Raw genomic sequence first — 55,697 nt, 5'->3', positions numbered from 1 at the left:
CTCTGGGAGCTTCCTATTACCTCGAATATGCGGTCGGACTGACGCCTTGCAGTCTGTGCCTGGTGCAGCGATTGTTCCTCACATTGCTGTGCATCGGCTGCGGCGTGGCGGCGGTGCATGGCCCCCGGCGCGTTGGCTTATGGTGGTACTGGCTGTTTGCACTCGGCGCCAGTCTGGGTGGAACCACCGCTGCGTGGCGGCAGGTATTGATCCAGAGTGACTCGATGCTGCAACTGGTCAAATGCTCGCCGACCGTGGAGTCACTGTTCAGCGACCTGCCGTGGATCTGCGCTTTGCAACGGATGTTCAACGGCGGCGCCGATTGTGCGGACATCTCCTGGACACTGTTCGATTTGAGCATCCCGGAATGGAGCCTGCTGTTTTTTGTCGGGGTGTCGATCCTTGCGGTTTATCAGTTGTTGCGTCTGATCTGGAGCGCTCTGCAACGACCGGTCAGCGACGAAGCGTCGCACCACCTGCTGGTCAGGGATTAAACACTTGTATGAACTTTATCTCCTGCGTACCTTGAAGCCATAGGCGTGCGGGCATAATCTGGCCGGCACGTGTCATTGGATTTATGTTGCTCGATGACGCTCTGCCCGATCGTCCACCAGTCAAATCAGAACAGGGGCGCGGGTGTAGAGCAGCATGACCCACAAGGGAAGAGAGATCGCCATGCTCGAAAGTTGTCAGAATGCTCAGGAACGTTGGGGTGGGGTTCATCTGCTGATCGACCGCTGGTTGCAGGAGCGTGAAGAGCTGATCGGCGCCTACGACAAGCTCGGTGCGCAGCCTGATTCGCTGTCCGAAAGCCGCAAACCCTTGTTGGAATTCTGCGGTGTACTGGTCGATTACGTATCGGCGGGGCACTTCGAAATCTATGAACAGCTGACCGGCGAAGCCAAGGCGTTCAACGACAAGCGCGGTCTGGAACTCGCCGAGACCATCTACCCGCGCATCGACGTCATTACCGAGAAGCTGCTCGCGTTCAACGACTTGTGCGACGAAGGCAAATGCGTTGCGGAGAAATTCAAGGAACTCGGTGGCCTGCTGCACGAGCGCTTCGAACTTGAGGATTGCCTGATCGAAGTGCTGCACACGGCACACAAGGCAGAAGATCCGGTTCAGGCCTGATCCACGTCCTTCATGAAAAACGGTGCGCCCGAAAGCGCACCGTTTTTTTATGCCTGATCAGTTCGTCGCGCCACGCAATTCCACTTCGAAAACCAGAGGCGTGAACGGCGCGATCAGGTCGCCGGCACCGTCGGCGCCATAGGCTTGATCCGATGGAATCACCAGTCGCCATTTCGCCCCCACCGGCATGTTCTGCAAGGCGGTGCGCCAACCGGCGATCACGCTGTCGAGGTTGAACCATTGCGGCTGGGTGTTCTGATCGAACACAGTGCCGTCCGGCAGCTTGCCGACATACAGTACCTGCACTTTGCCGTCCGGGCCGGCCTTGGCGCCAGTGCCCGGAACCAGTTCAGTCAGGAGGATGCCATCGGCCAGTTCCTTCACCCCCGGTTTGGCTTTTTCCGCACTGAGAAAGCGTTGCTCGTTTTCCATCGCCGCGTCGCTCGATTGCCGTGAAGCTTGCTCGGCATTTTGCGATTCATGGTCGGCAAGAATCTGTTCGATACGCGCTTCACTCAGCGCCAGCGGCTTGCCCTGATACGCCTGTTGCAGACCTTCGATCAGCGCCTGGATCTGCAATTGCGGCACCTCCTGACGCAGCCGTTCGCCGAGGCTGGCACCGAGGCTATAAGCCAGATCATGAGCATCGTTCGCCGTGTTTTTTTCATCGGCATACGCCGTCGAAAAAAACACGCAGAGGGACAAAATAAAGTAGCGCGACATGGGCACTCTCCGACCTGAGATGCGGGGGATTATGCCAGTGCAAACGTCTGCATCGGTGAACTGCTTTTTCCCGCGCGCAGAACATTTCGGCTTCGGTGCAACGCAACGGTGCAGATACTGTCAACATGCCCTAGCGGCGGTATCAGCAGAGGTCTAGTATGAGCCGCACTCACGTCAGCCAGGAGGTAAACCATGTCGGCCACCAAGAAGCCTGTAAATACTCCGTTGCACCTACTCCAACAGTTGTCGGGCAGCCTGCTCGAGCATTTGGAAAACGCTTGCTCGCAAGCCTTGGCTGATGCTGAAAAACTGCTCGCCAAGCTGGAAAAACAGCGCGGCAAGGCGCAGGAAAAACTGCACAAATCGCGCACCAAATTGCAGGACGCCGCCACCGCCGGCAAAGCCAAGGCACAGAACAAAGCCAAGGCTGCCGTGAAAGAACTCGAAGACCTGCTGGACGCTTTGAAAGATCGTCAGTCCGAGACCCGCAGCTACATTCTGCAACTCAAGCGCGATGCTCAGGAAAGCCTGAAACTGGCCCAGGGTGTTGGCCGCGTTCAAGAAGCAGTGGGCAAAGTTCTGTCGTCGCGCTCGGCCAAACCCGCAGCAGCACCAGCGAAGAAAGTCGCCGCCAAACCTGCTGCAAGCAAAGCCCCGGCGAAGACCGCTGCGGCGAAACCTGCTGTTGCGAAGACCGCCGCCAAACCAGCGGCCAAGGCGCCAGTGAAAGCGGCTGCCAAACCAGCGGCGAAAACTGCAGCGAAGAAGCCGGCGGCGAGCGCGGCAAAACCGGCGGCTAAAACCACCGCAGCCAAACCTGCTGCAGCCAAGCCAGCAGTGAAAGCCACCCCTGCCAAAGCCGCTGCAAAACCGGCCGCGAGCAAAGCTGCACCGGCGAAAACCGCAGCCACCAAACCTGCTGCCAAAGCAGCAGCGAAACCAGCAGCAAAACCTGCTGCCAAGACTGCCGCTGCGAAGCCTGCTGCCAAGCCGGCCGCCGCCAAACCTGCTGCGAAAGTGGCGGTAAAACCGGCTGCCAAACCAGCCGCAACATCGGCAGCAAAACCTGCGGCAAAAACCGCTGCGAAACCGGCCGCCAAGCCAGCTGCGAAACCCGCTGCTGCCAAGCCGGCCGCCAAGCCAGCCGCAAAACCAGCGGTGAAAAAGCCAGCAGCTGCCAAGCCAGCCGCGACCAAACCGGCTGCCGCTCCAGCAGCCAAGCCTGCCACTGCCGCTACCCCGGCTGCCCCAGCTGCATCGGCACCGTCGTCCGCAGCCCACTCGACCCCTTCGACTGCGCCAGCGCCAGCCGCTTCGTCGAACGTCAGCAGCACCCCGACCAGCGCTTCCTAAGTGCCGGTTGCCGCGACGCGCAGCACTTGCAGCGCGTCGCGGTTCAGGCTGGCGGCATTGCCGGCCAAGCCCTCAAGCCAAGTCAACGAACCTGCATCGTTGCGCGTCCACTCCTGCGCCACACCTTCGAGCCGTGACAGCAAGGTGCGCTCAGCTTCAAGCTCCAGTGATTTGATCTGCTCGCGCATGCCGGCCACCACTGCATCGTCGACGGCCCGCGCTTTCCATTGCAGGCGCAGGGTTCGCAGCGGCTGCACCACTTCGATATCCCACGGCGCGGTCAAGGCCTTGAGCAGACGTACGCGCGGTTCATCGCAGGCCACCGCGCGCTGCTCCAGCCACACACCGCACAGTAAAAGGCAGACATTGGCGCCCGCGGTTTGCAATTGCAGGCAGGCATCTTCCACACCCGGCCGGGCGTAGACATCAAGGGCAAAGCTCCACAGGTCAGAGGACATCGTGCTACTCGCGCCAGTTGTGAGCGAAGCTGGTAGACTCCGCCGCCATTATGATCCGACTTCAGAACCTGACTTTACAGCGTGGCCCGCAACGTCTGCTAGAAGACGCCGAGCTGACCCTGCACGCCGGCCACAAAGCCGGCCTCATCGGCGCCAACGGTGCCGGCAAATCCAGCCTGTTCGCCTTGCTGCGCGGCGAGTTGCACCCGGACTCGGGCGACTGCCTGCTGCCGTCCGACTGGCGTATCGCGCATATGCGTCAGGAGGTCGACACCCTCGAGCGCCTGGCGGTCGATTATGTGCTCGATGGCGACCTGCGTCTGCGTGAGGTGCAACGCGAGCTTGCCGCCGCCGAGCAGGCCCACGACGGCACCGCGCTGGCGCGCCTGCACGCCGAACTCGACAGCGCCGACGGTTACACCGCCGATGCGCGGGCGCGCAAGCTGCTCGCCGGTCTTGGTTTCACCAATGAGCAGATGGATCGTCAGGTAGGCGATTTCTCCGGTGGCTGGCGGATGCGTCTGAATCTGGCGCAGGCACTGATGTGTCCGTCGGATCTGCTGCTGCTCGACGAACCGACCAACCACTTGGATCTCGACGCGATCATCTGGCTCGAAGAGTGGCTGAAGAGTTATCCGGGCACCTTGCTGCTGATTTCCCACGACCGGGATTTCCTCGACGAAGTGGTCGATCACGTCGCCCATGTCGATCAGCGCAAACTGACCCTCTACCGGGGCGGCTACACCGCGTTTGAGCGCGCCCGCGCCGAGCGTCTGGCCCAGCAGCAACAGGCCTACGAGAAGCAGCAGGCGCAGCGTGCGCACATGGAAAGCTACATAGCCCGCTTCAAGGCGCAAGCGACCAAGGCCCGTCAGGCGCAGAGCCGGATCAAGGCGCTGGAGCGCATGGAAGAATTGTCGGCGGCCCACGTCGATTCGCCGTTCGACTTCGTCTTCCGCGAGTCGACCAAGATCTCCAGCCCACTGATCGACCTGTCCGATGCACGCTTGGGTTATGGCGACAAGACCATCCTCGAGAAGGTCAAGCTGCAACTGACCCCGGGTGCGCGGATCGGTCTGCTCGGGCCGAACGGCGCGGGTAAATCGACGCTGATCAAGAACCTCGCCGGCGAGCTCGAACCGCTGGCCGGGCGCCTGACCCGTGGCGAAAACACCGTGGTCGGCTACTTCGCCCAGCATCAGCTCGATTCGCTGGACTCCAAGGCCAGCCCTCTGCTGCACTTGCAGCGTCTGGCGCCGGGTGAGCGCGAGCAGACCTTGCGCGATTTTCTCGGCGGCTTCGACTTCCGGGGCGCACGCATCGATGAGCCGGTGCTGAATTTCTCCGGTGGCGAGAAGGCGCGTCTGGCCCTCGCGCTGATCGCCTGGGAGCGGCCGAACCTGCTGCTGCTCGACGAACCGACCAACCACCTCGATCTGGAAATGCGTCTGGCGCTGACCATGGCCCTGCAGGAATTCAGCGGTGCGGTGCTGGTGGTTTCTCATGATCGGCACTTGCTCAAGAGCACCACCGACAACTTCTATCTGGTCGCCGACGGCAAGGTCGAAGAGTTCGATGGCGATCTCGAAGACTACGCACGTTGGCTGGTGGAATACCGTCAGCGCAATGCGCCGGTCAGCAACACGCCGGTCAACCCGGACAAGACCGACAAGAAAGCGCAGCGCCAAGCGGCGGCAGCGTTGCGTCAGCAACTGGCGCCGCACAAGCGCGAGGCCGACAAGCTCGAAGCCGAACTGGGCAAGCTCCACGAAAAACTGGCCAAGGTCGATGCCAGCCTCGGTGACAGCGATATCTACGAGCCGGCGCGCAAGAATGAATTGCGTGATCTGCTCGCCGAACAGGCCAAGTTGAAGGTGCGTGAAGCCGAGCTGGAAGAAGCCTGGATGGAAGCCCTGGAAACCCTGGAAAGCATGCAGGCGGAGCTGGAGGCGTTGTCCTGATGGAAGCCTTCAAACTGCCTTTCTCGGCGGTGTGGGTCGAACCGTTGTGGTTCACCGCGCAGATTCTGCTGATTCTGCTGGCCGGTTACCTGACCCAGCGTTTCGTTGCCAAAGGCCTGACTCGCCTCGGTGAGCGCTATCCGTTTCCGCCGCAGTTGCTGATGCCGCTGCGCGGCGTGTTGCGCTGGCTGATCATGGGCAGCGCGCTGCTCTTCGTGCTTGAGCGCCTCGGCGTTTCGGCCACGGTGCTGTGGACGGCGCTGTCGGGGTTTGTAGCAGTGGCGGCGGTGGCCTTCTTCGCCATGTGGAGCGTGCTGTCGAACCTGCTCTGCGCCATTCTCATCTTCACCGTCGGGCCGTTCCGCCTCGGCGATGTGGTCGAGTTGGTGGATACCACCGACAAGCCTGGCGTCAAAGGCCGGGTGATCGCGATCAATCTGCTCTACACCACGCTGGTCGAGGCCGAAGAGTTGGGCACCGGCAGCGCCATGGTGCAGGTGCCGAACAGCCTGTTCTTCCAGCGGTCGGTGCGGCGTTGGCGCGGGACGGATGTGTTTCCTTCCAGCGGGTTTGAGAAGTAATTTCTACGTCGTCTGTTCCGACGCCTTCGTCGGAACGCCGCCTGCTCGCGAAGGGGCCGTCAGCCGCACCTGCAACATTCAGCAAGAAATCGGTAGTCATCTACACGAAGCCGCATTAGCTTAGGCATTTGTCACAAGCATCAGCCGAGGTGTGCGATGGAGCTTCAAACATGGCTGGCATTTTTTGCCGCCTGCTGGGTGATCAGCCTGTCCCCGGGCGCGGGCGCCATCGCGTCGATGTCCAGCGGTCTGCAATACGGGTTCTGGCGCGGCTACTGGAACGCACTGGGCCTGCAGATCGGTCTGGCGATGCAGATCGCGATTGTCGGCGCGGGTGTTGGCGCTGTGCTCACCGCTTCGGCCACAGCATTCCACGCGATCAAATGGTTCGGTGTCGCCTATCTGGTTTACCTGGCGATCAAGCAATGGCGGGCGCTGCCCATGGACATGAGCGATGACGCTGCAGTGCGGCCGATCGGCAAGCCACTGGCCCTGGTGTTTCGCGGCTTTCTGGTGAACATCAGCAACCCCAAGGCGTTGGTGTTCATGCTCGCGGTGTTGCCGCAGTTCATCAATCCCCATGCGCCGCTGCTGATTCAGTATGTGGTGATCGGCGTGACCATGGTTTTTGTCGATCTGATTGTCATGGCCGGCTACACCGGGCTGGCGTCGAAAGTGCTGCGCCTGTTGCGTACGCCCAAGCAGCAGAAACGCATGAACCGCACCTTTGCCGGGCTGTTCATCGGCGCAGCGGCGTTTATGGCGACGTTGCGCAAAGCGGCGGCGTAAACCGCTCGGGCAGAAAAAAGGCGACCTCAAGAGGTCGCCTTTTTCATTTCTACCGAGACATCGGGGCAAGCGAGCTTTTGTGGCGAGGGGATTTATCCCCGTTGGACTGCGTAGCAGTCCCAATCGTCTTGAATCAATAGCGAGGGCCGCTTCGCGACCCAACGGGGATAAATCCCCTCGCCACAGAGCCCTTCGCCACAAAAGTCCTCAGATCCGGCTCAGCGTAAAATCACCGGCGCCGTATCACGCGGCAGATTATTGCGCTGCGGCGCCTCACGCGGCTGCTCATAACCGTCACCACCACCGAGCTGCATGCTCAGTTGCCCGGCCACGTCCTCGCCCAATGCCTTCGACACCTCACGCACCACCCGCGGACGGTTCAGCGAGATCTTTATGTCGCGATGGTTCACCAGTTTGGTGTCCTGCGCTTCGCCCATCGCCGTGAAGGCCGAGGTGATCTCGTAGGTCTTGGTGTTGATCAGGCTGAAATCCGCCACCAGCGTCAGGCCCAGTACCGCCGAGTAGCTGTCGGTGTGCGCCAGCTCGTTGATGTCCTGGGTGAAGTCGATGTCGGACACGGTGCCGAACAGCACGTAGTCGGCGCCTTTGAAGTTGCCGGCCTTGATGCGCTTGATCACGTCATACACGTCGCCTTTGGATGAGGCGGTATACGGCGTGCCCTGCACCAGCTGGAACATGCCGGTACGCAGGATTTCACCCTTGATGTCGCCGGTGAATTTGCGCAACTCGCCCTGTTCGATATAGCTGGTGGTCGCTTCGATCTCGTTGTAGCTCGAAGAACCGCTGGCGCTGTAGTAACTCTCGCGGTGATTACTCTGCGCCGAAACGATGTGGATGTATTGCTCCACGCGCTCCTGATACGCCAGATCCGTCACCGCCACTTTCGGGGCCGCCTGCGCGCTGAACGCGCAAGCCAGGGCCATCATGCCAATCCATGTGCGCATCGATCAACGCTCCGTGGTTTTGCGGATCTCTTTTTCGTCCATCCACTCGGCCAGACCGCTTTCGACGTCGATCAACTGCAGGCTGAATTTGTAGAAGACGTCCTTGTAGTCGCTGCTGCGCTTGACGATCGAGCTGATCGAGCCTTCGATGCGGTACTTGGCGGCAACCATGTTGCCGGTCTTGGCCACGGTGCTTTTCTTGTACAGACCGCTCTGGTTTTGCAGCTTGAGCTGGTCAACCTGGCTCTGCATTGCATTGTTGTCGCTGGCGAAGCGCGCAACACCGGTCTTCATCAACTGAGTCTTGATGCTGGTGGTGATTTCGCGGGTGTCGATGTACTCGCTGGTCTTGTTCTTCACATCGTAGACCTGAACCACCGGACGGCCCTGCAGAATGCCGGACTGGGCCAGCGAGCGGGTCATCGACTCGGCGATCATTTGCAGGTCGGTCGAACCGAATTCGTTGGTCACGGTTTCAACCGCTTTGGTGTCGCCGTAGCTGATGTTCTTGCTGCCCAGGGTAGGCGAGGTGTTGGCGCAACCGGAGGCGAGCAGGGCGATGACGGCGATGCAGGAAAAGCGTGCAAACATGAGAAAGCTCTCTCAATCAGAAATAGGGTGGCGGGCTTAAGGCGTCTTGATTTCCAGACGGAAATCCACGGCTTTCGGGGTCGGGGCGATGGCCTGAATGAAGCTGGTCTGGGCGCCGTACATCATCTGGCTTTTCCACACTTCTTCTTCGGCAACCGGGAAACCTTCGGCGCCGAGCCAGGCGAAGCGGTAGTAGAAAATCTTGTTGCTGTTAAGGGTGTTGCTCAACTGCACGTTGACGGTCATGAAGCCGTTTTCACGAGCCACGCGCATGGCGCCGACGACGATGTGTTTCTGCGGGCCCATGGCCACGACTTTGCTCGCGGCGCTGCCCGGCTCCGGCGGTGGCGGGGTGGCGCAGCCTGCCAGCAAGGCGAGGGCGGCGACGGCGATGATCTTCAAGCGCATTGCAAAGACTCCGTTCTTAAGGTTGTTTGAGGCTGGCGACGTTGGTCGCGGCAGCGCTCGGCATTACGTGAGCAGCGATGCCGCCAGCGAATACCTGGTTGCCCACGGCACGCAGGCTGATCACTTGGTAGCGCTGGTCGACAGTGACCTTGACCACCGAGCCGCCGACGGCGCTCGGTAGGGTAACCTGATGCTCACCTTTTTTCAGGCGCAGACGCACCACTTGGGTGTTGTCCGGCAGGGTGCGCCATGTACGGGTATCGGCACCTTCAAGCACCGCTGAAGAAATACCCACGGCGAGACCGGCCAGCGGGTTGGTTTCGTTGATCTGTTTCTGCGCCACACCTTTGGTGATCGCGCGCACGGTGGTGCGCACGATGATCCCCGGCATGTCATCGCGCAGTGCGCGGCGGGACATGGCGGTGGTGCTGTTCAGCGCGGTCAGGTCGACCTGCTTGCCGTCGACACCGATCTGCGCAAACGGCGCGGTGGAGGTGTCCGGTTTGATGATCGGGAACGACAGCGGAGTGATCACCACGTTGTTGGAAATCGGCAGCGGCAGCGGCACACGAATCGAGTCGCGGGCCGGGGCCAGGCCGCTCTGCACGACGATGAGAATGTCGCTGTCATCGGATTTGGAAGGCTTGTCGAGATTGACCAGCGCCTGCTCGAGCAACGGCGTGTTCGGGCGCAGTTCGGCAGCCTTGCGATAACCCGGCGCGGCCAGATCCTTCTCGCCCAAAGCTTCGTAAACGAAACCGGCCAGGTAATGGCTGAACGCACTCTGGTAACTGTTCTTCAGGCCGACCACTTCCGGCGCGTCGAGGCTGGCCACCGGATAACCCTGCAGATCCTTGTATTGGGTCTTGATGCCTTCTTTCTCGGCCTCTTCTTCGCTCTTGAGGTATTCCTTGTCGCGCAGGTCGGCGATCACCGCTTCGCGTTCGTGGGTCTTTTTGATCGCCGTGCGGGCGCCGTCGAAATCGTTGACCGCCAACAGGTTCAGGGCCATCTGCGTGGTCAGCATGACTTTTTCGTAGTCATAGCCTTCGTAGCGACGCACCTTGTCGTTGACGATGAAGCTGCCGAACTGTGCCAGGTACTTGGCCGAGTCGAGCTTGACCGCGTCTTCCCACTGACCGACCACCTGATCGGCACTGCCCCAGGCGTTCTGGCTGCCCGACAGGTCGCCCTTGGCGCGCAGCAGTTCGCCTTTCTCGAAGTAATAGAGCAGGTCCTTGTCGGTGCCGGTGTTGTTCTTTTCCAGCAGGGTCAGCGCGGCGTCGACGTTGCCGGAAGCCAGTTGCTGATTGGTCTGGGCCAGTTCGGAATCGTAGTTGCGAAACGCTGCGCAGCCGGACAACAGCGTGACGGCGCTGAGCGCGAGCAGCATGGGAGCGCGGAATGCCATGGGTACTTCTTCCCTGAGTAACAAAACTTGCAGCCGCGTGTGCTGGTCGGGCTGGTGTGACCTATCGACGGCGGCGCTGGCCTCCTGCCAATTCCTCATGCGTGAGGAGCTTTTGATGCCGGCTCGCTGGGCGAGGGCGCGGCATTATAAACGTGGCGTGATGGCTATGTAATAGCTTTTTGGGTGCATTTTCAGATGCGGTGCCATCACTTCTCCGCAGAAGCGGGTTTATCCGACGCAGGTTTTTGATTCGGTACAAAGGCTGATCCGACGGTATAGACCTGATCCCGGAATACCCGCAGGTGCAGAATCTGGCGGTCCTGGTCGACGCGCATTTCAAAAGGGTGGTCGATGGACGCAGGCGCAAAACGGAAGGTATGCAGGCCTTTCTTCAAGCGCAGACGGGCGACCAGCGTCTTGTCCGGCAACGCTCGCCATGTGCGGGTGTCGGCTTCTTCGAACGGATCATGCTGAGTGACGATCAACGAGGCTTTCGCCGGGTTGCGCTCGTTTTCCTGCGCTTGACCGATGGCGGCCATGTTGGCGCGGAACATCGCCCGCGAGATGATTTGCGGCATGTCGTCGCGCAGTGTGCGCATGGACATGTCAGTCACGCTGTTGATCACTACCAACGGCTGTTTGCGACCGTCTACGGTGATATGGCTGAAGTTGGGCGTGACCGCGTCCGGCACCATCACCGGGAATGAAATGGGCGCGATGATGATCAGTGTTTCGTTCAGACGAACCGGGATAGGCACTTGCACTGAGCTGCGAGCCGGAGCCAGGCCACTCTGGATAATCAGCAACACATCGCTTTCATCGGCTTTCGCTGGCGGTTTGTCGAGATTGCGCAGGGCCTTTTGCAGCAAGGGCATGTCCGGCCGCAGTTCGATCGCCTGACGATAACCGGCCGCCGCGAGGGCGCGCTCGCCGAGGGCTTCATAGGTGAATCCGGCCAGATAGTGGCTGAACGCACTTTGGTAGCCGTTTTTCAGCTCAACGACCTGCGGCGCATCAAGCAAGGCGACCGGGTAGCCTTCCAGATCTTTGTAATGGAGAATTTTGCCCTGAGCTTTCGCCTGTTCCTCAGCCGCTTCGTATTGCTTTTCACGCTGGCGGGCGATCAATGCTTCGCGTTCGTGGGTTTTCCTGATGTCTGCGCGGGCGCCCGCAAAGTCATTGACGGATAGCTGGTTCAAGGCCATTTGCGTAGTCAACATGACCTTTTCGTAATCGTAGCCTTCATAGCGCCGCAGCTTGTCGTTGACCAGCATCGTGCCCATTTCATCACCGAAACGCGCCAGTAATTTCATCGCGCCGGACGGGTTGGCTTCCTCGCGCTGGAAGATCATTCGGTCGGCATTGCGCCAAGCGTCCTGGCTGTCGGGCAGGGCACTGCCAGCGCTGAGGATCGCGCCTTTTTCCAGGTAATACAGCAGATCCTTGTCTTCCCACGGGTTGTTCATTTCCACCAGTGCCAGAGCCCCGGTCAGATTGCCCCGGGTCATTTGCTCGGTGGTCTGCTGCATTTCAAGATCGTAGTTGCGATAGGCGGCACAGCCGCTCAACTGAACAGCGACGCAAAGCAGCAAAACGAATGGAAGACTCCGCATTGAGGTTGATTCCTTGCGCGCAAATGCTCTGGGGCGGGCAGTATAGAGTGGATGGTGGCAAATGGCTGTGATCTTGATCGAACGTGTCGAGGCTCAATCGGCAGCGGATAGTGCGGCAATGCTCGGCGACAAACGCTGCTGCCGTCTGCCGGGTATTTCCTGCCAATCAAAGCGAAACGCCGACAAAGCTTGAGAGAAATGTCTTCGAAGTGAACAATATGTAACTTCGCATTTCCATTTGAGATTCGTTCATGACTGCCTCGTCCCGATTGCTGGCCTGGCTGCTGTTCCCGTTATTGTCCCTGAGCAGCCTGCCGCTGCTGGCCGATACCGTGGAAGGCGCGCCGCAAGCGTTGCACCTGCTCGATTACATCAGTGCCGATTACCCGCCAACGGTCGCCGCAGGCAAAGTCATCGACGATGGCGAATACCGCGAGCAGCTGGAATTCACCCAGGTTCTGCAAGGCTTGATCACTGCATTACCGGCCAAACCGGAAAAAGCCGCGCTGGAACAGGGCGTCGAATCTTTGCACGCCGCCATCACCGCGAAGCAGGACGGCGCCGATGTCGCCCGTCAGGCCCGACAGCTGGGGGCGAAACTGGCGGTGGCTTATGAAGTCAGTCAGGCACCGATCATCACTCCAGACCCGACACGCGGCGCGCCTTTGTATGCGCAGAACTGCTCGGTGTGCCACGGCGATACAGGTGCCGGCGACGGCCCGGCCGGCGTAGGTCTGACTCCCGCGCCAGCCAACCTGCGCGACGCTGCGCGCATGGATCACTTGAGCCTGTACGCGATCTACAGCACCCTCGGCCAGGGTGTCGAAGGCACCGACATGCCGGCGTTTGCCGATCAGCTCGATGATCGCCAGCGCTGGGATCTGGCCACCTACATCGCCGGCTTCAGTGCCGATGCGGCGGCCGCCAAGTCCGACAAGGTTTACAACATCGCCGACCTGGCCCGGCAGACCCCGGCTGAGGTGCAGGCTGCCGAGGGCGCAGAGGTCGCGGCGACGTTCCGTGCCCAGCGCGCACAACCACCGCAGGTCAAACGCGGTCCGGCGCAGTTGCTTGATTACACCGCCGCCACGCTGGACAAGAGCCTCGCGGCCTACCGCGCCGGGGAACATGATCAGGCCTATGACCTGTCGGTAGCGGCGTATCTGGAAGGCTTCGAGCTGGTCGAAAGCTCGCTGGACAACGTCGATGCCAACGTGCGCAAGGACACCGAAAAATCGCTGATGGCTTACCGGCAGTCGCTGCAGGACGGTCTGCCGGTCGAACAGGCCGAGCAGCGTCTGGATGCGGCCAAGGCCAAGCTCAAGGAATCCGCCGGCCTGCTGGGCAGCGACGGTCTGAGCTGGTCGCTGAGTTACATCTCCGGCCTGCTGATTCTGCTGCGCGAAGGCCTGGAAGCGATTCTGGTGCTGGCGGCGATCCTCGCCTTCTTGCGCAACACCGGTCAGCAGTCAGCGGTGCGCAGCGTCAACGTCGGTTGGGGCCTGGCCTTGCTGGCAGGCTTGGGTACCTGGGCGCTGGCGGCGTATGTGATCGACGTCAGCGGTTCGCAGCGTGAGTTGCTGGAAGGCGCCACCGCGCTGTTTGCCAGCGTCATGGTGTTGTGGCTCGGCGTGTGGATGCATGACCGCCGTCATGCGGCGGCCTGGCAGGATTACATCAAGAGCAGTCTGGTCGGCGGCGGGGGTCGCTTCGGTTTTGCGATCCTGGCGTTCTTCTCGGTCTATCGCGAATTGTTTGAGGTGATTCTGTTCTACGAAACCCTGTGGCTGCAGGCCGGTCCTGCCGGGCACAACGCCGTGCTGGCCGGCGGTGCGACGGCGCTGGTGCTGCTGGTCGGTCTGGCCTGGGTGATCCTGCGCGGCTCGGCGAAACTGCCGCTGACGCTGTTCTTCAGCATCAACGCCGCGCTGTTGTGCGCGCTGTCGGTGGTGTTTGCCGGGCATGGCGTGAAGGCCTTGCAGGAAGCCGGGATCTTCGGCACACGGCCGGTGGCATTCTTTGAGTTCGACTGGCTGGGAATCCATGCCGATGCCTATTCGCTGACCGCGCAGGTGGTGGCGATTGTGGCGATTGCTGTGCTGTATGGGCGTAGTTGGGTGGCGGAGAAGCGTCGGGTTTCGGCTGCATAAAGGCATTCGCTGCGCTCATATTCGCGAGCAGGCTCGCTCCCACAGGTTCGGTATGTATCCTGTGGGAGCGAGCCTGCTCGCGAATTTTTGGAGGCAAGAACATGCGTGTATGGATCGATGCCGACGCCTGTCCACGGGCGGCGAAGGATCTGGTGGTGAAGTTCGCGCTCAAGCGCCAGTTCGAAGTGGTGCTGGTGGCCGGGCAGCCGCAGACAAAGCCGGGGCTGGCCATCGTCAAACTGATCGTGGTGCCGAGCGGGCCGGATGCGGCGGATGATTATCTGGTCGAGCACGCCGTGCCGGGCGAGCTGGTGATCTGCAGCGACATCCCGCTGGCCGATCGGCTGGTCAAGAAGGGCGTGGCGGCACTGGATCCGCGCGGCAAGGAGTTCGATGCGCAGAACATGGGCGAGCGGCTGGCGGTGCGTAACCTGTTTACCGATCTGAGGGAGCAGGGCCAGATGAGCGGCGGGCCGGCGCCGTTTGGCGAGCGTGAAAAGCAGGCGTTTGCCAATGCGCTGGATCGGATTCTCACCCGGCTCACCCGCAAGCCCTGAGTCTTGCACAATCCCTGTGGGAGCGAGCCTGCTCGCGAAAGCTGTGTGTCATACAACCTGACGTTGGCTGATACAACGCATTCGCGAGCAGGCTCGCTCCCACATTCGGGTTTAGGTGCAGGCAGGAGTCAAGCGTCGTTTTCGTGGGTCAGTTCGAGCACGCGGTCGACCAGTTTGTTGATCCCCGAAGCCGCTTCACTGATGGTCTGCGCCAGCATGTACGCCGGGGTGGTGACCAGTTTGCGCGCCTTGTCTTCGACGATTTCGGTCACAGCGCACTCTTCGTGGGTGGCGCCCATCTTGTTCATGGCCGCAGCGGTGTCGGCGTCGTTGCCGATGGTGCAGGTCACGCCCGGGCCATAGATTTTCGCCGCCAGCGCCGGGGAGATGCAGATCAGCCCGACCGGTTTGCCCGCTTCGGCAAATGCTTCGGCCAGGGCCAGCACTTCAGGTTGCACGGTGCAGCCGGCGCCTTCGATGGCGAAGTTCGACAGGTTCTTTGCCGCGCCGAAACCGCCGGGCACGATCAGTGCGTCGAAATCCTCGACATCGGCGTCGCGGATATCCTTGACGTTGCCCCGGGCAATCCGCGCCGATTCCACCAGCACGTTGCGCGATTCCGGCATTTCTTCGCCGGTCAGGTGGTTGATCACATGCAATTGCGCGATATTCGGCGCGAAGCACTGCACCTGTGCGCCGCGCTGGTCGAGGCGCAGCAGGGTGATGACACTTTCCTGGATTTCGGCGCCGTCGTACACGCCACTGCCGGACAGGATCACTGCAACTTTTTTGCTCATGGGCTTCTCTCCAGATTCATGGCGCTCAATGTCCCTCAAATCGTCGCGCGTGGCCATAGGGGCATGGCTGACGCGCGCGGGGGCAGAGCGCTCTCTCAATGGATCGCAACGGCGGCGGCGTGTTCATTATTTGCCTGGACTGCGCGTGGCAGCCGCCAGCGAATGGCTTATTCGGCTGGCGTTTTCGGCCCGGCAGGAGGGGTCGCTTCGGCCTGGCGCAACTGCTCTGCCTCGGCGGCCTTGGCGAGCTGCTCGTCCTGATAGATTTTCTTCGCCAGTTGCGCATTCTTGAAGCGGCGCCGCAGCCACAGGCCCAGGCCGAGGATCAGCAAGGCGCCGAGCACCCACAGCTCGTACTTCTTGATGCTGCCGAGCATGCCTTCCAGCACTGCGCCGAAGTGGTAAGCCGCCGCGGCCAATGCGGTGGCCCAGATCGCCGCGCCGATGCCATTGAGCAGCAAGTAACGCCCCGGCGGATAACCGGACAGGCCGATCGCCACCGGCATCACCGTGCGCAGGCCATAAACGAAGCGGAAGCTCAGGACCCAGATGTCCGGATGTTTGCGGATGTGCTCCAGCGCGCGGTCGCCCATCATCTGCCAGCGCGGCTTGCGCGCGAGCAATTTGCGCCCGTGCTTGCGCCCCAGGAAGTACCACAGCTGATCGCCGGCATAACTGCCGAAAAACGCCACGACCACCACCAGGTTGATGTCCATGTATCCACGGAACGCGAGGAAGCCTGCGAGCACCAGAATGGTTTCGCCTTCGAAGAACGTGCCGAGGAACAAGGCAAAGTAGCCAAAGTCGTGCAGAAATTGTTGGAGCATTGTCTGGGTGCTGGCGAAATGAACGCGCAGCCTAACCCTTCGGGCACATTCATGAAAGTGTCCAAATGTGTCTCGACGTGAACATTTCCTACATCGACAATGGATTGCGGCTACCTGTCACAGAGCACACATAACTGTCATCTGTTAGTCATAATGGCCGTCTATAACTGTCACGCTCGCCCGTTTGCCCGGGCTCAGGAGTCTGCCGTGAGCTTTACCCCCGCCAATCGTCTGTTCCCAGCCACTCGTCTGCGCCGCAATCGTCGTGATGATTTTTCGCGGCGCCTGGTGCGTGAAAACGTATTGACGGTCGATGACCTGATCCTGCCGGTGTTCGTGCTTGACGGTGAAAACCGCCGCGAAGCCGTGGCCTCGATGCCGGGCGTCGAGCGACTGACCATTGATCTGCTGCTTGAAGAAGCGGCGAAATGGGTCGAGCTGGGCATTCCGGCGCTGGCGCTGTTCCCGGTCACGCCGGCTGAACTGAAATCCCTCGATGCTGCCGAAGCGTGGAATCCCGAAGGCATCGCCCAGCGCGCCACTCGCGCCCTGCGTGAGCGGTTCCCGGAGCTGGGCGTGATCACTGACGTCGCGCTGGACCCGTTCACCACCCACGGTCAGGACGGCATTCTCGACGAAGACGGTTACGTGCAGAACGACATCACCGTCGATGCGCTGGTGCGTCAGGCGTTGTCCCACGCCGAAGCCGGCGCGCAGGTGGTGGCGCCATCGGACATGATGGACGGCCGCATCCAGGCGATTCGTGAGGCGCTGGAAATTGCCGGTCACGTCAACGTGCGCATCATGGCCTACTCGGCCAAATACGCCAGCGCCTACTACGGCCCTTTCCGCGATGCCGTGGGTTCGGCGTCGAACCTCGGCAAGGCCAACAAGGCCTCTTATCAGATGGACCCGGCCAACAGCGACGAAGCGCTGCACGAAGTCGGTGCCGACTTGTCCGAAGGCGCGGACATGGTCATGGTCAAACCGGGCATGCCCTACCTGGACATTCTTTTTCGCGTCAAAGATGCCTTCAAGGTGCCGACCTTCGTCTATCAGGTTAGTGGCGAATACGCCATGCACATGGCCGCTATCCAGAATGGCTGGTTGAGCGAAGCGGTGATCCTTGAGTCACTGACCGCCTTTAAACGTGCCGGTGCAGATGGCATCCTGACTTACTTTGCCGTTCGTGCCGCTCAATTGTTACGAGAGCAGAAATAGCCCTCCCAGGAACATTCCATGAATACCGAAGGACTCACTGAAGTTGCCGTAAAAGAAGCTCAGCCGGTGGTCGAGCAAATCACCGAAACCCCGCCGGAACTGGAGCCTGCGCCACCCGCGCCGGTTGCCGAAACCGCTGTGGCGGTACCGGCGATCGCCATTCCCGGCCTGGATGACAGCAGCCTGTACATCCACCGCGAGCTTTCGCAATTGCAGTTCAACATCCGCGTGCTGGAACAGGCGCTGGACGAGTCCTACCCGTTGTTGGAGCGGCTGAAGTTCCTGCTGATCTTCTCCAGCAACCTCGACGAATTCTTCGAAATCCGCGTCGCCGGGCTGAAAAAGCAGATCACCTTCGCCCGTGAACAGGCCGGTGCTGACGGCTTGCAGCCGCATCAGGCGCTGGCGCGGATCAGCGAACTGGTTCACGGTCACGTTGACCGCCAGTACGCGATCCTCAATGACATCCTCCTGCCGGAGCTGGAAAAGCATCAGGTGCGCTTCATCCGTCGGCGCAACTGGACGACCAAGCTCAAGACCTGGGTCCGCCGCTATTTCCGCGACGAGATCGCGCCGATCATCACCCCGATCGGCCTCGACCCGACGCACCCGTTCCCGCTGCTGGTGAACAAGAGCCTGAACTTCATCGTCGAGCTCGAAGGCATCGACGCCTTCGGTCGCGATTCCGGTCTGGCGATCATCCCGGCGCCGCGCCTGCTGCCACGGATCATCAAGGTCCCGGAAGAAGTCGGCGGCGCCGGCGACAACTATGTATTCCTGTCGTCTATGATCCACGCCCACGCCGATGACCTGTTCCAGGGCATGAAGGTCAAAGGCTGCTACCAGTTCCGCCTGACCCGAAACGCCGACCTGGCGCTCGATTCCGAAGACGTCGAAGACCTCGCCCGCGCCCTGCGTGGCGAGCTGTTCTCGCGGCGCTACGGTGACGCGGTGCGTCTGGAAGTTGCCGACACCTGCCCGAAACACCTCTCGGACTACCTGCTCAAGCAGTTCAACCTGAGCGAGACCGAGCTGTACCAGGTCAACGGCCCGGTCAACCTGACGCGCCTGTTCAGCATCACCGGTCTGGACAGCCATCCGGAGCTGCAATACACGCCGTTCACCCCGCAGATCCCGAAACTGCTGCAGAACAGCGAAAACATCTTCAGTGTGGTCAGCAAGCAGGACATCCTCTTGCTGCACCCGTTCGAGTCGTTCACGCCGGTGGTCGACCTGCTGCGTCAGGCCGCGAAAGACCCGCATGTGTTGGCCGTACGGCAAACCCTGTATCGCTCCGGCGCCAACTCCGAGATCGTCGATGCGCTGGTCGACGCCGCGCGTAACGGCAAGGAGGTCACGGCGGTGATCGAGCTGCGTGCGCGCTTCGACGAAGAATCCAACCTGCAACTGGCCAGCCGTCTGCAAGCGGCCGGTGCGGTGGTGATCTACGGCGTGGTCGGCTTCAAGACCCACGCCAAGATGATGCTGATCCTGCGCCGTGAGGCTGGCGAGATCGTCCGTTATGCGCATCTCGGTACCGGCAACTACCACGCCGGTAACGCCAAGCTTTACACCGACTACAGCCTGCTCACCTCCGACGACGCCTTGTGCGAGGACGTCGGCAAACTGTTCAGCCAGTTGATTGGCATGGGCAAGACGCTGCGCATGAAAAAGTTGCTGCATGCGCCGTTCACCCTGAAGAAGGGCATGCTCGACATGATTGCCCGCGAAACCCAGTTCGCCCTCGAAGGCAAACCGGCGCACATCATCGCCAAGTTCAACTCGCTGACCGATCCGAAGATCATCCGTGCGCTGTACAAGGCCAGCCAGTCCGGCGTGCGCATCGATCTGGTGGTGCGCGGCATGTGCTGCCTGCGTCCGGGCATCGCCGGGGTCTCGCACAACATTCATGTGCGCTCGATCATTGGCCGCTTCCTCGAGCACACGCGGGTGTTCTACTTCCTCAACGGCGGCGACGAGCAGATGTTCCTCTCCAGCGCTGACTGGATGGAGCGCAACCTCGACAAGCGCGTCGAGACCTGCTTCCCGGTGGAAGGCAAGAAACTGCTGACCCGCGTCAAGAAGGAGCTGGAGCTGTACCTGACCGACAACACCCACAGCTGGAGCCTGCAGTCGGACGGCCGCTACATCCGCAATACCCCTACCGGCAACCAGAACCCGCGCAGTGCGCAGGCGACGTTGCTGGAGCGGTTGGGCAGCCCGATATTGCCGGTGAGCAGTTGACCGTCAGCCCAATAAAAAAGGCGATCCCTCGGGATCGCCTTTTTTGTACCTACACTGATTCCGACCTGTGGCGAGGGGATTTATCCCCGTTGGGCGCGAAGCGACCCCTTGAGTCAAAATCGGGCCTGCTGCGCAGGCCAGCGGGGATAAATCCCCTCGCCACAATCAGTGTCAATGCACCGTGAGGACAATCCCCACCCGCGTCAACCAGTCCGCCTCAAGCCCGAAATCCGCCTGGGTCAGCTGATTTTCATCCAGCCAGTTCTCCGGGAATTCCACATCGAGATGATCGCCACTCGCATGCAGCGCCACCTGCGGCATCGCCTGTGTCCCGCGAATGTGGTGGAACAGAATGGCAAAGCGCAGCAGCACGCACAGGCGAATCAGCTTGATGCCGTCATCGCCGAATTCGGCGAACTTGTCCTTGGGAATATTGCGCCGGTGCCCGCGCACCAATAGCGCGAGCATCTGCTGGTCTTCTCGCGAGAAGCCTGCCAGGTCGGAGTGCTCGATGAGGTAGGCGCCATGCTTGTGGTAGTGATAGTGAGCGATGTCGAGGCCGACTTCGTGCACTTTCGCCGCCCAGCCGAGCAGTTCGCGCCAGATGCCGTCATCCAGTTCCCAGTCCACGGCGACCTGATCGAAGGCGTGCAGGGCCTTGCGCTCGACCCGCGCCGCCTGTTCCAGGTCGACGTGATAGCGCTCCATCAGCGAGGTCAGGGTGCGTTCGCGCACGTCTTCGTGATGATGGCGGCCGAGCAGGTCGTAGAGCACACCTTCACGCAGCGCGCCTTCACAATGATCCATGCGTTGCAGTTCGAGGGCGTCGAAGATCGCTTCGAGAATCGCCAGGCCCGCCGGGAAGATCGCCCGGCGGTCAGGCTTGATGCCTTCAAAATCGATCTTGTCGGCGTCGCCCAGCTTGAACAGTTTGCGCTTGAGCCACGCCAGGCCTTCGGCGTTGACCTCGCCGCTGCCGTGGCCGCCGGCCTTCAGGGCCAGGCCGATGGCGCGAATCGTACCGGAGGAGCCGATGGCTTCATCCCAGGTCAGGCGATGCAGGGCGTGCTCGATGCTCATGATTTCCAGGCGCGCCGCCGTGTAGGCCTGGGCGTAGCGCGCCGGGGTGATCTTGCCGTCCTTGAAGTAGCGCTGGGTGAAACTCACGCAGCCCATTTGCAGGCTTTCGCGCAGCAACGGCTCGAAGCGCTGGCCGATGATGAATTCAGTACTGCCGCCGCCGATGTCGGCGACCAAACGTTTGCCTGGAGTGTCGGCGAGCGTGTGCGAAACGCCGAGATAGATCAGGCGCGCTTCTTCACGGCCGGAGATGACTTCTACCGTGTGGCCGAGGATTTCTTCGGCGCGGCGGATGAATTCGCCACGGTTGCGCGCTTCACGCAGGGCGTTGGTGCCGACGATGCGCACGGCGCCGAGCGGCATACCGTTGATCAGTTGGGCAAAGCGCTTGAGGCAATCGAGGCCGCGCTGCATCGATTCTTCGTTGAGCTGGCGCGCGTCGTCGATGCCGGCGGCCAGTTGCACCTTCTCGCCGAGGCGCTCGAGGATGCGGATTTCGCCGTTCTGGGCCTTGGCCACGACCATGTGAAAGCTGTTGGAGCCCAGGTCGATTGCGGCGATCAGGGACAGATTCTTGGCTTGGGATTGCGGCATGGTCAGGGGGTCTCGGTCGATAACCCCGACATCGTGCCACGATCAAACGCTGGCGCCAACGCGCATGGTTCAAACCTGATCGTTCCTACGCTCTGCGTGAGAATGCAGCCCGGGACGCTCCGCGTCCCAAAAGCGGACGCAGAGCGTCCGGTGAGGCATTCCCACGCGGAGCGTGGGAACGATCAGGATGAGGCTGCTTCAGGCTGTCGCCTCCACCGTGCCAATAAAGTTCGCCAGCTCGGCCGTCTGCGGATTGGCAAACAACACCTTCGGATCGCCCACTTCATGGACTTTACCGTGGTGCATGAAGACCAATTTATCGCCGACTTCCCGGGCAAAGCGCATCTCGTGGGTGACCATGATCAGCGTCATGCCTTCCTTGGCCAATTGCCGCACCACGCTGAGCACTTCATTGACCAGTTCCGGGTCCAGTGCCGAAGTGATTTCATCGCACAGCAACACCTTCGGCGACATCGCCAAAGCCCGGGCGATCGCCACCCGCTGCTGCTGACCACCGGACAAGCGGTCCGGGAAGGCATCGAATTTCTCCCCGAGCCCGACTCGCTCGAGCATTTCGCGCGCCAGTTCGGCAGCCTTGGCTTTGGGTACTTTCTGCACCACTTGCGGCGCGAGCATGACGTTCTCCCCGACGGTCAGGTGCGGGAACAGGTTGAACTGCTGGAAGACCATGCCGACCTTCTGTCGCAGGCTGCGCAGATCAGCGCGGGCGGCGTCGAGGTATTCGCCGTCGACTTCGATCACACCGTCGTTGATCGACTCCAGGCCGTTGAGCGTGCGCAACAGGGTCGATTTGCCCGAGCCACTGCGGCCGATGATCGCCACGACCTGGCCTTCCTCGACGCTGAGGTCGATGCCTTTGAGTACGTGGTGATCGCCGTAGTATTTATGCAGGGCGGAAATTCTAAGCAGAGGCATGCAGTCTCCTTTCCAGGTAGCGCGCACTGAGGGACAAGGGGTAGCAGAGCAGGAAGTAGCCGAGGGCGACGAGGCCGTAGACCATGAACGGTTCGAACGTGGCATTGGCGAGCATGCCGCCGGTCTTGGTCAGTTCGGTGAAGCCGATGATCGAGGTCACCGCTGTGCCCTTGACCACTTGCACCGAGAAGCCCACGGTCGGCGCCACGGCGATGCGCAGCGCTTGCGGCAGAATCACGTAGCGCAACTGCTCGAGCGGATTGAGCGCCAGGCTCGACGAGGCTTCCCACTGACCGTGGGGAATGGCCTCGACGCAGCCGCGCCAGATCTCCGCCAGATAGGCGCTGGTGAACAAGGTCAAAGCGATCGCGGCGGCCATCCACGGCGAAATCTCGATCCCGGCCAGCGCCACGCCGAAGAACACCAGAAACAGTTGCATCAACAGGGGCGTGCCCTGAAACAGCTCGATCCAGGTGCGGGCGATGCTGCTGGGCAGCGTGTTCTTGGAGATGCGCATCACCAGAATCAGCAGCCCGACGAGGCCGCCGCCAATGAACGCCACCAGTGACAGCGCCAGGGTCCATTGCAGGCCGGTGAGCAGGTTGCGCAGGATGTCCCAGAAAGTGAAATCGCTCATTGGCTGCTCCTCGCAATGAACCGGCGGCCGAACCAGTTGAGCAACTGGCGGATCAGCAGCGCCATGCACAGATAGATCAGGGTGGTCAGCGCATAGGTTTCAAAGGCGCGGAAGTTGCGCGACTGAATGAAGTTGGCGGCGAAGCTCAATTCTTCCGTGGCGATCTGCGAACACACCGCCGAACCGAGCATGACAATGATGATCTGGCTGCTCAGCGCCGGCCAGACCTTGCCCAGCGCCGGCAGCAGGACGACGTGGCGGAACGCTTCGAAGCGGGTCATCGCCAGTGCCGCAGCCGCTTCCAGTTGCCCGCGCGGAATCGCCTGGATGCCGGCGCGGATGATTTCGGTCGAATAGGCGCCAAGGTTGATCACCATCGCCAGCACTGCCGCCTGCCACTCGGAGATCTGCATGCCGAGCGACGGCAGGCCGAAGAAGATGAAGAACAGTTGCACCAGAAACGGCGTGTTGCGGATCAACTCGACGTAGACGCCGAAGATCGCCGAGAACGGGCGGATCTGCCACGCCCGCACCAGCGCCCCGACAATGCCCACGCCGACCCCGAGCAGCGCGCCGATGGCGGTCAGCTCCAGCGTGAACAAAGCGCCGCGCAGCAGCAGGTCGGTGTTTTCCACCACCGGCAAAAAATCGAACTGATAAGCCATGAAGGTCTCCCGCGCAGTCGATCAGAGATCGGCCGGCAGCGGCTCTTTCAGCCAGGTCTGCGAATTCTTTTCCAGTGCGCCGTCAGCCTTGGCGGTGTTGAGGATGTCGTTGACCTTGGTCAGCAGCGCCGCTTCGTTCTTGTTCACGCCCACATAGACCGGGGAATCCTTGAGCTTCACCTTCAGCGCCGGTACGCGCTTGGGGTTCTTCTCGCTGATGGCCACCATTACCACGTTGCCGCTGGCGATCAGATCGACCTGGCCTGCCAGATAAGCGGCGATGGTCGAGTTGTTGTCTTCGAAACGTTTGATGGTCACGCCTTCGGGGGCGACTTTGCTCAGCTCGATGTCTTCGATGGCGCCACGGGTGACGCTGATGGTCTTGCCCTTGAGGTCGTCGAGGCTGGTAATCGCAGCGTCTGGCGGACCGAACACGGCGAGGTAGAACGGCGCATAGGCGCGGGAAAAGTCGATGACCTTCTCACGCTCGGCGTTTTTGCCGAGGCTGGAAATCACCAGATCAACCTTGCCGGTGGTGAGGAACGGGATGCGGTTGGTGCTGTTGACCGGGGTCAGTTCGAGTTTGACCTTGAGTTGGTCGGCGAGCAGTTTCGCCGTGTCGATATCCAGGCCGCGCGGCTTCATGTCCGGGCCGACCGAGCCGAACGGTGGGAAGTCCTGGGGCACGGCAACTTTCAGCGTGCCGCGTTTGACCACGTCGTCCAGACCGTCGGCGTGAGCGGGGGCCTGGCACAGCAGCAGGCCGGCAAACAGGGAAGCGAGGAGGGCGCTGTAACGCTGGGTCATGGACAATCTCCGGATCGGCGGGAAGTGGTTGCTGCGATCGGACAGAGCATGGGCCGTGCCAACAGGCGGATTTCGCCCCGGCAGGCCGCAGTAGCAGCGGCTTGGTTCGGTCTTACTGGTCTGAACAGTCAACTCGGTTTTCGCACTGCGATGGCGCATCGGCAGTGCGCGCCGAACCCCGCTGGGGCACGACTTGCCGGACTCGACGAATAGCTTTACAACTAGCCGCACCTTGGCCCTGACGCGTCCGCACATCATGAATTCGATCTCCCGCGCCGTACCCGAAGTGGCGCTGCAAGCGATCCGCAAACTGATCACCGAACAGGGCTTCGGTGCCGGCGATGCGTTGCCTTCGCAACGGGATCTGGCGCTGCAACTGGGCGTCAGCCGGGCATCGTTGCGTGAAGCGCTGTCGTCGCTCAGTGCACTGGGCGTGGTCAGCATTCAGCCGGGCAAGGGCGTGTTCGTGCAGTCACCGGTCGAATTGTCGCGCGGCGACAACGCGCCAGGCTGGTCGTTTGCGGCGCAGGCATCGCCGCTGGATATCTTTCAATTGCGCTATGCGCTCGAAGGGTTTGCAGCAGGGTTGGCGGCGGTGACGTTGAGCACGTTCGATCTGGATGCGCTGGAAGACAACGTTGCGGCCATGCGCGAGCAATTGAAGCTCGGCGACTTTGAGGCAGCGGCGAAACTCGACTTCGAATTCCACCGGCGCATCCTTCTCGCCAGCGGCAATCAGGCGATGCTGAGCATCCTCACCGCCAGCGCCCAGATCTTCCTCGAGAGCCAGAAACTGCCGTTCATCCGCGCCGAGCGCGCCATGGAAACCTGGCAGGAACACCGCAAGATCCTCCGCGCACTGGCGCGCCGCGCCTCGACGGCGGCGCAGAAAGCCATGCAGGAACATGTGCGCAACGCCGCCCTGCGCACCGGAATCGCCTTCATCGCTCCCGCCACGGCGTGACTTGAGCTATACCCAAACTCATCAAGGGCCATAGCAACACTCAATCATCTGCGGCTTCCTGAACAAGGGAAGGGCGGCTATGATGGGCCACGTTTTTTTGCTTACAACCTGGAGAATTCCATGAGCAGCGATCTGATCAAACACGTTAGCGACGCTAGCTTCGAAGCCGACGTACTCAAGGCCGAAGGCGCTGTCCTGGTCGACTACTGGGCTGAATGGTGCGGCCCTTGCAAAATGATCGCACCGGTTCTGGACGAGATTGCCGAGACTTACAAAGGCAAGCTGACCGTCGCCAAACTGAACATCGACGAAAACCAGGAAACCCCGGCCAAGCATGGCGTGCGTGGTATCCCGACGCTGATGCTGTTCAAGAACGGCAACGTTGAAGCGACCAAGGTCGGCGCACTGTCGAAGTCGCAGCTGGCGGCGTTCCTCGACGCCAACATCTGAGCGTCGCAGTAAAACGCTGAAAAAAAGCCCCGCAAATCGCGGGGCTTTTTGCATATTCAGGGCTAGACGCTCCGAAACTCAGGTGGTACATTCGGCCCCGCACTGGTTTCTCCAATGCCCCCTGCTAGCCGTCGCCGACGCACTCCTTTTCGAATTAGTTCGCGATCCTGTCGCCTTCTCCGCGGCGCGGCCTCATTAAGCCAAAAGCTTAATTTCCCCCCCTCCATAAATGATTACGTCATTCCTATATGAATCTGACTGAACTCAAGCAAAAGCCGATTACCGAACTGCTCGAATTGGCCGAACAGATGGGCATAGAAAATATGGCCCGTTCGCGCAAGCAGGACGTGATTTTCTCCCTGCTGAAAAAGCACGCGAAAAGCGGCGAGGAAATCTCCGGTGATGGCGTGCTGGAGATTCTCCAGGACGGCTTCGGCTTCCTGCGCTCCGCAGACGCTTCCTACCTCGCCGGCCCTGACGACATCTACGTCTCGCCGAGCCAGATCCGCCGCTTCAACTTGCGCACCGGTGACACCATCGTTGGCAAGATCCGCCCTCCGAAGGAAGGCGAGCGGTATTTCGCCCTGCTCAAGGTCGACACGATCAACTTCGATCGTCCGGAGAACGCGAAAAACAAGATTCTCTTCGAGAACCTGACGCCGCTGTTCCCGACGGTGCGCATGAAGATGGAAGCCGGCAACGGTTCCACCGAAGACCTCACCGGTCGCGTGATCGACCTGTGTGCACCGATCGGCAAAGGCCAGCGTGGTCTGATCGTCGCACCGCCGAAAGCCGGTAAAACGATCATGCTGCAGAACATCGCAGCGAACATCGCCCGTAACAATCCTGAAGTTCACCTGATCGTGCTGTTGATCGACGAGCGTCCGGAAGAAGTGACCGAAATGCAGCGCACCGTGCGCGGCGAAGTGGTTGCCTCGACCTTCGACGAGCCGCCGACCCGTCACGTGCAGGTTGCTGAAATGGTGATCGAGAAGGCCAAGCGCCTGGTCGAGCACAAGAAAGACGTGGTGATCCTGCTCGACTCCATCACCCGTCTGGCCCGTGCCTACAACACCGTGATCCCGAGCTCCGGCAAGGTATTGACCGGTGGTGTCGATGCCCACGCCCTCGAGAAGCCGAAGCGTTTCTTCGGTGCCGCGCGTAACATCGAAGAAGGCGGCTCGCTGACCATTATCGCCACCGCGCTGGTTGAAACCGGCTCGAAGATGGACGAAGTGATCTACGAAGAGTTCAAGGGTACCGGCAACATGGAACTGCCTCTGGATCGCAAGATCGCCGAGAAGCGTGTGTTCCCGGCCATCAACATCAACCGCTCCGGCACCCGCCGCGAAGAGTTGCTGACCGCCGACGACGAACTGCAGCGCATGTGGATTCTGCGCAAGCTGCTGCACCCGATGGACGAAGTCGCCGCCATCGAGTTCCTGGTCGACAAGCTGAAAACGACCAAGACCAACGACGAGTTCTTCTTGTCGATGAAACGCAAGTAGTACGCAGCTGATAAAAGGAGCGCTCCGCGAGGGGCGCTTTTTTTTGTCCGCGATTTATTTGTATCTGGATTGAAATTTGCGCGGCTGCTAACGTCGCGCCTTCAAGGGATTCTGTACCCAGAACAGGTAAGGTTTTTCATGCACACGTTTGGCAATCGCCGTGATATCGACGGCTTACGGGCACTGGCGGTACTTCCCGTCGTGCTGTTTCATTTCGGATTCAATACATTCAGCGGCGGCTTTGTCGGCGTGGATGTTTTCTTCGTAATCTCCGGATTCCTGATCACCTCGATCCTGTTTCGTGAAATCAGCGCCAAGCGATTCAGCTTTGTCGATTTCTGGGCGCGCCGTGCCCGCCGCATCATTCCTGCCTTGACGGTGGTCATGCTGGTGACGCTGGCGCTGGGTTGGCTGCTGCTGACGGCGAAGGATTTCTCCGAACTTGGCCGGACGGTGCGTTATCAGTCGCTGTTCATCTCCAATATTCTGTTCATGCGCGAGGACGGCTATTTTCAGCCGGCCTCCGATCTGAAACCGTTGTTGCACACCTGGTCGCTGGCGGTTGAAGAGCAGTACTACATTTTCTTCCCGTTACTGATGGCCGTGCTGGTTCGCTATTTCAGACACTGGCGCTGGATGTTGCTGGGATTGCTGCTGATTTCCTTTGGCCTGAACATCGCCTGGATTGAGCACAAGCCGGAATTCACTTTTTTTGCCTTGCCGACTCGTGCCTGGGAGTTGTTGTGCGGGGCGATGCTCGCGGTAATGCCTGCGCCGAGACAGGCGGTACGACCGTGGCTGTACCAGATGGTCGGCATTGCCGGTCTGGCGGCTGTGCTGGTCGCCGTATTCACGTTTGACCGCTCAACAGTGTTTCCTGGGTGGGCGGCGTTGCTGCCGGTACTGGGCACCACTGCCCTGATCTGGTCAGGCGCTCAAGGCCCGACCTGGGCTGCACGACTATTGAGTCTGCGGCCGCTGGTCTGGATCGGCCTGCTGTCCTATTCGCTGTACCTGTGGCACTGGCCGATTTACGTGTACGCCAACGCCATTTCCATCGACGGTATCCAGCCGCTCGAGGCGCTCGCCTGGATTGCGCTGGCAGTAGGTCTGGCGTGGCTGAGCCTGCGCTACATCGAATTGCCGTTTCGGGAAAAACGTTTGCTGGGCGAACGTAAGTCGATACTGGCGGGTGCGGTAGTGGCCATCGCTGTACTGGTCGCGGTCGGTTCAGCGATTCGCTCGGCCGATGGGATCCCCGGGCGCCTGAGCGGCAAGGCTCTGGAATATGCCCAGGCCCGCGAGTGGCGCGCCGGGCAAATGAAATGCATGGTGGTGACGCAAGACAAATCGATCGACAAGGCCTGTCTGGTCGGAGGCGAACAGAGTACGCCGCCGACCCAGGCGTTCTGGGGTGACAGCCATGCGGCTGCGTTGATGCCAGCTATCGAGAGCAACGCCCGCCGCGACGGTCGTTCGGTGTGGTTGTTCAGTATGAGCGCCTGTCCGCCGATTCTCAGCGACGAGCCGCGCCAGCGGTGCAAGGACTTCAATCAGCAGACCATGGACAAAGTGCTCAGCCTTGGCATCAAGGACGTGGTATTGGCGTCCAATTGGAGTCTTTACGTTTATGGTCGCGAGGATGGCGACAAGAAGGTTTTGCTCAACGCCCATGACGATACCGCCCAGGCCGAGCAACGCATGGCCGCCGCGTTGCGCGCGCGGGTGGCTGCCTTGCGCGCAGCCGGCGTGCAGGTCTGGCTGTTCAAGGAGGTGCCGCTGCAACGCAAGGGCACCATTAACCGCCTGACCAGTCTGGCAAGGGTCGGCCGTTCCGCCGAGGGTCTGGGTCGTCCGCTTGAGGAACACCTGGCGCGCCAGCATTTTCTCGGCAGCTTGTTCACGTCCATGAGCGAAGCCGATCCGGGTGTTCACGTTATCGATCCGACGCCGATGATGTGTGCTGACGGGGTCTGCAGCATCGAGGTCAACGGCCACTCGCAGTACAAGGATGAGGACCATCTCTCGGACATTGGCAGCGCCAGACTGAGCCCGCTTTTTGCTCCGGTATTGCTGGGCACAAACCGGCATTGAGTACTGTCGGACTCTGACGGGCTGCTGTTTGCCCCTCAGAGCAGGTAGGATGTACGCCTATTTTGAGGGTGCCATCGTCAATGAAATTCAAGGATCTTCGGGATTTCGTGCAGCAGCTTGAGCAGCGCGGAGAGTTGAAACGCATCCAGATTCCCGTCTCGCCGGTGCTGGAGATGACTGAGGTGTGCGACCGCACGCTGCGGGCCAAAGGCCCGGCACTGTTGTTCGAGAAGCCCACCGGTTATGACATTCCGGTGCTCGGCAACCTGTTCGGCACCCCCGAGCGCGTGGCCATGGGCATGGGCGCCGAGTCGGTCAGCGAACTGCGCGAGATCGGCAAGCTGCTAGCCTTCCTCAAGGAGCCGGAGCCGCCGAAGGGCTTGAAGGACGCATGGTCGAAACTGCCGATCTTCCGCAAGATCATTTCGATGGCGCCGAAAGTCGTCAAAGACGCGGTGTGTCAGGAAGTGGTCATCGAAGGCGACGACGTCGATCTGGCGATGTTGCCGGTGCAGACCTGCTGGCCCGGCGACGTTGGCCCGCTGATCACCTGGGGCCTGACGGTCACCAAAGGCCCGAACAAGGAGCGCCAGAACCTCGGCATCTACCGCCAGCAAGTGATCGGCCGCAACAAGGTGATCATGCGCTGGCTCAGCCATCGTGGCGGCGCTCTCGACTTCCGCGAGTGGTGCGAGAAGCACCCGGGCCAGCCGTTCCCGGTGTCCGTGGCCCTTGGCGCCGATCCTGCGACGATTCTCGGTGCCGTGACGCCGGTGCCGGACAGCCTCTCCGAATATGCTTTCGCAGGGCTCTTGCGCGGTAACCGCACCGAACTGGTCAAGTGCCGTGGCAACGATCTGCAAGTGCCGGCCACCGCCGAAATCATCCTTGAAGGCGTGATTCATCCGGGCGAAATGGCCGACGAAGGCCCGTATGGCGACCACACCGGTTACTACAACGAAGTCGACAGCTTCCCGGTGTTCACCGTCGAGCGCATTACCCACCGGATCAAACCGATCTATCACAGCACTTACACCGGGCGTCCGCCGGATGAGCCGGCGATTCTCGGCGTGGCGCTGAACGAAGTGTTCGTGCCGATTCTGCAGAAGCAGTTCCCGGAGATCACCGACTTCTACCTGCCGCCGGAAGGCTGCTCGTACCGCATGGCCGTGGTGACGATGAAGAAGTCGTATCCGGGGCATGCCAAGCGCGTGATGCTCGGTGTCTGGTCGTTTTTGCGACAGTTCATGTACACCAAGTTCGTTATCGTCACTGACGACGATATCAACGCCCGCGACTGGAACGACGTGATCTGGGCCATCACCACGCGCATGGACCCAAAGCGCGATACGGTGATGATTGATAACACGCCGATCGACTATCTCGACTTCGCCTCGCCGATCTCCGGCCTGGGCTCGAAAATGGGCCTGGATGCCACCCACAAGTGGCCGGGCGAAACCACCCGCGAGTGGGGCCGCGTGATCGTCAAGGACGACGCCGTCACCCAACGGATCGATGCCATCTGGAATCAGTTAGGAATAGATTGATGCGTGTAACCCTGCAGCCTTCCGGAGCAGTGCTCGAGATACAGCCCGGTGAGCGGATTCTCGACGGTGCGCGGCGCCTGGGCTATGACTGCCCGCAAAGCTGCCGCAACGGCAATTGCCACGTGTGTGCAGCGCTGCTGGTCGAAGGCCGCGTCGAACAGGCCGGCAAAGTCCACGATCATGGCGAGTTCTACACCTGCATCGCCGCACCGCTGGAAGACTGCGTGCTGTTGTGGGATGGCGTGCTCGCACTGGGTGAGCTGCCGGTGCGTAGCCTGTCGTGTCAGGTCATCGAGTGCCGCGAGGTCGGCGGCGACACCTGGCGCGTGCGTCTGCGTGCACCGGCGGGCAAGCCGCCGCGCTATCACGCTGGGCAATATTTGATGATCGAGCGCGAGAGCGGTGAGAAATCCGCGTTCTCCATGGCCTCGGCACCCCACGGCGGGCGTGATCTGGAAATCCATGTGCTGGCGCGCGAAACCAGTGCGTTGAGCCTGATCGAGCAGCTGCGACGCAACCCGATGGTGCGTGTCGAGCTGCCCTTTGGCGACACCCATCTTGCGGAGCTGCCCGACGGTCCACTGGTGTTGATCGCCGCCGGTACCGGCATGGGCCAGATTCACAGCCTGATCGAACATTGCCGAGCCGAAGGCTTCAAGCATCCAGTGCATCTGTATTGGGGCGTACGCCGCCCGGAAGATTTTTATCAGATCGAGCACTGGAACGAATGGCTGAAGCTGCCCAATCTGTTCCTGCACAAAGTGGTCAGCGACCAGTGCGGCTGGGAAGGGCGCTGCGGGATGTTGCACGAGGCGGTTTGCGAGGATTTCCCCGATCTGAAGCCGCTGCACGTCTATGCCAGCGGTTCGCCGGCGATGGTCTATGGCACGCTGGACGCGCTGGTCGAGGCGGGGATGGATGCGCATCAGATGCGCGCCGACGTCTTCGCCTATGCGCCGCGCTCCTGAGACTTATAACTTGGTATATAGCCGATCGGTATTTACCTTAGATAGTAAATATCGCTAGGTTATATATGAATCAGGCAATTAATCAGTGGCACTTAATTTGCCTTTAAACATATGTGCCTTATTGTTACAACGGTGCGTTCTATTAGTAATTCTTCACCCGCGGGGAGCTGAACGCTATTCGCCATGAGCGCCATTGAAAACGCAATTCTGAACCTGGCTTACCCTCCGCGGCTCGATCTTGGGCCGCAGCTGACGCACGAACAACTTCTCGCTTCCATGCAATCGACCATGGCGCGCCACAAGGGCGGGCCGGTGTGGCTTTTCGCCTATGGTTCGCTGATCTGGCGCCCGGAATGCACGGCAGTCGAGCGCATGCGCGGTCGCGTGCATGGCTACCATCGCGGCTTGTACCTGTGGTCCCACGAGCATCGGGGTACCCCGGAAATGCCCGGCCTGGTGTTCGGTCTGGATCGTGGTGGTTCGTGCAGTGGTTTTGCCTACCGCTTGCCGGAAGACAATCTCGATACCGCGCTGTATGCCCTGTGGAAACGTGAGATGCCGTTTCCCTCGTATCGCCCGCACTGGCTCAATTGCCGGCTCGAAGATGGCACTCAGGTGCAGGCCTTGGGATTCGTTCTGGAGCGTCACCTGCCGAGCTATGCCGGCAACTTGCCGGATCATGTGCTCAGCCAGGTGTTCGCCAGCGCCAGCGGGCGTTACGGCACCACTCGCGATTATGTCGAGCAGACCGCGCACGCCCTGCGCAGCCACGCCATGCCGGATCGAAATCTGGAGGCGCGGCTCAAGCGCTGTAAATCACACAGCGATCAGGCGACCGCTTCACGGCTCTGACTGGCGACTTGCTTGTGCCACAGCGTTGGCGCAAGGAAGGCCATCGCCAGCAGGCAAGCGCCGACCAGCAGCACGAAACCGCCATCCCAGCCGAAGTGGTCAACGGTGTAGCCCATCGCCGCACTGGCCGCGACCGAACCACCCAGATAACCGAACAGACCGGTGAAGCCCGCTGCGGTACCGGCGGCTTTCTTCGGCGCCAGTTCCAGCGCTTGCAGGCCGATCAGCATCACCGGGCCGTAGATCAGGAAGCCGATCGACAGCAGGGCGATCATGTCGACCATCGGATTGCCGGCCGGATTCAGCCAGTAAACCAGGGTCGCGACAGTCACCAGGGCCATGAACACCATGCCGGTCAGACCACGGTTGCCACGGAAGATCTTGTCCGACATCCAGCCGCACAGCAGCGTGCCCGGGATGCCTGCCCACTCGTAGAAGAAATAGGCCCACGAGGTTTTATCCACGGTGAAGCCCTTGGCTTCCTTCAGGTACGTCGGCGCCCAGTCCAGCACGCCGTAGCGCAGCAAGTAGACGAAAACGTTGGCCAGAGCGATGTACCAGAGCATTTTGTTGCGCAGCACGTATTTGACGAAGATTTCCTTGGCGCTGAATTCGTCTTCGTGGCTGGCGTCGTAGCCTTCCGGGTAATCGTTCTTGTACTGCTCGATCGGCGGCAGGCCGACCGATTGCGGGGTGTCGCGCATGGTGATGAAGGCGAATACCGCCACGCCCAGCGCGACCGCTGCCGGGACGTAAAACGCCGCGTGCCAGTCGTTGAACAGACCCATGCCGATCAGGAACAGCGGGCCGATCAGACCGCCGCCGACGTTATGCGCCACGTTCCACACCGACACCACGCCGCCGCGTTCCTTCTGCGACCACCAGTGCACCATGGTCCGCCCGCTCGGCGGCCAGCCCATGCCCTGCGCCCAGCCGTTGATGAACAGGAGAATGAACATCATCGTCACGCTGGACGTTGCCCACGGCGCGAAACCGAAAATGAACATCACCCCGGCCGAGACCAGCAGACCGAACGGCAGGAAGAAGCGCGGGTTGGAACGGTCGGACACCAGGCCCATGAGGAACTTCGACAGACCGTAAGCAATGGCGATCGCCGACATCGCCAAGCCGAGGTCGCCACGGCTGTAGCCTTCGTCGATCAGGTACGGCATGGCGAGGGAGAAGTTCTTGCGCAGCAGGTAGTAACCGGCGTAGCCGATAAAGATGCCGGCGAAGATCTGCCAGCGCAGGCGGCGGTAGGTGCTGTCTATTTTTTCTTCAGGCAATGGAGCCTGATGTGCGGCAGGACGAAAGAAAGCAAACATTCAAGAGCTCCAGTTTTCTTGTTTTGACTGCGGATGCGAATGTTACAGTTTCGTTACCGAAAATAGCATCGCTTCACGTCGGCAAAACAGCGGAAATTTGGGCAGATGAGCGTTCCTTTATGAACATGTCGCTCTGAGATAAGAAGGCGGCGCTGAGGGGATGGTGGCTCGGGTGGGTTTCTGCGGTTTGACGTATGGAAGAGGCAGACCTCAACGCTAAAGCGATCCAGATGGTTGCTCCGGATCGCTCCATGTTGTTAACGAACCTGAACGACAACCTTGCCCACAGCCTTGCGCTGGCCAAGATCATCGATCGCCTGCGCGGCATTGCTCAGCGGATACACCTGCGACACCAGCGGTTTGAGTTTGCCCTCGGCAAACCAGCTGAACAGTTGCTGGAAGTTGGCTGCGTTGTCCTGGGGCTGGCGTTGGGCAAAAGAACCCCAGAACACGCCGAGCACCGCCGCGCCTTTGAGCAGGGCGAGGTTGACCGGCAGTTCGGGGATGCGTCCGCTGGCGAAGCCGACCACCAGCAGGCGGCCGTTCCAGGCGATGGCGCGGATGGCCTGGTCGAACAGGTCGCCGCCGACCGGGTCGTAGATCACGTCGGCGCCCTGGCCGTCGGTGAGGCGTTTGATCTCGTCCCTGAGGCTGGCTTCGCTGTAGTTGATCAGTTCATCGGCGCCGGCAGCCTTGGCCACCGCGAGTTTCTCGGCACTGCTGGCGGCGGCGATCACGCGGGCGCCCATGGCTTTGCCGATCTCCACCGCGGCGAGGCCGACGCCGCCCGACGCGCCGAGCACCAGCAGGGTTTCGCCCGGTTGCAGGTTGGCGCGTTGTTTGAGCGCGTGCATCGAGGTGCCGTAGGTCATGCTGAATGCAGCCGCGATGTTGAAATCCATCGACGGTGGAATCGGCAACACGTTGTAACCCGGCACCGCCACCTGCTCGGCAAAACTGCCCCAACCGGTCAGCGCCATGACCCGGTCGCCGACTTTCAGATGGCTGACCTTTTCGCCGACTTCGCGCACCACGCCCGCCGCTTCACCGCCTGGCGAAAACGGGAAGGGCGGTTTGAACTGGTATTTGCCCTCGATGATCAGCGTGTCCGGGAAGTTGACCCCGGCGGCGTGCACGTCCAGCAGGATTTCATTCTTCTTCGCGACAGGACTGGCGACGTCTTCCAGCACCAGCGATTCGGCAGGGCCGAAGGCTTTGCACAGCACGGCTTTCATCAGGGCTATTCCTTTGGGAGTGATGGCCGATAAGTGTAGGTGTGTGAATCAACGGGTCAACGAGCATGCCCGGCCCTGATAGTCAGCCATAAGCTTGTGCTTGCGCGGCGGGTCGTTATGCTAGGCCGCAAACCGGATAAGGAGCGAATTGTGAAAGCGTGGATCATGTTGTTGCTGGCCCTGTCTCTGCCTGTGGCAGCACTGGCCGAAGAAGCCAAAGAAGGCGAGGCGCCGAAGGTCAATTACATCACCCTGAGCCCGCCGTTCGTCGGCAACTATGGCCTCGACGGCACCGCCAAGCTCAAGGTCTACAAGGCCGATGTGGCATTGCGTGTGACTGGTGAGGAGGCGACCAAACTGGTCAAGGCTAACGAGCCGCTGATCCGCAATCAGCTGGTGGCGCTGTTCACTCAGCAGTCGACCGAGGCGATGGGCAGCATTGAAGGCAAGGAAAAGCTGCGTCAGGAAGCGTTGAAGCAGACTCAGCAGGTCATGAATGACGAGACCGGCAAGCCTGTTGTTGAAGATCTGTTGTTCAACAACCTGATCATTCAGTAAGTCATTCGCTGTCCGGGCAGGCCTCTTCGCGAGCAGGCTCGCTCCCACAGTGGATTGGTGGTGATGCACATTTTTGCATTCACCGAATAACCCTGTGGGAGCGAGCCTGCTCGCGAAAGCTATTTATCAGGCAAAAATGAATCAGGGTTTGAGCCCGATAACCGCCGCCCACTGTTCTGGTGTAACCGGCATCACCGACAACCGCGAGCCCTTTTGCACCAGTGGCATTTCTGCCAGCGCCGTCTGCTGCTTCAGATAATCGAGCTTCAACACCCGCGCAAACGTCTCGACATGCTCGACATCGATCGCGCTCCAGGCATTTTTCTCCGGCGTAGCTTTCGGATCGAAGTAGTGACTGTCTGGCTCCAGCGCCGTCGGATCGGGATACGCTGCTTCAATAATTTTGCCGATCCCGGCAATCCCCGGCTCGGGGCAGCTGGAATGGTAGAAAAAGAACTCGTCACCGACCGCCATCGCCCGCAGGAAGTTGCGTGCCTGATAGTTGCGAACCCCGTCCCAGCGCGCCTTGCCGAGCTTTTCCAGGCCCTTGATCGAGAGTTCGTCGGGCTCTGATTTCATCAGCCAGTAGGCCATGTCGTGTGCTCCTGAAGCGGTCATTGGGCAGGTTGTCGGGCAATTTTATGACAAACCGACAGTCGGTTGACGTCAGCGTTTGCGCACAGGTTCACGTTGCCGCAAAATGCCGGCCTTTAAGCTTGACGCTGCTGCACGGCCTACGAACGGAAACCGCTGCTGTCATCGTGATGATGTGCCTTGAGGGGGGCAATCGATGAAACGCAAACCGGATTTGCTATGGACTTTGGTAATTTTGTTTGGCCTGGGCGTGGTGACCACCGGTTACGCGCAGAGCCTGTGGGCGAACAAGACCGACGCGCCGATTGAAGTGGCGCAACAGGTGCAACAGTCGACCGCTTTCAAACGCTGAACCTGTCTCTTCGACGCCGCTGTTCCATGCGGTGTCTACTCTGCGAAATACCACGCCTTGTCGGTGACCGTGCCTTGTAACGGAACATCCCAGCTCGCCTGCGCCAAACGCTCGACCTTCTGACACTCATGGGCCAGGCCCAGCAGCGTCGGCTTGCGCCAGTTCTTGCGGCGGGCCAGATAGGCGAGGCTGCGATCATAAAACCCGCCACCCATGCCCAGGCGCCCGCCGACATCGTCAAACCCCACCAGCGGCAACAGCACCAGATCCAGCGCCCAGACCTTGCGTTGCCGAGCCAGATTGGCCCGGGGCTCGAGGATGCGGAAGCGATTGGGCGTGAGCTTTTCGCCGGGGCGGATGCGCTGGAAGACCATTTTCGTTCGTGGCCACGCGCTGAGTACCGGCAGATAAGTCGCCTTGCCACGACGCTGGGCTTCGCGCAGGAGCAGGCGCGGATCGATTTCACCGTCGGTGGGCAAGTACAGGGAGATATGTTTCGCCCGGCGAAAGTGCGGGTCTTGCGCCAATTGCCGGAACAGGCCTTTGGCAGCCTGGCGTTGTTCGCCTGGCGTCAGTGCGCGGCGTGCCTTGCGCAGCAGACGGCGGAGTTGCGGGCGGGGCAGCAGCGCGGGTTCGGTCATGGTTCGGCTTCGGCAGGTGGATGCAAAAACGTACGCATAAAAAATCCGATGTCGGCATACACCGACATCGGATTCGAATCAGGCTCCCCGGATGAACCGCTGTCAACTCAGCCCTTGAACCCGAAAGTTCAAGGTGGAAGAAGCAGTAGACTTTAAGGCTTTCCGTCTAGCGGACATGCACACCAGCCCAACGTGCAACTTCCAGGGTAGTGCGAATCGGCTCCGGGACATCGTCAACTGGCAAGCACCCCAGGGAGTGCCGCGAGTATACCTCAAGCTGCCAGGCGAATCAGCCCTTGGCGGTGTTCTGATCGTCGGCCAGGACCAGATCGACACGATCGAGCAAGTCGCGTACCTGTTCGCGGGTCGAACCGCTGGCCTGGATGTCCGGGCGCTCTTCTTTGTGCAACAGGTCGTGGGTGATGTTCAGCGCGGCCATCACGGCAATGCGATCGGCGCCGATGACTTTGCCGCTGCTGCGGATCTCGCGCATCTTGCCGTCCAGGTAGCGGGCGGCACTGACCAGATTGCTGCGTTCTTCCGGCGGGCAGATGATCGAATACTCTTTGTCGAGGATCTGCACGGTAACGCTATTGCTTGAACTCATGAGTCTTGCTCCAGGGCCTTGAGGCGCGAAATCATCGATTCGACCTTACGCCGGGCGATTTCGTTTTTTTCAATGAGGTGAGCGCGTTCCTCGCGCCAGGTTTTTTCCTGAGCTAGTAAGAGTGCGTTTTGACTCTTAAGTTGCTCGACTCGGCCAATCAGCAGTTCGAGTCTGGCCATCAGCGCTTGCAGGTCGGTGTCTTCCATTGGGTCCACGTGTTCGTCTGATGGGTGGTGACTGGCGGACAGCCTTTAATGGTCTTGGCGGGGCTGTCGATGTAGGATACAAGGCCTTCATTCTAGACATAGCGCCGTCTGGCGCCTAGCTGCCCATGACCATTGCGAATTCCCCGTACCAAGCCTTTGCCACCCTGCTGACTGCCAGCGGCCACAACGTCTCGCCTGCCGAACTGCACGGCGTGCTGCTCGGGCGCAGTTGCGCCGGGGCCGGCTTCGATCACGAAGGCTGGTTGATCGACGCCGCCGAACTGCTCGAAGGCGATATCCAGGACAACGTCCGCAACGCCCTGATCGGCCTGCAGGAGATGGTCAAAGGCGAGCTGACCGGCGACGACGTCACCGTCGTTCTGCTGCTGCCGACCGACGATGCACCGCTGGCCGACCGCGCTGCCGCACTGGGCGAGTGGTGCCAGGGCTTCCTCAGCGGTTTCGGCCTGAACTGCCGCGACAGCAGCATGCTCAGCACCGAAGCCACCGAAGTGCTGCAGGATCTGGCCGCCATTTCCCAGGTGCAGGACGCGCTGGAAGAATCCGAAGACGGCGAATCCGACTACATGGAAGTCATGGAATACCTGCGCGTCGCGCCGTTGCTGCTGTTCTCGGAAACCAAAAAAGCCGATGTGCCGCCAGCCGCCAAGCCGTCGCTGCATTAATCGCGTGCCAGGGAAAGCCATCTGCCCATGACCCATATCCCCAAAGCGGAATACAGCCGTCGCCGCAAGGCCCTGATGGCGCAGATGGAACCCAACAGCATCGCGATCCTGCCCGCCGCCGCGGTGGCCATCCGCAACCGCGACGTCGAGCACGTCTATCGTCAGGACAGCGACTTCCAGTACCTCAGCGGTTTTCCCGAGCCACAAGCCGTCATCGTCCTGATGCCCGGCCGCGAGCACGGCGAGTACATCCTGTTCTGCCGTGAACGCAACGCCGAACGCGAATTGTGGGATGGCCTGCGCGCGGGACAGGAAGGCGCGATCCGCGAGTACGGCGCCGACGATGCTTTTCCGATTACCGACATCGACGACATCCTCCCGGGCCTGATCGAAGGCCGCGATCGGGTGTATTCGGCGATGGGCAGCAACCCTGAATTTGATCGGCACCTGATGGACTGGATCAACGTGATCCGTTCCAAGGCACACCTCGGCGCGCAGCCGCCGAATGAATTCGTTGCCCTGGATCATCTGCTGCACGACATGCGCCTGTATAAATCGGCGGCAGAAGTGAAGGTGATGCGCGAAGCCGCGCGGATTTCGGCGCAAGCGCATATCCGCGCGATGCAGGCCAGTCGTCCGGGACTGCATGAATACAGCCTGGAAGCCGAACTGGATTACGAATTCCGCAAGGGCGGGGCGAAGATGCCGGCCTACGGTTCGATCGTCGCCGCCGGGCGCAACAGCTGCATCCTGCATTACCAGCAGAATGACGCGTTGCTCAAGGACGGCGATCTGGTGTTGATCGACGCCGGTTGCGAGATTGATTGCTACGCCAGCGACATTACCCGCACGTGGCCGGTGAATGGCAAGTTCTCGCCGGAGCAGAAGGCGATCTACGAATTGGTGCTGGCTTCGCAGGAAGCGGCGTTCGCCGAGATCGCCCCCAACAAGCACTGGAACCAGGCGCACGAAGCCACGGTGCGGGTGATCACCGCAGGTCTGGTCAAGCTTGGCTTGTTGCAGGGCGAGGTTGACGAGTTGATCGCCAGCGAAGCCTACAAGGCTTTTTATATGCACCGCGCCGGCCACTGGCTGGGCATGGATGTGCATGACGTTGGCGAGTACAAGGTCGGCGGCGAATGGCGTGTGCTGGAGGTCGGCATGGCGCTGACCGTGGAGCCTGGCATCTACATCGCGGCAGACAATCAGAACGTGGCGAAGAAATGGCGTGGCATTGGCGTGCGTATCGAGGATGACGTGGTCGTGACCCGGTCCGGTTGTGAAATCCTCACCAGCGGCGTGCCGAAAACCGTCGCCGAGATCGAAGTGCTGATGGCACAAGCAAGGACACACGCAGCATGAGTCGAGTCAATCTGGCAATCATCGGTGGCGGTCTGGTCGGCGCCAGTCTGGCGTTGGCGTTGCAGGCCGGGGCCAAGGCGCAAGGCTGGAAAATCGTCCTGATCGAACCGTTCGCGCCCGGCGACAACTGGCAGCCGAGCTACGACGCCCGCTCCTCGGCACTGTCGTTCGGCTCGCGGCAGATTTATCAGCGCCTGGGCGTGTGGCAGGAAATCTCCCGCCGCGCCGAGCCGATCAAACAGATTCACGTCTCCGACCGTGGCCGCTTCTCCACCGCGCGCTTGTCGGCGATGGAAGAGGGTGTGCCAGCGCTCGGTTACGTGGTGGAAAACGCCTGGCTCGGCCAGTGCCTGTGGCAGCACCTCGACAAAGACGTGATCACGTGGCGCTGCCCGGCGGAAGTCACGCGCATGGAGCCGTTGGCCGATGGCTATCGCCTGACCCTCAACGATGAAACCACGCTGGAATGCGATCTCGCGGTGCTCGCCGATGGCGGCCGTTCCGGGCTGCGCGAACAGTTGGGCATCAACGTGCGCACGCGCCCTTACAACCAGAGCGCACTGATCGCCAACATCACCCCGAGTGAAGCGCACAACGGCATGGCCTTCGAGCGCTTTACCGATGAGGGGCCGATGGCCCTGCTGCCGCTGCCGGACAACCGTTGCGCGCTGGTCTGGACCCGTCTGGGCATGGATGCGCAGCGTCTGACTGAATTGAGCGAGCGTGATTTTCTCAGCGAGCTGCAAGGCGTATTCGGTTACCGCCTCGGCACTTTGAAACAGGTCGGCGCACGGCATCTTTATCCGCTGTCACTGATCGAAGCTGAAGAACAGGTGCGCTCGCATCTGGCCGTGCTCGGCAACGCCGCACACAGCCTGCACCCGATCGCCGGGCAGGGCTTCAACCTTTCGCTGCGTGACGCCGATGCCTTGGCTGCCGCGCTGCTTGCGAGTGATAAGCCGCTGGGCGACTTCGCCACGTTGCAGGCCTATCGCGAGCGGCAGCGCCTCGATCAGGACCTGACGGTGGGCTTCTCCGATCAGGTCACGCGCCTGTTCGGCAGCACCCAGCCGCTGGTGTCGCTGGGGCGCAACCTCGGCCTGCTCGGCCTCGACCTGCTGCCACCGGCCAAGCGCTGGTTCGCCCGGCAGGCGATGGGTCTGGGAACCCGTCCGGATGCTTGAGTGGCTGAGCAACACATTCGGCAAGGCGCGATTGATGCGTTGGGTAATGACCTGCTACCCGCCGTATCTCGGCGCCGGAGTGCGCGTTCGGCACATCAGTGACGACTTTCGCGACGTCCAGGTGTCCATGGGGTTGGGCTGGTACAACCGCAACTACGTCGGCACCCAGTTTGGCGGCAGTCTGTATTCGATGGTCGACCCGTTCTTCATGTTGATGCTGATGGAAAACCTCGGTCCGAAATACATCGTCTGGGACAAGGCTGCCGACATCGATTTCATTGCGCCGGGCAAAGGCCCGGTGTTCGCCCGGTTCAACATCGACCAGACTCTGCTCGACGAGATCCGCCGGCAGACCGCCAACGGCGAGAAATACCTGCCGCAGTTGCAGGTCGACATACATGACGGCGCCGGCAGCCTTGTGGCGCGGGTCGGTAAAACCCTTTACGTGCGGCTCAAGCCGCAAGCGAGACAGGCCTAAAGCATGGAAATGCGCGCAGATCTGCTGATTGTCGGAGCCGGAATGGTCGGCAGCGCCCTGGCGCTGGCGCTACAGGACAGTGGGCTGGAAGTGCTGCTGCTCGACGGTAGCCCGTTGAGCGTGAAACCGTTCGATGCCGAAGCGGCGTTCGAACCGCGCGTCAGTGCATTGTCGGCAGCGAGCCAGCGCATTCTCGAACGCCTCGGTGTCTGGGACGGCATCGCCCAGCGGCGCAGCAGCCCGTACACCGACATGCACGTCTGGGACGGCAGCGGCACCGGGCAGATTCATTTCTCGGCAAGCAGTGTGCATGCCGATGTGCTCGGCCACATCGTCGAAAACCGCGTGGTCCAGGATGCGCTGCTCGAGCGTTTGCATGACTGCGACCTCGGCATGCTGGCCAATGCGCGGCTGGAACAGATGCGTCGCTCCGGCGATGACTGGCTGCTGACCCTGGCCGATGACCGCACCTTGCGCGCGCCGCTGGTGATCGCGGCGGACGGCGCCAATTCAGCGGTGCGCCGTCTCACTGGGGTGGCGACTCGCGAGTGGGATTATCTGCATCACGCCATCGTCACCAGCGTGCGCTGCAGCCAGCCGCACCGCAAAACCGCCTGGCAGCGCTTTACCGATCACGGGCCGCTGGCGTTTCTGCCACTGGAGCGTGACGGTCAGCAGGACTGGTGCTCGATCGTCTGGTCGACCACGCCGGGTGAAGCTGAGCGCCTGATGGCACTCGAGGAGACTGCATTTTGCGCTGAGCTGGAGCGAGCGTTCGAAGGGCGCCTCGGTGAAGTGATCAGCGCCGATCCGCGTCTGTGCGTGCCGCTGCGTCAGCGCCATGCCAAGCGCTACGTCGCTGAGGGCCTGGCCTTGATCGGTGATGCGGCGCACACCATTCACCCCTTGGCCGGGCAGGGTGTGAACCTCGGTTTCCTCGATGCAGCGGTGCTGGCGGAAGTGCTCCTGCAAGCGCATCAGCGCGGTGAGCGACTGGCGGACGTGAAGGTGCTGAGCCGCTACGAGCGTCGGCGCATGCCGCACAATCTGGCGCTGATGGCGGCGATGGAAGGCTTCGAGCGGTTGTTCCAGGCCGACCCGCTGCCACTGCGCTGGTTGCGCAATGCCGGGTTGAAGCTGGTTGAGCAGATGCCCGAGGCGAAGGCGTTGTTTGTTCGTGAAGCCCTTGGTTTGACCGGCGATCTTCCGGCCCTCGCCAAAGCCTGATTTTTCCGTTGTTTCTGACGGCCTCATCGCGAGCAAGCTCACTCCTACAATTGGAATGCGCTCCCGTGTAGGAGTGAGCCTGCTCGCGATAGCGCCAGTCCAGCCACAGCACATTTCAGCCCGTGCAACATCTGGTAACGCCTTCCCCCAGTGTTCGATTGTGGTGGTAAATGTGAGTCCTTATCATTTGGCCCACCTTTCCCGACCGTGAGACCCCTCCCATGTTGGCACCCAAGCGTCTTCTGACCGCACTGGCCTTGACCCTGATCGGCAGCACCACTGCCCAGGCCGCCGATGAGGTGGTGGTTTACTCGTCGCGTATCGATGAGCTGATCAAACCGGTATTCGATGCCTACACCGCCAAGACCGGGGTGAAGATCAAGTTCATCACCGACAAGGAAGCGCCGCTGATGCAGCGCATCAAGGCCGAAGGTGAAAACGCCACCGCCGATCTGCTGCTCACCGTCGATGCCGGCAACCTGTGGCAGGCCGAGCAGATGGGCATCCTCCAGCCGTTCACTTCGAAAACCATCGACACCAATATTCCCGCGCAATATCGCTCGTCCACCCACGCCTGGACCGGCCTGAGCCTGCGCGCACGGACCATCGCCTATTCCACCGAGCGGGTGAAGCCGGGCGAACTGACCACCTACGAAGCGCTGGCCGACAAGAACTGGGAAGGCCGCCTGTGCCTGCGCACGGCGAAGAAGGTCTACAACCAGTCGCTGACCGCGACCATGATCGAAGTGCACGGCGCCGAGAAGACCGAGAAGATCCTCAAGGGCTGGGTCAACAACCTGTCCACTGACGTGTTCTCCGATGACGTTGCAGTGCTGGAAGCGATCAACGCCGGGCAGTGCGATGTCGGCATCGTCAACACCTACTACTACGGTCGCCTGCACAAGCAAAAGCCTGAATTGCCGGTGAAGCTGTTCTGGCCGAATCAAGCCGATCGCGGTGTGCACGTGAACCTGTCGGGCATCGGCCTGACCAAACATGCGCCGCACCCGGAAGCGGCCAAGGCTCTGGTCGAATGGATGACCACGCCTGAGGCGCAGAAGATTTTTGCCGACGTGAACCAGGAATTCCCGGCCAACCCGGCGGTGGCACCCTCGGAAGAAGTGGCGGCGTGGGGCAAGTTTGTTGCCGATACCTTGCCGGTTGAGGTGGCGGGCAAACGTCAGGCCGAGGCGATCCGGATGATGGATCGGGCGGGGTGGAACTGAGGCGTTTCGTGTAACTGTTGATCGTTCCCACGCTCCGCGTGGGAATGCAGCCCTCGACGCTCTGCGTCGTGCCGCTGAAAGCGTGACGCGGAGCGTCACAGGATGTGTGCCCACGCAGAGCGTGGGCACAATCATTTGAACGAGATTGTTTCCTTGGCCCACCCCGCCCAACGCCGCTGGTACCCCATCGTCTTCGCCATCGCCGCGCTGGTGTTGTTGCCGCTGAGCGTGTTGCTGCTGTCGTGGCAGACCATCGATCAGCAGATCTGGTCGCACCTGTGGCAAACCCAGATGCCGCGTCTGCTCGGCAATACCCTGACGCTGATCCTCGGCGTCGGTGTCGGCGTGACCCTGCTGGGTGTCAGCCTCGCGTGGCTGACCAGCCTCTGTGAATTCCCCGGTCGGCGCTGGCTCGACTGGGCGCTGATGCTGCCCTTCGCCATTCCAGCGTATGTACTGGCGTTCGTTTTCGTCGGCCTGCTGGATTTCGCCGGCCCCGTGCAGTCCCTGTTGCGCGAATGGTTCGGCACCGGCCTGCGCCTGCCTCGGGTACGGTCCACCGGCGGGGTGATCGTGGTGCTGGTGCTGGTGTTTTATCCCTACGTTTATCTGCTGGCGCGCACCGCGTTTCTGGCCCAAGGCAAAGGACTGATGGAAGCGGCGCGGGTGCTCGGCCAGTCGCCGTGGCAGGCGTTCTGGCGGGTTGCGCTGCCGATGGCGCGTCCGGCGATCGGCGCGGGCGTGGCGCTGGCGCTGATGGAAACCCTCGCCGATTTTGGTGCGGTCTCAGTGTTCAACTTCGACACCTTCACCACGGCCATCTACAAAACCTGGTACGGCTTCTTCAGCCTGCCTAGCGCTGCGCAACTGGCCAGTCTGTTGCTGCTGGTGGTGATGCTGGTGCTGTACGGCGAGCGCCGTGCACGCGGGGCGAATCGGGCCAGCAACGAGCGGCCACGGGTGAAAGCGCTGTATCACCTGCGGGGAATCAAGGCCTTCGCGGCGACGGGCTGGTGTGCATTGGTATTCGCCTGCGCCTTCGTCATCCCGGTGCTGCAACTGATCGTCTGGTTCTGGCAGCGTGGACGCTTCGATCTGGATGAGCGTTACGCCGGGCTGATTCTGCACACGCTCTATCTGGGCGCGATGGCGGCGCTGATCACTGTCAGCGTTGCGCTGTTGCTGGCGTTTGCCCGGCGCCTGGCGCCGACCCCAGCCATCAACTCCGGCGTCGGTCTGGCCAATCTCGGCTACGCCTTGCCCGGTTCGGTGCTGGCGGTGTCGATCATGCTTGCCTTCAGTTATCTGGATCGTGAACTGGTGATTCCGCTCTCCGCCTGGCTCGGTGGTGCCGGCAAACCGTTGCTGCTCGGCAGCCTCGCGGCGTTGCTGATGGCTTATCTGGTGCGCTTCATTGCCGTCGCCTATGGGCCGCTGGAAAGCAGTCTGGCGCGTATACGGCCATCTTTGCCCGAAGCGGCACGTAGCCTGGGTGTCAGTGGGCCGCGACTGTTTTTCAAAGTGTATCTGCCGCTGCTGCTGCCCGGCACCTTGAGCGCCGCGTTGCTGGTGTTCGTCGATGTGCTCAAGGAAATGCCCGCGACCCTGCTGATGCGCCCGTTTGGCTGGGACACGCTGGCGGTGCGCATCTTTGAAATGACCAGTGAAGGCGAATGGGCGCGCGCCTCATTGCCGGCATTGACCCTGGTGCTGGTCGGGCTGTTGCCGGTCATCGGCCTAATCCGACGTTCGGCGCACCGAAACACTTAGTCGTCAGTCCTACATCATGCGGCTACAATGCGCGGCATTCGGTGCGGTTCGTCTGACAGACCCGTGCGCTGGAATCGGCTGAAAGCCTTATTCATCAAGGCTTTCGGCCGTATAGCGGCGGTCCGCACCCTCGCCACGCCCGGAAGGAGAAACCCATGGGACAGCGTACGCCTCTGTATGACCTGCACCTCGCGCTCGGCGCGAAGATGGTCGATTTTGGCGGTTGGGACATGCCACTGCATTACGGCTCGCAGGTCGAGGAGCACCACGAAGTGCGCCGCGATTGCGGGGTGTTCGATGTTTCCCATATGACCGTGATCGATGTCACCGGCGCCCAGGCCAAGGCCTGGCTCCAGCATTTGCTGGCCAACGACGTCGAACGTCTGCACAGCCCCGGCCGGGCGTTGTACAGCACCATGCTCAATGAGCGCGGCGGTATCGTCGACGACATGATCGTCTATCGCCTCGACGACGCGTACCGGCTGGTGTTCAACGCCTCGACCCGCGATCAGGATCTGGCCTGGATGAACGCCCAGCTCGGCGCCTACGACGTGCTACTGCACGAGCGCGCCGAGCTGGCGATGCTCGCCATCCAGGGCCCGCAGGCCCGGCACAAGATTGCCGAACTGGTCACCCAGTCCCGCGCCACGCTGATCCAGCAACTCAAACCTTTCGAAGGCGCCATCGACGGCGACTGGTTCATCGCGCGTACCGGTTACACCGGCGAGGATGGCCTGGAAATCTGCCTGCCCGCGAATCAGGCGCCGGGTTTCTTCAACGATCTGGTCGGTGCGGGTATTTCGCCGATCGGCCTCGGTGCTCGCGACACCTTGCGTGTCGAGGCCGGAATGAACCTGTACGGTCAGGACATTCATCAGGACGTTTCACCGCTGGCCTCGAACATGGCCTGGAGCATCGCCTGGGAGCCGGCCTCGCGGCAGTTCATCGGCCGTGCGGCGCTGGAGGCGGAAAAAGCCACCGGCGTGGCGCACAAACTGGTCGGTCTGGTGCTGGAAGAGCGCGGGGTTTTGCGCGCTCACCAAGTGGTTCGCATCGCCGATGTTGGCGAAGGGGAGATCACCAGTGGTAGTTTCTCTCCTACGCTGAGCAAATCGATTGCCCTGGCGCGTGTACCGATGGCAACCGCCGACCGCGCCGAAGTGGAAATCCGTGGCAAGTGGTATCCGGTGCGAGTGGTCAAACCGACCTTCGTGCGCCATGGCAAAACCTTGATCTAACCTTTTCTGGCGGGCATGACCGCTGACCAATTTCCGAGGAACCGAAGATGAGCGATATCCCTGCCGAACTGCGTTTTGCCGAAAGTCATGAATGGGCGCGTCTGGAAACCGACGGCACCGTCACCGTGGGCATCAGCGATCACGCGCAGGAAGCGCTTGGCGACGTGGTGTTCGTCGAACTGACCGAAGTCGGCAAGGTGTTCGCCGCCGGTGAGCAATCCGGCGTGGTCGAGTCGGTGAAAGCCGCCTCCGACATCTACGCCCCGGTCAGCGGTGAGGTCATCGCGATCAACGAAGATCTGGGTGGCTCGCCTGAACTGCTGAACTCCGACCCGTACGGCGCGTGGATCTTCAAGCTCAAGCCAAGCGACAAGGCCGAGCTGGACAAGCTGCTCGATGCTGCTGGGTACAAGGCTGTGATCGGCGAGTAAGTTGCCGGCAACACCCAAAGCCCCGATTCGTCGGGGCTTTTTTATGGGCGACGAATATCCCTTTGTGGGAGCGAGCCCGCTCGCGAAAGCGCCATATCAGTCAATGCCAAGGTTTCTGAAACACCGCTTTCGCGAGCAGGCTCGCTCCCACAGGGGCGGCGTGATCTTGAAAATTCGCCTGCTATGCTGGTTTGACCGTGTCGATTGACGCCAAGCGCCAGCCAGGAGAGCCCGTCATGTCCCAGTCGCCGTCCCTGAGCCAGTTACGCGATCCCGAAGCCTTTCTGCGCCGCCACCTCGGCCCGGATGCCGCCGAGCAGCAGGCGATGCTCGATAGCCTCGGCCTGGGCAGTCGCGCCGAGCTGATCGAGCAGACCGTGCCGCCGGGGATTCGCTTCAATCGCGCATTGGATCTGCCGCCGGCTCTCGACGAACAGGCTGCACTGGCGAAGCTGCGCGGTTATGCCGAGCAGAATCAGCTGTTCACCAGCCTGATCGGTATGGGCTACCACGGCACCGTCACGCCAACCGTCATTTTGCGCAACGTGCTGGAAAATCCCGGCTGGTACACCGCGTACACCCCATATCAACCAGAGATCGCCCAGGGCCGGCTCGAAGCGCTGCTCAATTTTCAGCAACTGACCATCGACCTCACCGGCCTGGAACTGGCCAACGCCTCGCTGCTCGATGAGGCCACCGCAGCGGCCGAAGCCATGGCGTTGGCCAAGCGCGTGGCGAAGTCGAAGAGCAATCTGTTCTTTGTTGACGAGAACTGCCATCCGCAAACCCTCTCCGTGGTACAGACCCGAGCAGAAGGTTTCGGCTTCGAACTGATCGTAGACGCGGTGGATAATCTGGCGCAGCACGAGGTGTTCGGCGCGCTGCTGCAATACCCCGACACCCACGGCGAAATCCGCGATCTCAAACCCTTGATCAACCACCTGCACGCACAACAGGCCCTGGCCTGCGTCGCCACCGATTTGCTCAGCCTGCTGGTGCTGACGCCGCCGGGTGAGTTGGGTGCCGATGTGGTGTTCGGTTCGTCCCAGCGTTTCGGGGTGCCGATGGGTTATGGCGGCCCGCACGCGGCGTTTTTCGCCAGCCGCGAGGAATACAAACGGGCGATTCCGGGGCGGATCATCGGTGTGTCGAAAGATGCTCGCGGCAACGTCGCGCTGCGCATGGCCCTGCAGACCCGCGAGCAACACATCCGCCGCGAGAAAGCCAATTCGAACATCTGCACCGCGCAGGTGCTGCTAGCCAATATCGCCAGTTGCTACGCGGTGTATCACGGCCCGGAGGGTTTGAAGCGTATCGCCCAGCGCGTGCATCGCCTGACCTGCCTCCTTGCGGCGGGACTCGAGCGCAACGGCATCAAACGGCTCAACAGGCAGTTCTTCGACACCCTGACACTGGAGGTCGGCGGTGCGCAAACGGCGATCATCGAAAGTGCTCAGGCAGCGCAGATCAACCTGCGCATTCTCGGTCGCGGCCGCGTCGGTCTGAGTCTGGATGAGACCTGTGACGAACACACCGTGGCAAAACTGTTCGACGTGCTGCTCGGGGCTGATCACGGCCTGAGTGTTGATGCGCTTGATGCGCAGGACATCGCCTCGGGAATTCCCGTCGAACTCCAGCGCAGCACGCCGTACCTGCAACATCCGGTGTTCAACGCCCACCACAGCGAAACCGAGATGCTGCGTTACCTCAAGCAACTGGAAAACAAGGATCTGGCACTCAACCAATCGATGATTCCGCTGGGCTCGTGCACGATGAAGCTCAACGCCACCAGCGAGATGATCCCGATCACCTGGCCGCAGTTCGCCCATCTGCATCCGTTTGTGCCGAGGGAGCAGGCTGTCGGTTACACGCTGATGATCGAAGAGCTTGAGCGTTGGCTCTGCGCGATTACCGGTTTCGATGCGATCTGCATGCAGCCCAACTCCGGCGCCCAGGGCGAATACGCCGGGCTCCTGGCGATCCGTAAATATCACGAGAGCCGAGGGGAGGGCGCGCGAGATATCTGCCTGATTCCGTCGTCGGCCCACGGGACCAATCCAGCGTCGGCGCAGATGGCCGGGATGCGTGTGGTGATTGTCGAATGCGATGAGGCGGGCAACGTCGATCTGGATGATTTGCAGCTAAAAGCCGCGGAGGCCGGGAACAAGTTGTCGTGCCTGATGGCGACCTATCCGTCGACCCATGGGGTCTACGAGGAGGGCATCAGCGACATCTGCGCAGTGATTCACCAGCACGGCGGCCAGGTGTACATGGATGGCGCCAATCTCAATGCCCAGGTCGGCTTGGCCAGACCGGCGGACATTGGCGCCGACGTGTCGCACATGAACCTGCACAAGACCTTCTGCATTCCCCATGGCGGCGGCGGGCCGGGCATGGGGCCGATCGGGGTTCGTGCGCATCTGGCGCCGTTCGTCGCCAACCATCCGGTGGTGCCGATTGACGGGCCGCTGGCGCAGAACGGCGCAGTCAGCGCAGCACCGTGGGGCAGTGCGAGCATTTTGCCGATCAGTTGGATGTATATCGCCATGATGGGCCCGCAACTGGCGGACGCCAGCGAGGTGGCGATTCTGGCGGCGAATTATCTGGCGCAGCATTTATCCGGCGCGTTTCCGGTGCTCTACACCGGGCGCAACGGCCGGGTGGCGCATGAATGCATTCTTGATCTGCGCCCACTGAAGGCGCAGACCGGCATCAGCGAGGAAGACGTCGCCAAGCGGCTGATGGATTACGGTTTCCACGCGCCGACCATGTCCTTCCCGGTACCGGGTACCTTGATGGTCGAGCCGACCGAGAGCGAATCCAAGGCAGAGCTCGACCGCTTCATCGCGGCGATGCTGAGCATTCGCGCCGAGATCAATGAAGTGCAGAAGGGCAACTGGCCGGGCGAAGACAACCCGCTCAAACGCGCGCCGCATACCTTGGCCGATGTCACTGGAGTCTGGGAGCGACCCTACAGTGTCGAACAGGCCATCACCCCGGATGCGCACACACGCTTGCACAAATATTGGCCGGCGGTGAATCGGGTGGATAACGTTTACGGCGATCGCAATCTGTATTGCGCGTGTGTGCCGGTGGAGGATTACCGCTGATCTCTAAACCACCACCGCCCCTGTGGGAGCGAGCTTGCTCGCGAAAGCAATCGTCCAGCCGGCATTTGCGGTGACTGACTCACCGCTTTCGCGAGCAGGCTCGCTCCCACAAGGGATGGTGGTGAGGCGGTAATCCGGGCAAAAAAATGCCGCTCGATCGAGCGGCATTTTTGAGGGTGCGAGGCTTACTCGGAAGCCACGGCGTTCTTCGCCAGAATCGCGTTCGCCAGTTCCATGTCCGAAGCCTGCAGGCCCGGGTTGTCGGCGCGGACTTTCTGCATCGCTGCTTCCAGGTACGGGCCACGGATGCCGCCGTCGCTGGCGACGAAGCTGCCGGCGTCGTCCTGGGCGGCGACGATCAACTTGTGATCCTTGAACGTCAGGTAGGTCGAGCCGGTGGTGGCGCCGGAGGAGATGACGTTACGCCAAAAGCTGTCCGCCATGGCCGAACCAACGGGAAGCGACAGCAGGGCCAAGGTGGCGACAGCGAGTTTGAGACGCATGATGAGGTGACTCCTGGGATTGACTACGGCGTTGGATAGCCGATCCCTCGATCCAGTTCCGTGCTGAATTATTTCAACTCACTTTGCGGCGTCACCCGCAGCACTTCTTCCACCGTGGTCAGCCCCACCGCAACTTTTTGCGCGCCGGACAGGCGCAGGCTGCGCATGCCTTCCTTGAATGCCTGACGCCTGATCGCGGTGAGGTCGGTGTCCGGGGTGATCAGCGCTTTGAGGCTGTCGCTCAGTTGCATGATTTCGTACACGCCGGCGCGGCCGCGATAGCCGGTGTCGCGGCATTCCAGGCAGCCGATCGCCCGTTGCGCATTGCTCGGCAGCGGCGCCTGCCAGGGTCGGGTCAGGGTTTGCCAGTCTTCATCTTCGAGCGTCAGCGGCGCCTTGCAGTGCGGGCACAAGGTGCGCACCAGACGCTGAGCCATGACGCCGAGCAAGGTGGCTTTGATCAGGTAATGCGGCACACCGAGTTCGAGCAAACGGCTGATGGCGCTTGGTGCATCGTTGGTGTGCAGGGTGGACAACACCAAGTGCCCGGTGAGCGCGGCCTGAATCGCCATTTCCGCAGTTTCCAGATCGCGGATCTCGCCGATCATGATGATGTCCGGGTCCTGCCGCATCAGCGCGCGCACCCCGGCGGCGAAGGTCAGTTCGATGTTGTGCTGCACCTGCATCTGGTTGAAGGCCGGCTCGACCATTTCGATCGGGTCCTCGATGGTGCAGAGGTTGACCTCCGGCGTCGCCAGTTTTTTCAGCGTGGTGTACAGGGTGGTGGTCTTGCCCGAACCGGTCGGCCCGGTGACCAGAATGATGCCGTTGGGCTGGCGGGTCATGTCCTGCCAGCGCCGCAGGTCGTCGGCGCTGAAACCCAACTGGTCGAAATTTTTCAGCAGCACTTCCGGGTCGAAAATCCGCATGACCATTTTTTCGCCGAACGCTGTCGGCAAGGTCGACAGACGCAACTCCACTTCGCCGCCGTCCGGGGTCTTGGTCTTGACCCGGCCATCCTGGGGTTTGCGCTTTTCCGCGACGTTCATGCGGCCGAGGCTTTTCAGGCGGCTGACAATCGCCATGGTCACTTGCGGCGGGAATTGATAGACGTTGTGCAACACGCCGTCGATGCGAAAGCGCACGGTGCCGTGCTCGCGGCGCGGTTCGATGTGGATATCGCTGGCGCGCTGCTGGAAGGCGTACTGGAACAGCCAGTCGACGATGTTGACGATGTGTGCGTCGTTGGCGTCCGGTTCCTGATCGCTGGCGCCGAGGTTGAGCAGTTGTTCGAAATTGCCGAGGTTGCCGCCTTGGGCGTCGGCATTGCTGGCGCCGCTGACCGATTTGGCCAGCCGGAAAAACTCGACGCTGAAGCGCTGGATGTCGACAGGGTTGGCCACGACCCGTTTGATCGGCAGCTTCAATACGTGGGTCAGGTCAGCTTCCCAACCGCTGACGTAGGGCTGAGCGCTGGCCACGGTGACCGAGTCGCGGTCCACGGCGACGGCGAGAATCTTGTGCCGTTGCGCGAAGGCGTAAGACATCAGCGGCGTGATCGCCGCGACATTGATTTTCAGCGGATCAATGCGCAAATACGGCTGACCGGCCTGTTGCGCCAGCCACAGGGTGAGGCTTTCCAGATCCAGATGTTTGCCCGGACGGCTGAGGTCGTCGAGTTGCTGGCTGGCGATGAATTCCATCGGATGCATCTGCCCGTGAGCAGCATGGCGACGGCGGGCATTGAGCGCCTGTTCCGCCGCGTCCTGGCAGATGAAGCCTTGGGCGACCAGTTCCCGTAACACATCATTGAGGTCCAGCCAGCGGTCCTGAGTGACAAATTGAACGGACATGCGGCTTTCCTTATTAAGCGTCATGCGCAAAAGGATAGTCGTGGCCCCGCTGACCGTTGGGCCACTACCCGACGAAGCCGTTGCCGGATTTGTCAGCCGGCCGCCTGGGCGGGCGCTTGCCACGCGGCGTCGGGGTTGTGCAGGTCCACCGCGCAGACGCTGATCAGGTTGCGCAGTTTCTCCGCGATCACCTGCGCGCGATGCCAGCTCAGGCCGCTCATGAGGAGGTCGATCGACAGCAGATCGTCCTGGCGCTGGACATTGACCTGCTCCGGCGTCAGAAACTGCAAAGCGAACAGATTCAGCACCCGTACCAGCAGATCCGGCTCGGCTTCGGCAAGAATTCGGTACTGCGCCAGGCAGTGGGCGTTATCGACGTTCCAGACATCGGCGCGGGTGGGGGCGCTGTTCACGGCTTCAAGGTGCGGCATGGTGAATCTCCAAGGTCACTGGAGAAATTTTTACATTCGGTGCGGGGTATTTCTTGGCTATGATCGGCGTCTGAACAGATTTATCGAAAGAATTGATTCGTGAAAGCTGATCTCTGAGGATTTTTTATGCACAGCGAACTGGACGCCTACGACCGCAAGATCCTCGCCTTGCTGCAGGAAGACGCTTCACTGTCGAGCGCGCAGATCGCCGAGCAGGTCGGCCTGTCGCAATCGCCGTGCTGGCGGCGGATTCAGCGGATGAAGGAGGAGGGCATCATTCGCGGGCAGGTGACCTTGCTGGATCGCAAGAAGATCGGCCTGAACACGCAGATCTTTGCCGAGATCAAACTCAACGCTCATGGGCGTTCGAACTTCACCGAATTCACCGAGGCGATTCGCGGCTTTCCGGAAGTGCTGGAGTGTTATGTGCTGATGGGAGCGGTGGATTTCATGCTGCGCATTGTCGCGGCGGACATCGAGGCGTACGAGCGGTTCTTCTTCGAGAAGCTGTCGCTGGTGCCGGGGATACAGGAAGTGAATTCGATTGTGGCGCTGTCGGAGATCAAGTCCACCACCAGCCTGCCGGTCTAGTGCGGATGGCCTTTGTGGCGAGGGGATTTATCCCCGCTGGGCTGCGCAGCAGTCCCCGCTTGATCGTTCCCACGCTCCGCGTGGGAATGCAGCCCGGGACGCTCTGCGTCCCAAAGCGGACGCAGAGCGTCCATTGAGGCGTTCCCACGCAGAGCGTGGGAACGATCAGGTGGGAAGGTGTTTAGCTGCGCAGGAGGATTTTCCAGGCGCGATTCTGGTACACCGCAATCGCCTGATGCTTGCGCGCATCAAGCAGTTCGTCGGTGATGGTCGGCTCGTTGGCCAGTTGCGCCAGTTTGTTCAGCTCACCGTACAGACGATCCATTTCCGGGATGTCCAGCACGTTGCGCGCATGGTGCAACCAGACCTGAATGCGCTCGATACGCGGCAGTTGTTCAGCAAGATCTTCCGGCTGCTGCTGGTAGCGCTGCAACTGCAGAGCAGTGGCTTCTTCGCCCAGCAGACGCGGCAGCCAGCTGTGCAGTTGCGCGTCACCCTGACGGTTGCCACGGGTGTTGCGGTCGGCAGTCCAGGTGCGGGCCAGCAGCCAGCGTGAAGCGTTCAGCGAGAACTGGCCCCAGCGCGGGTCTTCCAGCTCTTCGAGGAACTGCTCCGGCGCGGCCTTGCGCACGTCTTCGTCTTCGATGCCGACCTGCACCAACGGGCGCCAGTCTTCCAGCAAGGCATCGAGGGCCACGCGCAAATCGTGGGTCGACTGACGCGGCGCAGCCTGGCCGAGGCTGCTGAGCAGGGCGCGCATTTCCGCGAGGTTCTCGACCCAGTCCTGCAACAGACGCCAGTGGCCGTTGAAGCGATATTGTTCGGCCAGACGCTGGCTGCTGCCGAGCAGATGCCAGCTCAGCGCGGCGAAGGCGTCGTCGAGACGGGTTTCGCTGGTCAGCTGCGGCGCTGGCAGGCTCAGCGAGTAGCTGTTGGCGTCGTGCAGGCGATAACCACGCTCGGCCTTGCTGATATCGCATGGCATCAGCGCCAGGGTTTCGGCCAGTTCGGCAGCCAGTTCCAGCAACGCGGCAGGCTCGCCTTCGCGCAGCTCCAGTTCCAGCTCGCAGATCTCTTCCTTCTGCTTGCCAACCACTACGTGACCGAGGTCCAGCGCGGCTTCGATGACCACTTTGGTCTTGCCACGGCCCCAGGCGATTTCGGCGCGCTCGCGGACGAAATCGGTGGTGAAGATCGGCTTGAG

General features: G+C 61.2%; 54 protein-coding genes and 1 other RNA gene (2 of these 55 running past the window's edge). 30 read left to right on the top strand and 25 right to left on the bottom strand.

Features of this window, described 5'->3' with window-relative positions; genetic code table 11:
- Both BXA01_RS14960 and BXA01_RS14955 read left to right on the top strand, forming a co-directional pair.
- A protein-coding gene (locus BXA01_RS14960) for a disulfide bond formation protein B (protein WP_016772601.1) crosses the window boundary here: on the top strand, positions 1-494 show its 3' portion. Its footprint begins 58 nt before the window's first position; the window shows 494 of its 552 coding nt (coding positions 59-552); its start codon lies beyond the left edge, outside the window; the stop codon is at positions 492-494.
- A 181-nt stretch (positions 495-675) separates the two neighbouring features.
- Positions 676-1,134, top strand: coding sequence for an Rsd/AlgQ family anti-sigma factor (locus BXA01_RS14955; protein WP_039757408.1), 459 nt, complete (start codon positions 676-678; stop codon positions 1,132-1,134).
- A 57-nt stretch (positions 1,135-1,191) separates the two neighbouring features.
- On the opposite strand, the gene BXA01_RS14950 is transcribed toward BXA01_RS14955, so the two are convergent.
- Positions 1,192-1,857 carry an FKBP-type peptidyl-prolyl cis-trans isomerase gene (locus BXA01_RS14950; RefSeq protein ID WP_076564515.1) on the bottom strand — a complete coding sequence of 222 codons (666 nt, stop codon included), beginning with the start codon at positions 1,855-1,857 and terminating at the stop codon, positions 1,192-1,194.
- Between the two features lie 192 nt (positions 1,858-2,049).
- Between BXA01_RS14950 and BXA01_RS14945 the strand changes: the two genes are divergently transcribed.
- Positions 2,050-3,210, top strand: a complete 1,161-nt coding sequence (locus BXA01_RS14945; RefSeq protein ID WP_076564514.1) for an AlgP family protein — start codon at positions 2,050-2,052, stop codon at positions 3,208-3,210.
- Here BXA01_RS14945 and BXA01_RS14940 read toward each other — a convergent pair.
- Positions 3,207-3,668: a TIGR02444 family protein gene (locus BXA01_RS14940; protein WP_076564513.1), complete on the bottom strand. Its 462-nt coding sequence runs from the start codon at positions 3,666-3,668 to the stop codon at positions 3,207-3,209. The two genes, BXA01_RS14945 and BXA01_RS14940, sit on opposite strands and share 4 nt — an antisense overlap.
- A gap of 50 nt (positions 3,669-3,718) precedes the next feature.
- Here BXA01_RS14940 and BXA01_RS14935 point away from each other — a divergent pair, with 50 nt between their 5' ends.
- The 3 genes from BXA01_RS14935 to BXA01_RS14925 all read left to right on the top strand — a co-directional run bounded on the left by BXA01_RS14935 (position 3,719) and on the right by BXA01_RS14925 (position 6,999).
- Positions 3,719-5,629 carry an ATP-binding cassette domain-containing protein gene (locus BXA01_RS14935; protein ID WP_076564512.1) on the top strand — a complete coding sequence of 637 codons (1,911 nt, stop codon included), beginning with the start codon at positions 3,719-3,721 and terminating at the stop codon, positions 5,627-5,629.
- Positions 5,629-6,210: a mechanosensitive ion channel family protein gene (locus BXA01_RS14930; protein WP_056791670.1), complete on the top strand. Its 582-nt coding sequence runs from the start codon at positions 5,629-5,631 to the stop codon at positions 6,208-6,210. The genes BXA01_RS14935 and BXA01_RS14930 overlap by 1 nt, the downstream gene beginning before the upstream one ends.
- A gap of 156 nt (positions 6,211-6,366) precedes the next feature.
- A complete protein-coding gene (locus BXA01_RS14925) occupies positions 6,367-6,999 on the top strand; it encodes a LysE family transporter (protein ID WP_076564511.1) in 633 nt (210 codons plus the stop codon).
- A 218-nt stretch (positions 7,000-7,217) separates the two neighbouring features.
- Here the strand turns inward: BXA01_RS14925 and BXA01_RS14920 are convergent, their stop codons facing one another.
- From BXA01_RS14920 to BXA01_RS14900, 5 genes are all read right to left on the bottom strand, one after another.
- On the bottom strand, positions 7,218-7,964 hold the full coding sequence (locus tag BXA01_RS14920) for a hypothetical protein (protein WP_016772609.1): 747 nt from the start codon (positions 7,962-7,964) through the stop codon (positions 7,218-7,220).
- Positions 7,965-7,967: 3 nt separating this feature from the next.
- Entirely contained in the window at positions 7,968-8,555 is a 588-nt protein-coding gene (lpoB, locus tag BXA01_RS14915) for a penicillin-binding protein activator LpoB (RefSeq protein ID WP_016772610.1), read from the bottom strand.
- 36 nt (positions 8,556-8,591) lie between these two features.
- Positions 8,592-8,963: a YcfL family protein gene (locus BXA01_RS14910; protein WP_016772611.1), complete on the bottom strand. Its 372-nt coding sequence runs from the start codon at positions 8,961-8,963 to the stop codon at positions 8,592-8,594.
- Positions 8,964-8,979: 16 nt separating this feature from the next.
- Positions 8,980-10,374: a COG3014 family protein gene (locus BXA01_RS14905; RefSeq protein WP_016772612.1), complete on the bottom strand. Its 1,395-nt coding sequence runs from the start codon at positions 10,372-10,374 to the stop codon at positions 8,980-8,982.
- Positions 10,375-10,580: 206 nt separating this feature from the next.
- Complete coding sequence (locus tag BXA01_RS14900) at positions 10,581-11,987, bottom strand: COG3014 family protein (RefSeq protein WP_076564510.1); 1,407 nt, start codon at positions 11,985-11,987, stop codon at positions 10,581-10,583.
- Between the two features lie 251 nt (positions 11,988-12,238).
- Here BXA01_RS14900 and BXA01_RS14895 point away from each other — a divergent pair, with 251 nt between their 5' ends.
- The gene (locus BXA01_RS14895) at positions 12,239-14,137 is read left to right on the top strand and encodes an FTR1 family protein (protein ID WP_076564509.1); all 1,899 of its coding nucleotides are present in this window, start codon (positions 12,239-12,241) and stop codon (positions 14,135-14,137) included.
- A gap of 101 nt (positions 14,138-14,238) precedes the next feature.
- On the top strand, positions 14,239-14,694 hold the full coding sequence (locus tag BXA01_RS14890) for a YaiI/YqxD family protein (protein ID WP_041476910.1): 456 nt from the start codon (positions 14,239-14,241) through the stop codon (positions 14,692-14,694).
- A gap of 128 nt (positions 14,695-14,822) precedes the next feature.
- On the opposite strand, the gene elbB is transcribed toward BXA01_RS14890, so the two are convergent.
- Entirely contained in the window at positions 14,823-15,491 is a 669-nt protein-coding gene (elbB, locus tag BXA01_RS14885; RefSeq protein ID WP_016772616.1) for an isoprenoid biosynthesis glyoxalase ElbB, read from the bottom strand.
- Between the two features lie 167 nt (positions 15,492-15,658).
- Complete coding sequence (locus BXA01_RS14880; RefSeq protein ID WP_056791681.1) at positions 15,659-16,318, bottom strand: DedA family protein; 660 nt, start codon at positions 16,316-16,318, stop codon at positions 15,659-15,661.
- A gap of 207 nt (positions 16,319-16,525) precedes the next feature.
- Here BXA01_RS14880 and hemB point away from each other — a divergent pair, with 207 nt between their 5' ends.
- Entirely contained in the window at positions 16,526-17,539 is a 1,014-nt protein-coding gene (gene hemB / locus BXA01_RS14875) for a porphobilinogen synthase (RefSeq protein ID WP_076564508.1), read from the top strand.
- Between the two features lie 18 nt (positions 17,540-17,557).
- Positions 17,558-19,783, top strand: a complete 2,226-nt coding sequence (gene ppk1, locus BXA01_RS14870) for a polyphosphate kinase 1 (RefSeq protein ID WP_016772619.1) — start codon at positions 17,558-17,560, stop codon at positions 19,781-19,783.
- 171 nt (positions 19,784-19,954) lie between these two features.
- On the opposite strand, the gene ppx is transcribed toward ppk1, so the two are convergent.
- The 5 genes from ppx to BXA01_RS14845 form a co-directional block, all read right to left on the bottom strand.
- Entirely contained in the window at positions 19,955-21,457 is a 1,503-nt protein-coding gene (gene ppx / locus BXA01_RS14865; protein ID WP_076564507.1) for an exopolyphosphatase, read from the bottom strand.
- Positions 21,458-21,655: 198 nt separating this feature from the next.
- Complete coding sequence (locus tag BXA01_RS14860) at positions 21,656-22,393, bottom strand: amino acid ABC transporter ATP-binding protein (protein ID WP_007911148.1); 738 nt, start codon at positions 22,391-22,393, stop codon at positions 21,656-21,658.
- Positions 22,380-23,030, bottom strand: a complete 651-nt coding sequence (locus BXA01_RS14855; RefSeq protein WP_016772621.1) for an amino acid ABC transporter permease — start codon at positions 23,028-23,030, stop codon at positions 22,380-22,382. Before BXA01_RS14855 ends, BXA01_RS14860 begins: the two co-directional genes overlap by 14 nt.
- Entirely contained in the window at positions 23,027-23,695 is a 669-nt protein-coding gene (locus tag BXA01_RS14850; RefSeq protein WP_016772622.1) for an amino acid ABC transporter permease, read from the bottom strand. Before BXA01_RS14850 ends, BXA01_RS14855 begins: the two co-directional genes overlap by 4 nt.
- 21 nt (positions 23,696-23,716) lie before the next feature.
- Entirely contained in the window at positions 23,717-24,502 is a 786-nt protein-coding gene (locus BXA01_RS14845) for a transporter substrate-binding domain-containing protein (protein WP_076564506.1), read from the bottom strand.
- Between the two features lie 256 nt (positions 24,503-24,758).
- Here BXA01_RS14845 and BXA01_RS14840 point away from each other — a divergent pair, with 256 nt between their 5' ends.
- From BXA01_RS14840 to BXA01_RS14810, 7 genes are all read left to right on the top strand, one after another.
- Positions 24,759-25,466 (top strand): FadR/GntR family transcriptional regulator, encoded by a 708-nt coding sequence (locus BXA01_RS14840; protein ID WP_076567732.1) that lies wholly within the window; start codon positions 24,759-24,761, stop codon positions 25,464-25,466.
- A 120-nt stretch (positions 25,467-25,586) separates the two neighbouring features.
- Positions 25,587-25,916, top strand: a complete 330-nt coding sequence (gene trxA / locus BXA01_RS14835; RefSeq protein ID WP_003206727.1) for a thioredoxin TrxA — start codon at positions 25,587-25,589, stop codon at positions 25,914-25,916.
- Between the two features lie 248 nt (positions 25,917-26,164).
- Entirely contained in the window at positions 26,165-27,424 is a 1,260-nt protein-coding gene (gene rho / locus BXA01_RS14830) for a transcription termination factor Rho (protein ID WP_003229334.1), read from the top strand.
- A gap of 138 nt (positions 27,425-27,562) precedes the next feature.
- Positions 27,563-29,518, top strand: coding sequence for an acyltransferase family protein (locus BXA01_RS14825; protein ID WP_076564505.1), 1,956 nt, complete (start codon positions 27,563-27,565; stop codon positions 29,516-29,518).
- A gap of 80 nt (positions 29,519-29,598) precedes the next feature.
- A complete protein-coding gene (gene ubiD, locus BXA01_RS14820) occupies positions 29,599-31,065 on the top strand; it encodes a 4-hydroxy-3-polyprenylbenzoate decarboxylase (protein WP_039757427.1) in 1,467 nt (488 codons plus the stop codon).
- Positions 31,065-32,033: a CDP-6-deoxy-delta-3,4-glucoseen reductase gene (locus tag BXA01_RS14815; RefSeq protein WP_076564504.1), complete on the top strand. Its 969-nt coding sequence runs from the start codon at positions 31,065-31,067 to the stop codon at positions 32,031-32,033. The genes ubiD and BXA01_RS14815 overlap by 1 nt, the downstream gene beginning before the upstream one ends.
- Positions 32,034-32,216: 183 nt before the next feature.
- Positions 32,217-32,885 carry a gamma-glutamylcyclotransferase gene (locus BXA01_RS14810; RefSeq protein WP_024014748.1) on the top strand — a complete coding sequence of 223 codons (669 nt, stop codon included), beginning with the start codon at positions 32,217-32,219 and terminating at the stop codon, positions 32,883-32,885.
- Here the strand turns inward: BXA01_RS14810 and glpT are convergent.
- Together glpT and BXA01_RS14800 are read right to left on the bottom strand one after the other, a co-directional pair.
- Positions 32,861-34,210 carry a glycerol-3-phosphate transporter gene (gene glpT, locus BXA01_RS14805; RefSeq protein WP_024014747.1) on the bottom strand — a complete coding sequence of 450 codons (1,350 nt, stop codon included), beginning with the start codon at positions 34,208-34,210 and terminating at the stop codon, positions 32,861-32,863. The two genes, BXA01_RS14810 and glpT, sit on opposite strands and share 25 nt — an antisense overlap.
- A 257-nt stretch (positions 34,211-34,467) precedes the next feature.
- Entirely contained in the window at positions 34,468-35,445 is a 978-nt protein-coding gene (locus BXA01_RS14800; RefSeq protein WP_076564503.1) for an NADPH:quinone oxidoreductase family protein, read from the bottom strand.
- A 150-nt stretch (positions 35,446-35,595) separates the two neighbouring features.
- On the opposite strand from BXA01_RS14800, the gene BXA01_RS14795 reads away from it, so the two are divergent.
- Complete coding sequence (locus tag BXA01_RS14795; RefSeq protein WP_056791694.1) at positions 35,596-36,003, top strand: flagellar basal body-associated protein FliL; 408 nt, start codon at positions 35,596-35,598, stop codon at positions 36,001-36,003.
- A 141-nt stretch (positions 36,004-36,144) separates the two neighbouring features.
- Here BXA01_RS14795 and BXA01_RS14790 read toward each other — a convergent pair whose 3' ends face one another.
- Positions 36,145-36,597, bottom strand: coding sequence for an EVE domain-containing protein (locus BXA01_RS14790; protein ID WP_076564502.1), 453 nt, complete (start codon positions 36,595-36,597; stop codon positions 36,145-36,147).
- 196 nt (positions 36,598-36,793) lie between these two features.
- On the opposite strand from BXA01_RS14790, the gene BXA01_RS27120 reads away from it, so the two are divergent.
- Positions 36,794-36,949, top strand: a complete 156-nt coding sequence (locus BXA01_RS27120; RefSeq protein WP_024014743.1) for a hypothetical protein — start codon at positions 36,794-36,796, stop codon at positions 36,947-36,949.
- Positions 36,950-36,984: 35 nt separating this feature from the next.
- Here the strand turns inward: BXA01_RS27120 and BXA01_RS14785 are convergent, their stop codons facing one another.
- From BXA01_RS14785 to BXA01_RS14770, 4 genes are all read right to left on the bottom strand, one after another.
- Complete coding sequence (locus tag BXA01_RS14785; protein WP_024014742.1) at positions 36,985-37,590, bottom strand: 5-formyltetrahydrofolate cyclo-ligase; 606 nt, start codon at positions 37,588-37,590, stop codon at positions 36,985-36,987.
- Between the two features lie 80 nt (positions 37,591-37,670).
- Positions 37,671-37,849: non-coding RNA, 6S RNA (ssrS, locus tag BXA01_RS14780), on the bottom strand.
- Between the two features lie 30 nt (positions 37,850-37,879).
- Positions 37,880-38,197, bottom strand: a complete 318-nt coding sequence (locus BXA01_RS14775) for a cell division protein ZapA (RefSeq protein ID WP_016772632.1) — start codon at positions 38,195-38,197, stop codon at positions 37,880-37,882.
- Positions 38,194-38,403 (bottom strand): TIGR02449 family protein, encoded by a 210-nt coding sequence (locus tag BXA01_RS14770; RefSeq protein ID WP_007911197.1) that lies wholly within the window; start codon positions 38,401-38,403, stop codon positions 38,194-38,196. Before BXA01_RS14770 ends, BXA01_RS14775 begins: the two co-directional genes overlap by 4 nt.
- Positions 38,404-38,528: 125 nt before the next feature.
- Between BXA01_RS14770 and BXA01_RS14765 the strand changes: the two genes are divergently transcribed.
- The 10 genes from BXA01_RS14765 (at position 38,529) to gcvP (ending at position 51,115) form a co-directional block, all read left to right on the top strand.
- Entirely contained in the window at positions 38,529-39,089 is a 561-nt protein-coding gene (locus BXA01_RS14765; protein ID WP_016772633.1) for a YecA/YgfB family protein, read from the top strand.
- 27 nt (positions 39,090-39,116) lie between these two features.
- Positions 39,117-40,451 carry a Xaa-Pro aminopeptidase gene (gene pepP / locus BXA01_RS14760; protein ID WP_076564501.1) on the top strand — a complete coding sequence of 445 codons (1,335 nt, stop codon included), beginning with the start codon at positions 39,117-39,119 and terminating at the stop codon, positions 40,449-40,451.
- The gene (gene ubiH, locus BXA01_RS14755; RefSeq protein ID WP_076564500.1) at positions 40,448-41,635 is read left to right on the top strand and encodes a 2-octaprenyl-6-methoxyphenyl hydroxylase; all 1,188 of its coding nucleotides are present in this window, start codon (positions 40,448-40,450) and stop codon (positions 41,633-41,635) included. The genes pepP and ubiH overlap by 4 nt, the downstream gene beginning before the upstream one ends.
- A complete protein-coding gene (locus BXA01_RS14750; RefSeq protein WP_076564499.1) occupies positions 41,628-42,113 on the top strand; it encodes a DUF4442 domain-containing protein in 486 nt (161 codons plus the stop codon). Before ubiH ends, BXA01_RS14750 begins: the two co-directional genes overlap by 8 nt.
- A gap of 9 nt (positions 42,114-42,122) precedes the next feature.
- Positions 42,123-43,340: a 2-octaprenyl-3-methyl-6-methoxy-1,4-benzoquinol hydroxylase gene (locus BXA01_RS14745; RefSeq protein ID WP_172834040.1), complete on the top strand. Its 1,218-nt coding sequence runs from the start codon at positions 42,123-42,125 to the stop codon at positions 43,338-43,340.
- Between the two features lie 221 nt (positions 43,341-43,561).
- Positions 43,562-44,566 (top strand): extracellular solute-binding protein, encoded by a 1,005-nt coding sequence (locus tag BXA01_RS14740; protein ID WP_073470981.1) that lies wholly within the window; start codon positions 43,562-43,564, stop codon positions 44,564-44,566.
- A gap of 153 nt (positions 44,567-44,719) precedes the next feature.
- The gene (locus BXA01_RS14735) at positions 44,720-46,336 is read left to right on the top strand and encodes an ABC transporter permease (RefSeq protein WP_076567730.1); all 1,617 of its coding nucleotides are present in this window, start codon (positions 44,720-44,722) and stop codon (positions 46,334-46,336) included.
- 155 nt (positions 46,337-46,491) lie between these two features.
- Positions 46,492-47,574, top strand: a complete 1,083-nt coding sequence (gene gcvT, locus BXA01_RS14730) for a glycine cleavage system aminomethyltransferase GcvT (RefSeq protein WP_076564497.1) — start codon at positions 46,492-46,494, stop codon at positions 47,572-47,574.
- A 47-nt stretch (positions 47,575-47,621) separates the two neighbouring features.
- Positions 47,622-48,005: a glycine cleavage system protein GcvH gene (gene gcvH, locus BXA01_RS14725; RefSeq protein WP_076564496.1), complete on the top strand. Its 384-nt coding sequence runs from the start codon at positions 47,622-47,624 to the stop codon at positions 48,003-48,005.
- A 236-nt stretch (positions 48,006-48,241) separates the two neighbouring features.
- Positions 48,242-51,115, top strand: coding sequence for an aminomethyl-transferring glycine dehydrogenase (gcvP, locus tag BXA01_RS14720; RefSeq protein ID WP_076564495.1), 2,874 nt, complete (start codon positions 48,242-48,244; stop codon positions 51,113-51,115).
- A 185-nt stretch (positions 51,116-51,300) separates the two neighbouring features.
- On the opposite strand, the gene BXA01_RS14715 is transcribed toward gcvP, so the two are convergent.
- The 3 genes from BXA01_RS14715 to BXA01_RS14705 form a co-directional block, all read right to left on the bottom strand.
- The gene (locus tag BXA01_RS14715) at positions 51,301-51,621 is read right to left on the bottom strand and encodes a DUF2388 domain-containing protein (RefSeq protein ID WP_172667868.1); all 321 of its coding nucleotides are present in this window, start codon (positions 51,619-51,621) and stop codon (positions 51,301-51,303) included.
- A gap of 65 nt (positions 51,622-51,686) precedes the next feature.
- Entirely contained in the window at positions 51,687-53,471 is a 1,785-nt protein-coding gene (locus BXA01_RS14710; protein ID WP_076564494.1) for a GspE/PulE family protein, read from the bottom strand.
- A gap of 92 nt (positions 53,472-53,563) precedes the next feature.
- Positions 53,564-53,902 (bottom strand): hypothetical protein, encoded by a 339-nt coding sequence (locus BXA01_RS14705; protein ID WP_076564493.1) that lies wholly within the window; start codon positions 53,900-53,902, stop codon positions 53,564-53,566.
- Between the two features lie 126 nt (positions 53,903-54,028).
- Between BXA01_RS14705 and BXA01_RS14700 the strand changes: the two genes are divergently transcribed.
- On the top strand, positions 54,029-54,493 hold the full coding sequence (locus tag BXA01_RS14700; RefSeq protein ID WP_024014730.1) for an Lrp/AsnC family transcriptional regulator: 465 nt from the start codon (positions 54,029-54,031) through the stop codon (positions 54,491-54,493).
- Positions 54,494-54,674: 181 nt separating this feature from the next.
- Here the strand turns inward: BXA01_RS14700 and BXA01_RS14695 are convergent, their stop codons facing one another.
- Positions 54,675-55,697, bottom strand: the 3' portion of a protein-coding gene (locus BXA01_RS14695) for a CYTH domain-containing protein (RefSeq protein ID WP_024014729.1). It continues 348 nt past the right edge of the window; 1,023 of the gene's 1,371 nt are visible here — the last part of the coding sequence; its start codon lies beyond the right edge, outside the window — the gene reads right to left on this strand; the stop codon is at positions 54,675-54,677.

Source organism: Pseudomonas sp. B10 (assembly GCF_900156235.1).
In the GTDB taxonomy this organism is placed as follows: Bacteria; Pseudomonadota; Gammaproteobacteria; order Pseudomonadales; family Pseudomonadaceae; genus Aquipseudomonas; species Aquipseudomonas siliginis.
The sequence above is the reverse complement of the archived record's forward strand: the minus strand, read 5'-3'. Positions and strand labels throughout refer to the sequence as shown.

What these genes read in the sequence shown, in the direction of transcription:
- BXA01_RS14955 (WP_039757408.1), top strand. Translation starts at nt 676, where the DNA reads ATGCTCGAAAGTTGTCAGAATGCTCAGGAACGTTGGGGTGGGGTTCAT.
- BXA01_RS14950 (WP_076564515.1), bottom strand. Translation starts at nt 1,857, where the DNA reads ATGTCGCGCTACTTTATTTTGTCCCTCTGCGTGTTTTTTTCGACGGCG.
- BXA01_RS14945 (WP_076564514.1), top strand. Translation starts at nt 2,050, where the DNA reads ATGTCGGCCACCAAGAAGCCTGTAAATACTCCGTTGCACCTACTCCAA.
- BXA01_RS14940 (WP_076564513.1), bottom strand. Translation starts at nt 3,668, where the DNA reads ATGTCCTCTGACCTGTGGAGCTTTGCCCTTGATGTCTACGCCCGGCCG.
- BXA01_RS14935 (WP_076564512.1), top strand. Translation starts at nt 3,719, where the DNA reads ATGATCCGACTTCAGAACCTGACTTTACAGCGTGGCCCGCAACGTCTG.
- BXA01_RS14930 (WP_056791670.1), top strand. Translation starts at nt 5,629, where the DNA reads ATGGAAGCCTTCAAACTGCCTTTCTCGGCGGTGTGGGTCGAACCGTTG.
- BXA01_RS14925 (WP_076564511.1), top strand. Translation starts at nt 6,367, where the DNA reads ATGGAGCTTCAAACATGGCTGGCATTTTTTGCCGCCTGCTGGGTGATC.
- BXA01_RS14920 (WP_016772609.1), bottom strand. Translation starts at nt 7,964, where the DNA reads ATGCGCACATGGATTGGCATGATGGCCCTGGCTTGCGCGTTCAGCGCG.
- lpoB (WP_016772610.1), bottom strand. Translation starts at nt 8,555, where the DNA reads ATGTTTGCACGCTTTTCCTGCATCGCCGTCATCGCCCTGCTCGCCTCC.
- BXA01_RS14910 (WP_016772611.1), bottom strand. Translation starts at nt 8,963, where the DNA reads ATGCGCTTGAAGATCATCGCCGTCGCCGCCCTCGCCTTGCTGGCAGGC.
- BXA01_RS14905 (WP_016772612.1), bottom strand. Translation starts at nt 10,374, where the DNA reads ATGGCATTCCGCGCTCCCATGCTGCTCGCGCTCAGCGCCGTCACGCTG.
- BXA01_RS14900 (WP_076564510.1), bottom strand. Translation starts at nt 11,987, where the DNA reads ATGCGGAGTCTTCCATTCGTTTTGCTGCTTTGCGTCGCTGTTCAGTTG.
- BXA01_RS14895 (WP_076564509.1), top strand. Translation starts at nt 12,239, where the DNA reads ATGACTGCCTCGTCCCGATTGCTGGCCTGGCTGCTGTTCCCGTTATTG.
- BXA01_RS14890 (WP_041476910.1), top strand. Translation starts at nt 14,239, where the DNA reads ATGCGTGTATGGATCGATGCCGACGCCTGTCCACGGGCGGCGAAGGAT.
- elbB (WP_016772616.1), bottom strand. Translation starts at nt 15,491, where the DNA reads ATGAGCAAAAAAGTTGCAGTGATCCTGTCCGGCAGTGGCGTGTACGAC.
- BXA01_RS14880 (WP_056791681.1), bottom strand. Translation starts at nt 16,318, where the DNA reads ATGCTCCAACAATTTCTGCACGACTTTGGCTACTTTGCCTTGTTCCTC.
- ppk1 (WP_016772619.1), top strand. Translation starts at nt 17,558, where the DNA reads ATGAATACCGAAGGACTCACTGAAGTTGCCGTAAAAGAAGCTCAGCCG.
- ppx (WP_076564507.1), bottom strand. Translation starts at nt 21,457, where the DNA reads ATGCCGCAATCCCAAGCCAAGAATCTGTCCCTGATCGCCGCAATCGAC.
- BXA01_RS14860 (WP_007911148.1), bottom strand. Translation starts at nt 22,393, where the DNA reads ATGCCTCTGCTTAGAATTTCCGCCCTGCATAAATACTACGGCGATCAC.
- BXA01_RS14855 (WP_016772621.1), bottom strand. Translation starts at nt 23,030, where the DNA reads ATGAGCGATTTCACTTTCTGGGACATCCTGCGCAACCTGCTCACCGGC.
- BXA01_RS14850 (WP_016772622.1), bottom strand. Translation starts at nt 23,695, where the DNA reads ATGGCTTATCAGTTCGATTTTTTGCCGGTGGTGGAAAACACCGACCTG.
- BXA01_RS14845 (WP_076564506.1), bottom strand. Translation starts at nt 24,502, where the DNA reads ATGACCCAGCGTTACAGCGCCCTCCTCGCTTCCCTGTTTGCCGGCCTG.
- BXA01_RS14840 (WP_076567732.1), top strand. Translation starts at nt 24,759, where the DNA reads ATGAATTCGATCTCCCGCGCCGTACCCGAAGTGGCGCTGCAAGCGATC.
- trxA (WP_003206727.1), top strand. Translation starts at nt 25,587, where the DNA reads ATGAGCAGCGATCTGATCAAACACGTTAGCGACGCTAGCTTCGAAGCC.
- rho (WP_003229334.1), top strand. Translation starts at nt 26,165, where the DNA reads ATGAATCTGACTGAACTCAAGCAAAAGCCGATTACCGAACTGCTCGAA.
- BXA01_RS14825 (WP_076564505.1), top strand. Translation starts at nt 27,563, where the DNA reads ATGCACACGTTTGGCAATCGCCGTGATATCGACGGCTTACGGGCACTG.
- ubiD (WP_039757427.1), top strand. Translation starts at nt 29,599, where the DNA reads ATGAAATTCAAGGATCTTCGGGATTTCGTGCAGCAGCTTGAGCAGCGC.
- BXA01_RS14815 (WP_076564504.1), top strand. Translation starts at nt 31,065, where the DNA reads ATGCGTGTAACCCTGCAGCCTTCCGGAGCAGTGCTCGAGATACAGCCC.
- BXA01_RS14810 (WP_024014748.1), top strand. Translation starts at nt 32,217, where the DNA reads ATGAGCGCCATTGAAAACGCAATTCTGAACCTGGCTTACCCTCCGCGG.
- glpT (WP_024014747.1), bottom strand. Translation starts at nt 34,210, where the DNA reads ATGTTTGCTTTCTTTCGTCCTGCCGCACATCAGGCTCCATTGCCTGAA.
- BXA01_RS14800 (WP_076564503.1), bottom strand. Translation starts at nt 35,445, where the DNA reads ATGAAAGCCGTGCTGTGCAAAGCCTTCGGCCCTGCCGAATCGCTGGTG.
- BXA01_RS14790 (WP_076564502.1), bottom strand. Translation starts at nt 36,597, where the DNA reads ATGGCCTACTGGCTGATGAAATCAGAGCCCGACGAACTCTCGATCAAG.
- BXA01_RS27120 (WP_024014743.1), top strand. Translation starts at nt 36,794, where the DNA reads ATGAAACGCAAACCGGATTTGCTATGGACTTTGGTAATTTTGTTTGGC.
- BXA01_RS14785 (WP_024014742.1), bottom strand. Translation starts at nt 37,590, where the DNA reads ATGACCGAACCCGCGCTGCTGCCCCGCCCGCAACTCCGCCGTCTGCTG.
- BXA01_RS14775 (WP_016772632.1), bottom strand. Translation starts at nt 38,197, where the DNA reads ATGAGTTCAAGCAATAGCGTTACCGTGCAGATCCTCGACAAAGAGTAT.
- BXA01_RS14770 (WP_007911197.1), bottom strand. Translation starts at nt 38,403, where the DNA reads ATGGAAGACACCGACCTGCAAGCGCTGATGGCCAGACTCGAACTGCTG.
- BXA01_RS14765 (WP_016772633.1), top strand. Translation starts at nt 38,529, where the DNA reads ATGACCATTGCGAATTCCCCGTACCAAGCCTTTGCCACCCTGCTGACT.
- pepP (WP_076564501.1), top strand. Translation starts at nt 39,117, where the DNA reads ATGACCCATATCCCCAAAGCGGAATACAGCCGTCGCCGCAAGGCCCTG.
- ubiH (WP_076564500.1), top strand. Translation starts at nt 40,448, where the DNA reads ATGAGTCGAGTCAATCTGGCAATCATCGGTGGCGGTCTGGTCGGCGCC.
- BXA01_RS14750 (WP_076564499.1), top strand. Translation starts at nt 41,628, where the DNA reads ATGCTTGAGTGGCTGAGCAACACATTCGGCAAGGCGCGATTGATGCGT.
- BXA01_RS14745 (WP_172834040.1), top strand. Translation starts at nt 42,123, where the DNA reads ATGCGCGCAGATCTGCTGATTGTCGGAGCCGGAATGGTCGGCAGCGCC.
- BXA01_RS14740 (WP_073470981.1), top strand. Translation starts at nt 43,562, where the DNA reads ATGTTGGCACCCAAGCGTCTTCTGACCGCACTGGCCTTGACCCTGATC.
- gcvT (WP_076564497.1), top strand. Translation starts at nt 46,492, where the DNA reads ATGGGACAGCGTACGCCTCTGTATGACCTGCACCTCGCGCTCGGCGCG.
- gcvH (WP_076564496.1), top strand. Translation starts at nt 47,622, where the DNA reads ATGAGCGATATCCCTGCCGAACTGCGTTTTGCCGAAAGTCATGAATGG.
- gcvP (WP_076564495.1), top strand. Translation starts at nt 48,242, where the DNA reads ATGTCCCAGTCGCCGTCCCTGAGCCAGTTACGCGATCCCGAAGCCTTT.
- BXA01_RS14710 (WP_076564494.1), bottom strand. Translation starts at nt 53,471, where the DNA reads ATGTCCGTTCAATTTGTCACTCAGGACCGCTGGCTGGACCTCAATGAT.
- BXA01_RS14705 (WP_076564493.1), bottom strand. Translation starts at nt 53,902, where the DNA reads ATGCCGCACCTTGAAGCCGTGAACAGCGCCCCCACCCGCGCCGATGTC.
- BXA01_RS14700 (WP_024014730.1), top strand. Translation starts at nt 54,029, where the DNA reads ATGCACAGCGAACTGGACGCCTACGACCGCAAGATCCTCGCCTTGCTG.